Raw genomic sequence first — 56183 nt, 5'->3', positions numbered from 1 at the left:
CGGCGGTGGCGATGAAGGTGATGTCGCCGACCAGCCTCATGCCGGGCGCGGTGGCCGTGAAGTCGCGGCCGAGCAGGTCCACAGCGGGCACGGCCCTCTTCGCCGGACGGGTCAGGCCTCGTCGCCGACGACGGGTGACCCCCATGATGCGTCGCTCACGCATGACCCGTTCGATGCGCTTGTGGTTGACCCGATGTCCCAGCCGACGCAGCCCGGCGTGGATCCGCGGGACGCCATAAGTGCGCCGGGAGGCGATGTGCAGCACGGTGATTTCGTGGGCCAGGGCGTCGTCGGCGGCCTGCTTGGCCCGCCGGGCCTGTTCGCCGGCCCGCCAGGCGTAAAACGAGGACCGGACCACCTGCAAGAGCCGGCACAGCAGAGCAACGTTGTGGGTGGTCTTCTCCGCCTCGATGAACGCGTACACCGCGGTCATCGATCGCTCTCCTTCGCGAAGAAGACCGCCGCTTGTCGCAGTACCTCGATCGTTTCGGCCTGCTCGCGGGCCAGCTTGCGCAGTCGGCGCAACTCCTCTCGCTCGGCCGTCGTCAGCTCGCCCGGCGCCCCCTGGCCCGGGTCGACCTGATCCTGCTTAGCCCAGTTGCGCAGCCCTTCGGCACTGACGCCGAGTTCCCGGGCCACCTCGGTGACGGACCTGCCGGAGGACCGGACGAGCGCGATCGCATCGCGCTTGAACTCCTCCGTGTACCGCCTACTGCGGTTGCTCTTGCTTCCCACCTGGCACTACTTCCTCTGGAACCTCACGTCCCAGTCTCCAGATGTCCAGCATCAAGGGGAAGCTTCAGATTCGCAGTGAACGGGTCCGTAAGGTTGCTGCACGGTCACGGATAGTGGCTGCGCCCTGTGGGTGCCTGGAAGGGGAAGCTCCCTCCAGGCACCCAACTTGAGGCTCTAGAAGAACCCAAGTTTCTTCGGGCTGTACGAAACCAAAACGTTCTTCGTCTCCTTGCGGTACAGGGCCTCTTTGGCGCCTGACCTGCGGTAACGGGCGATATCGCTTGATGGGAAGTCCAGTTGGTCCACGCCCGGTCCGGATCTTGGCTGGATTGCCTGTCCGCCGAGGACCAGATGGGCTGACGGCTCCATGGGGAGCAGGCCGGCCCGGCAGGCCCGGCCGAGGACATCGCCCGGGATGACGAGAATGTCGCGGGACAGGCGGTCATCTCCTCTAAGGTCCAGCTCATAGGGGACAGTGGCAGCGACTGGACCGCTCACCAGGGTTCGTCGGCCGATACGCTCCTGCGATGCGTCTGATACCCGACGACCCGTTCCCCGAGATCGGCCACCCATTCACGACCGACGTGAGTGCGGACGGCCGCTGGATCGCCGTCAGTTGTTACGCGAGCGGACGCGGCGACGGTGGCCGGATCGCGGTCTACCGGACGAGCGATCTCGCTTTGTGGGACCAGATTGTGCTGGAGCAGGGCATCGAAGGGCTCGCCTTCCATCCGGCCTTGCCCGTGCTCGCCGTGGGGACGGAGGAGGGCGACGAGTTCGAACTGCGGGGCGGGTTGCTCCTGTACGAGCCGGAGACGCGGCGCCGCACTGACGTGGCCGTCGCCGGGGCAGGTGTCAGCGCCCTGCGCTGGCGGGATGCGTGCCGCCTGGAGGTGACGTTCGCTCGGCCGGTTGTCGACTACGAAGACCTGGGCCGGGTGACGTACACGCGATCTGTCGTCGAGCGCCCCGATTGGCAGGACGTTACCGCCGACGTGCTCGCCGCGCTGGTCTCCTCGCCGCAGGTGCCGGTGGAGGTCGACTGGAGCGGCATCAAAGGACCGGACATCGACCAACCTCAGCGGTACCTTGCCGGCATCGCCGCCGAGCGTGGCCGCGCCTGGGCCCGGCGGCCGGGGGTGGCCGTCGTGGAGGTGCTGCGGGACGGCCGGATTCTTGCTGCGGCGCAGAGCGGGGTCCTACTGGAGTGCTGGTCGCCGGACGGTACTCCGCAGTGGTCGGTGCCGGTGCCTGACAGCCAGCGGCAACGCAACGGCTGTCGGGTGTACGTCACCCCGGACGAGGAGAGCGCGTGGATCACCGTCCTGGTGGGCGACAGCAGCGACCGGCGCACACTGCTGTGCCGGTTCGCCCTCACCGACGGTGCCCAACTCGCCGAGAGCCGCCTCGACTTTCCGGTTGCCATCGCTGCGCGCACGGATGGTGCCTGGGTGGCCAGGGACTCACGGGAGCTGTTCCCCGGGCCGCGCTGGCCGCCGTACGACAGCGTCGTGCTCACGCCGTCCGGGCGACAGCTGGCCACCCTGGCATTGGGGGAGAGCGACAGTTCCTACGACTTCACCGTGCGACGTTCGCCCCATCTGCTTTTCCTCTACGGCGTCGGCGGCGGGGAGGTAAGGACGGAACTGTTGGAGAAGTGGGTCGTGCGGGCCGACCCCAACGGGGTCGAGAAGTTGTTCCCGCTCGCCTGGCACGAGGCACTCGGCCCTCACCTGCGCGGCGGTCCCGCCGCATACGTCGACGACGACGCCGGACAGGGGCTTGTCCACACGTGCACGGCGCGCGACGGCACCTACCTCGTACGTCGCGCTTACCCGGACGGTGCTGTGGCCTGGGTCCACCGTTTCGACGCGCGGGTGACCGGGGTCGACGTGCACGGCGGTCTCGTCCACGCCGTGACCGGAGCCGGGGCCTGCGAGCTGCTCACGCTGCGAGCAGAGGAAGGCACGGTGGTACGGCGGAGGGCGCTCACCCTCAGCGGGCACCTCTACACACCGACTTGCCTGAGCGCAGGTCCGGACGGGGACCTGGTGATCGGCACGGTGGAGGGGCGGCTGATCAGGACGCGTGCAGACGGGGGAGCTCTCCCTGCACCCGAAGTTCCGGTCGCGTGGGACGCCAGAACCTGTCCGTGAACTCTTGATCAGGAAGCCTTGGGGGTGGGCGGGCTGTTTCCCGGCTGCCCACGGTCCGGGAACCCGTCCTGTCCAGGGCAGAAGGCTCCGTGTGCGGTCACGCGGATGGCGGAGTTCTCCGCCGAGCGAGCTGCTCAAGCAGCGCAGAGCGGCAGGTGTCGTGGAGGCACGGCATCCGAGCCGGGAGGACCGCGAGGAGCGGTGGGACGTCGAGCGTCGGCAGGACGACCTCGGCGACGACGGGAAAGAGCCGTTCGTCGACGGCTGCGTGAGCGCGCCGGAGGGCATCACGCCGTAGTGACTGGGCCGAGCCCTAGGCGGTGACGCCGGCGATCACGAAGCTGAACAGCAGGGCTAGGGGCAAGAAGATCAAGCCCGCCGAAAACAGCCAGCCCATTCTGGCGGACACCTTCACCCCGATCAGAATGCAGAACGGCGTCATGAGTGGCAGGTGCAACATGTACGCCGCCAAGACGACGTAGCCAGCGCCCGAGGCCACAGCTTCCCCCAACTGTCCCTGCCTCGACGCATGCAAGAGCTTCGAGGTCATCCGTGGGCAGATATTTGAACACGTTCAAATCACCTTGGCAAGAGATGTCGGTTCAAGCCCATGCTCTTGATCTGCGGCGCGGGGGCCCGTCCGCCCCCGGAGGCTGCTGGTGCGCATCCGCGACGTGCTGATCGACGCCTGGTCGTGGCTCAACTACTGGACGGAGAGGCGAATCCGCATCACCCAGGTGGCCCGCTCTCCGGGCTCGCCCAGTCGTGGGCGCCGGACGAGGATCTGCGCCGGCCGGCCGCGTACAAGACGGCCACGGCCTACTACAGGAATCATGCCGGGCACCTCGGTGCGGCAGCCACGGGCAACGAAGATGCCTGGGGGTGCCGCGAGTTGGGCGATCCCGTGAAGCTGATCGACGCGATGGTCGGCTGCCTTCTCGGCGCCGAGCAGACCGTCATCGTGCCCGGTACCGAGCACGCCCAGGACGACGACGCCGCGTCGGAGGCGAAGGCCGCGGCCGAGGCGCGGCAGCGGCTGGAGGAGTGGGCGGACAAGGAACTGCTGGCGCTGCGCATGCAGCGGTGACGGGGTGTACGCGCTGGCGTGGGAGCCGTCGAACCGCTGGGCCCTGCTGCGCACCCACGACCCGGGGTTCCACTTCCCGTTGTGGCCCGAGGACTGCGAGCTCGACGACGTCGGGTTGCCGACGTGCGTCCACTTCGCGTGGGAGCTGCCCGAGGACTGGAGAAGGACCTGAAGGCCCGCGTCCGGCGCATCACGTACGAGCTAGGCCCCGGATCGGCGCCGCCACGAAATCGGGCGTCGCCAAGGACGGGCCTCGGATTTGGTTGTTGATCGTCCGGGTCCGTCGTCACGAGTGGTGTGAGGCGCACTACCTTGTTCTCCCACATGGGTCGGTAGGCGACATCGACCGTGAAGTCGTGGGCGCCTCGCCCGCTGGTCCGAACCCAAACGCACGGCCTTTTCAGGCTGGTGTGCGCGCTCACCGACAGGTTCGGTCCGCGGCTGGTCCGGGAGCGAGTCATTTCGAGGCCGGATGGTGACGTGAGGCACCTTGTTGATCGCGGAAGGTGGTTCCCCGTGTCGGGTTGCCTGGAGCGCAACGGGGCTCCAGGCAACCGACTTGAGGTTCTGGAAAAACCCGAGTTTCTGTGCCGAGTAGCTCACCAGAACTCCGAACATAACCGTCCGGAGCCGCGACGAGGAAGAGGCTCATGAAGGCGATCATGGGTCGTGTGCGACACGCGCAACCGGCGCTTCCCGTCGCCGTACGGCGCGCACTGACGCGAACGGCTCTCGCCAGGCAGGCCGGCGAGAGCGCGAGGCGTGGCACGTGCCGGGGTCAGACCTGCGGCAAGGAGAAGGGGACGTGCCCGACGGCGCGGCCGGTGGTGTCGAGGAGGCGGCCCATGCGTTTGCGGGAGTGGAGGAAAACGGTGCGGTCGCTGACCTTCAGGTGCGGGAAGCGATCCGCGAGGTGCGCCTCGAAGGGGTCGATGGCGTGCAGGCCGCGCAGCCAGACCATGACGAGGAGGTTGTCGGAGCCGCTGACGGACACGGCCAGGCGGACCTCTTCCCGTCGGCCCAGCGCGTTGCCCGTGGCTTCGAGGTGGGTGTGCGGGACCGCGGTGCGGTAGAGCACGACGGTCGACAGCCCGGCGAGGGGGTGGGCGAGGTCGCAGCGGAAGGTGATGTCCCGGTCCCGGATCATCCGCTGGAGCCGGCGGCGGGCGGTGTGTTCGCTCATGCCGGTCGCGGTGCCCAGGTCGGTGTAGCCGAGGCGTCCGTCACGGCCGAGGGCTTCCAGGAGGGCCTGGTCCTCGGGCGGCGGCCGGTGGTGCATGTGGGCGCTGTACGCGACCGGGTGCGAGGTGCGCGGAGCGGAGAGTTCCGCGTCACCGGACGGTTCCATGGCCCGCATGCGCCAGTCGCCGCCTTCGCTGTACAGGGTGATGCCGAGGCGTGTGCGGGTGGACCGTACGCCTCTCAGGCCGCCGATCAGGCTGTGCACCGAGCGGCCGAGGGAGGGCAGGTCGGCGGCGACGACCGACGCGAGGAGATCGAATTCGCCGGCCGTCTCGTCGACGCTGAAGACCCAGGGCATGTCGGCCAGGGCGGCGCCGGCGGATTCCACGGCCCGGGGCCGGCACCTGACCTCGACGTAGGCGACGGTCGTCGCCTTCGCGGAGTCGTACGCGCTGACCCAGGCCAGACCGCCCGCGCGCAGCCGTTCCCAGCGGCGGGCCGCCGTGGTCGCGTCCACGCCGAGGGCCCGGCCGATCCGGGACCACGGTGCCCGGGGAGCGGCCTGGAGCGCGTCGACGAGGGCCAGGTCCAACTCGGAGAACGGAGCAGCCCCGCCGGTCCCGCGGGAATCAGGGACTGTGGCTCCTCCCGAGATGTTTTCCTGCAATTCTCCAGGGATTCCTGTCACGGACCGGATCGTAGGGGCACTTCCGGCCAATGCCCAACCCCGGCTTCGGCCGCCCGGAGTCGAAGGAGTACCGCGTGTCTGCTCCGCCCCCTCAGCCCGTCCGCAGAACCGTCCGGATCACGATCGTGCTGCTGTTCACCGCCTGGCTGGTCGACTACGCCGACCGGCTCGTCATCAACCTGGCCCTGCCCTCCATCGGCGACGAGTTCGACGTGGGCCGCGGGGAACAGGGCCTGATCGTCTCGGCGTTCTTCCTCGCCTACGCCCTGTGCCAAATCCCCGGCGGCCTGCTCGCCGACCGGTACGGTGCCCAGCGGATCATGCTCTGGGCCCTGCTGTCCTGGTCGGTGTTCACCGCGCTGACCGGCTTCGCCTGGTCGTTCGCCGTCCTGCTGCTCATGCGGTTCGCGTTCGGCGCGGCCGAGGGCGTCTTCCCGCCCGCCTCGATGAAGGTCCTCGTCGAGCGGACCACACCGGCCCAGCGCATGGGCGCCAACGGCGTGATCATGAGCTCGAACGCCCTCGCCGGGGTCCTCACCCCGCTCCTCGTCGCGCCTCTGATCGCCGCTTTCGGGTGGCGCTCGGCGTTCTACTCGACGGCGGCCCTCGGCGTGTTCGTCCTGGTGGCGATACGGGTATGGCTCCCCGCGCCGCTGCCGCCGACGGAGCCGGAGACCCGCGTCGCCCGGCGGCGCGCGGGCGGCGTCCTGCGTCAAGGCGTGATCTGGCGGTTCAGCGCCATGATGTTCGGCTACAGCGTGATCGTCTGGGGTCTCAGCACCTGGATCCCGTCCTACGTCAGCGAGGAGTACGGCGTCTCGCTCGCCTCGACCGGCGCCCTCGTGGCGATTCCCGGTCTCGCCGCGACCGGCGCGATCGTCGTCGGCGGGCGGCTCGCGGACCGTCTCGGCGGCCACCACCGCAGGGTGATCGTGCCCAGCATGACGGTGGCCGCCGTCACGCTGCTGTTCATGGTCTTCTCGCCGTCGCTCATCGGTTTCATCGTCTTCGGCACGCTCGCCACGACCGCCGTCTCCCTCTGCTACATGCCGATCCTTGCCGTGCCGCTGGGCGGCCTCGCGCCCGAGGACGTCGGCGTGGGCAGTGGCGCGATCGTCTTCGGCGGCCAGGTGGCCGGGATGGTCGCCCCGCCCGTCATCGGCGTGCTCGCCGACGCCTTCTCCTTCAAGGTGGCCTTCGCCTCCCTGGTGCTCGGCGCGGCCATCGCCGCCGTGATGACACTCCTCACCCCGCAGGACGCCGCCACCTTCCGGACCGTCACCGGCGCGCCGGAACTCCCCACGCCCGCAAAGGAGCACTCATGACCGCCGCCCCCATCGCGCGCCTGCTGTCCGGCTTCCCGGAGCGGCTGCCCGGCCTGATGGCCCTCTACGAAGACCTGCACGCCCACCCGGAGTTGTCCTTCCAGGAGTTCCGTACGGCCGGAGTTGTCGCGGAACGGCTGCGCGAGCAGGGCTGGGAGGTCACCGAGGGCGTCGGCGGCACCGGTGTCGTCGGGGTCCTGGCAAACGGAGAGGGTCCGGTGGTCCTGCTCCGCGCCGACATGGACGGGCTCCCGGTGCGGGAGCGGACGCAACTGCCGTACGCCTCCCAGGAGATGGGCGTCGACAGTGAGGGCAACAAGGTTCCCGTCATGCACGCTTGCGGCCATGACATGCACGTCACCTGCCTGCTCGGCGTGACCGCCCAACTCGCCGCCGCCCGTGGGGAATGGCATGGCACGGTCGTCGCGGTGTTCCAGCCGGCGGAGGAGGTCGGCGGGGCACCGGCCATGATCGAGGACGGCTTCCTGGATCGCTTTCCACGCGCGGATGTCTGCCTCGGCCAGCATGTGTCCCCGGCCCCCGTCGGTCTCGTCGGCACCCGCCCGGGCACGGTGATGGCCGCCTCCGACAGCCTGCGGGTCCGCCTTCACGGCCGCGGCGGACACGGCTCCACGCCTGAGACGACCGTCGATCCGATCGTCATGGCCGCCGCGGTCGTCATGCGGCTGCAGACGGTCGTCTCCCGGGAGGTGGGGGCGGCGCAGACCGCCGTGGTGACCGTCGGTTCGCTGCACGCGGGCACCAAGGAGAACATCATTCCCGACACGGCGGACCTGCGGATCAACATTCGCTCCACGACGCCCGTCGTACGGGAGCGGGTCCTGGCGGCTGTCGAACGGATCGTCCGTGCCGAGGCGGCCGCGTCCGGCGCGCCCAAGGAGCCCGAAATCACCGCTCTCAACGCCTTCTCCGTCACGGTCAACGACACCGCGGCCACCGGCACCGTACTGACCGCGATCGCCGAAGTCCTGGGCAGTGAGCGGGTGTTCACCCTTCCCGAACCCCTCACCGGCAGCGAGGACTTCGGCACCTTCGGCACGGCGCTCGGTGTTCCCTCGGTCTTCTGGCACTTCGGGGGCGGCGACCCGGCCCACTTCGAGCACATCGACCCCGACACCTTGCTGACGGACGGCCTGCCAGACACGGTCCCGGCCAACCACTCTCCGTACTTCGCCCCCGTACCCGAACCCACGATCCACACCGGCGTGACGGCGCTGCTCGCGGCGGCCGCCCACTGGCTGTGTGCCGGCGACCGACAGGAGAAGTGACGTGCCTCTGGACCCGGACATTGCCGCGTTCTTGCGAAGGCTCCAGCAACTCGGCGCCCCAGAACCAGGGGAGAACGCTGTTGCACGGGCCAGAGCCCGGCTGCGGGCGCTGACCGCCGACCACCTCGACCAGGCCGCAAAGCCCGAGGTCGCGACGGTGACCTCGACGGTGCTGGCGGATTCCGTCCCGGCCCGTGTCTACCGGCCGCATGCCACGACGCCCGTGCCAACGGTGGTGTACCTGCACGGCGGCGGCTGGGTGGCCGGCGACCTCGACACACACGACGTGCACGCCCGGAACCTGTGCCGCGACCTCGACGCCGTCGTGGTGAGCGTCGACTACCGGCTCGCGCCCGAGCATCGTTTCCCCGCCGCGGTTGAGGACGCTTACGCCGCCCTGACCTGGGTCGCGCGGCACGCGGACGCGTTCGGCGGCGACCCTGCCCGGCTGGTCGTCGGCGGCGACAGCGCCGGAGCGACGCTTTCCGCCGTGTGCGCACAGCAGGCCCACGCCGACGGACTGTCGCTCGCCGCCCAACTCCTGGTCTACCCCAGCACGGACATGTCCGGCGCTTACCCGTCGCGGGCCGAGAACGGCGAAGGCTACTTCCTCACCACCACAGAACTGCACTGGTTCTTCGAGCAGTACCTCGGCGTCAGCCCCTCCGATCCTGCCTCCGCCGCGTTCGGCGCCGACCCGCGGGTCGCACCCCTGCGGGCGAAGGACCTGTCCGGGCTCGCTCCGGCCGTCGTGGCCACCGCGGAGTACGACCCGCTGCGTGATGAGGGAGACGCGTACGCCGAAGCGCTGCGGGGCGCCGGCGTAGGCGTCGCGCACCGGCGGTTCGACGGCCTCGTCCACGGCTTCTACGGCATGGACCACCTCAGCCATGCCGCAGGGGAGGCGACGGCCTGGATCAACGCCGCGCTCAAACGACTGCTCGGCTGACAGCCCCTACCCACCCTCGTCCGTGAAGTCCCTTTAGCCGTAAGGAAGTCCGTATGAACCCGAACGACGCCGGTGCCGATCTCGCCTACCTCAGCGCCACCGAGGCGCGACGGCTCTTCGATGCCGGCGAGCTCTCCCCGGTGGAGCTGATGCACGCGGTCATCGCCCGCGCGGAACAGACCGAACCGGTCGTCAACGCCTTCACCGAGCAGCTCTTCGACGAGGCACTCCAACAGGCCCGGCACGCCGAGGACCGCTTCCTCGGCAAGGGCGGCCTGACGCCGCGCCCGCTGGAAGGCATCCCGGTCGCCACCAAGGAGAAGCACGCCATCGCCGGGCGTTCCCTGACCGAGGGCTCCCTCGTCAACGTCGGCAACACCGCGACCGAGAACGCCCCGGTCATCGACCGGATCCTCGACGCGGGCGGCATCGTCCACGCCCGCACCGCCACCCCCGAGTTCTCCATCGCCACCTTCACCCACGGCCGCCTGTGGGGCGTCACCCGCAATCCGTGGAACCCCGACTTCACCCCCGGCGGCTCGTCCGGCGGCGCGGGCGCCTGCCTCGCCGCCGGTACCGCGCTGCTCGCCTCCGCCTCCGACATCGGCGGCTCGACCCGCATCCCCGCCGCCTTCACCGGCACCGTCGGGTACAAGGCCCCGTACGGCCGGATACCCGGCGTCGCACCGCTGTCCGCCGACCACTACCGCGGCGACGGCCCCATGGCACGCACCGTCGACGACTGCATCACCTTCGCCAACGTCCTGGCAGGCCCCGACCCGCGCGACCACGTGTCGCTGCGCCCGAAACTCGTCCTGCCGACCGAGTACGACGCGGTCGCCGGGATGCGCATCGCCCTGTGCCTGCGCCTGGGTGCCTACGACGTCCACCCGGAGATCGAGGCCAAGACCCGCGCCGTCGCCAGCGCCCTCACCGACGCGGGCGCGATCGTCGAGGAGATCGAACTCCCGTGGACCAAGGACGACCTCCTCATCAGTGCCGCCGCACACTTCTCCACGATCTTCGGCGCCCTCGTCCGCGAGATCGAAGCCGAGCACCGCGACCGGATGTCGCCGTACGCGGCAGCCTTCGCCGATACCATGGCCGTCGCCCGTGAGCAGGTCACCTACCTCGACGGCCTGCGCGTCGAGACCCGGCTGCAGCGCGAACTGGCTGAGGCGATTGCCCCCTTCGACGCCCTGATCTGCCCGACCACGGCCGTTCCGGGACTGCCCGCCGGAGACGATCTCCTGGGGCGTCTGGTGGTGAACGGCGAGGACCACGGCGAGCCGCTGTGGGCGGCCATGACGCTGCCCTTCAACATCAGCAACCGCTGCCCCGTCCTCAACGTGCCAAGCGGCCACTCCAGTTGGGGCCTTCCGACCGGCGTCCAGATCGTCGGCCACACCTATGACGACCCGACCGTCTTCCGCATCGGCAAGGCCGTAGAGCAACTCCGCACCTGGGCATACACCCCGAACCACCGACCGAGCGTCCAGCCGACGCCTCTCGTACTGTCGGCCACTGATTGATCGTGGGTCCGTCCTGACCAGGCACTGAGCCTTTCCAGCCTGCTTTCCGAGCTTGCTCGTTGGGCTGACAATGTGGAGAAGCCAGTCCTCGCGGTGCTCAACGACCTCGAGACCACCCGAGAGCCCACTGCCGTGTGATCACGCCCGTCACCCGACGTCGTCTCGCACTTCTTCGCATGCCTCGCCCCACCGAGGGCGACGCAACCTAGCGGCCCAGCTGGTCCGTGGCTGGTCCGGGACGCGCGCAGATTTGCGGCGAATGAGTCCGGAAGGTTGCTGAATGGTCACGGATAGTGGCTGCGGGGCTGTGGGTGCCTGGAAGGGTAAAGCTCCCTCCAGGCACCCAGCTTGAGGCTCTAGAAGAATCCAAGTTTCTTAGGGCTGTATGAAACCAAAACGTTCTTCGTCTGCTGGTAGTGCTCCAGCATCATCTTGTGGTTCTCGCGGCCGATTCCCGACTGCTTGTAGCCGCCGAAGGCTGCGTGGGCCGGGTAGGCGTGGTAGCAGTTCGTCCAGACGCGGCCCGCCTGGATCGAACGGCCCGCCCGGTAGGCCGTGTTGATGTCCCGGGTCCACACGCCCGCGCCGAGGCCGTACAGCGTGTCGTTGGCGATCTTGATGGCGTCGTCGTAGTCGGCGAACGAGGCGACCGAGACGACCGGGCCGAAGATCTCCTCCTGGAAGATCCGCATGCGGTTGTTGCCCTCGAAGATCGTGGGCTGGACGTAGTATCCGCCCGCCAACTCGCCGTCGTACTCAATGCGCTGACCGCCCGTCAGGACCTTTGCGCCCTCCTGCTGGCCGATGTCCAGGTAGGAGAGGATCTTCTGGAGCTGGTCGTTGGACGCCTGGGCGCCGATCATCGTGTCGGTGTCGAGCGGGTTGCCCGGCTTGATGGCCTCCGTGCGCGCGATCGCCGCGTCGAGAAACTCGCTGTAGTGACCCTGCTGGATCAGCGCACGCGAGGGGCACGTGCAGACCTCGCCCTGGTTGAGGGCGAACATCGTGAAGCCCTCGAGGGCCTTGTCGCGGAAGTCGTCGTCCTCCGCCCACACGTCGTCGAAGAAGATGTTCGGCGACTTGCCGCCGAGCTCGAGGGTGACCGGCTTGATGTTCTCGGACGCGTACTGCATGATCAGCCGGCCCGTGGTCGTCTCGCCGGTGAACGCGACCTTCGCCACGCGCGCGCTGGACGCGAGCGGCTTGCCCGCCTCCACGCCGAAGCCGTTGACGACGTTCACGACACCCGGCGGCAGCAGGTCGGCCACCAGGCTCAGCCAGTAGTGGATGGACGCCGGGGTCTGCTCGGCGGGCTTGAGGACGACCGCGTTGCCCGCGGCGAGCGCCGGAGCCAGCTTCCAAGTGGCCATCAGGATCGGGAAGTTCCACGGAATGATCTGCGCCACGACGCCGAGCGGCTCGTGGAAGTGGTACGCGATCGTGTCGTCGTCGATCTCGCTGAGCGAGCCCTCCTGGGCGCGCAGGGCACCCGCGAAGTAGCGGAAGTGGTCGATGGCGAGCGGGATGTCGGCGGCGAGCGTCTCACGGACCGGCTTGCCGTTCTCCCAGCTCTCGGCGACCGCCAGCTTCTCCAGGTTCGCCTCCATCCGGTCGGCGATCTTGAGGAGGATGTCGGCGCGTGCGGTGGGTGACGTACGGCCCCAGGCGGGGGCGGCGGCGTGCGCCGCGTCGAGGGCGCGCTCGACGTCCGCCTCGGTGCCCCGGGCGATCTCGGTGAACGGCTTACCGTTGACCGGACTCGGGTTCTCGAAGTACTGGCCGAGGGCCGGCGGCACGTACTCGCCGCCGATGAAGTGGTCGTAGCGGGACTGGTAGGAGACGACTGAGCCGTTGGTACCGGGCGCTGCGTAAAGGGTCATCTTGGCTGGCCTCCCGTGCGAGCCGCCCGCCGTTGGGCAGCTTTCGCACGGAGGCTAGGCGCGCGGACGTTGCAGATACGTTGCGTACGACGTCGGGGAGCCGTGCGCGGCCTGCTCCGCGTCGAGCTCCCTGAGACGGGCCAGCACGGGCGGCGCGGGACGCACCGAGGCCAGCGCCCGCCACACGTCGATGTCCTCCTCGCCCCAGGGTGCGTGCGCCCAGTCCGCCAGCAGGTCGGGGTCGCCCCGCGCGATGAGCGCGGCCCGTATCTCGTCGGTGAGCCTGCGCCGTACACGAACGACGGCCGGAGCCTGCGAGCCGGGCAGCAGCGGCCCGCCGAACGCGGCGGCGGCCGCCGTCACCGCACCCGTCCCCAGGCGCCGCTCGACCGTCCCGAAGTCGGACTCGACGGGGGAGGCCAGGCGGTAGGGGCGCGAGCCGAGGATGTCGGGGCCGAGAACCCGGCGCAGGCGCGCCAGTTCGGCCCGCAGAGTGACGGGAGTGACCGACTCGTCCTCGTACAGCGCGCACAGCAGTTCGTCGCCGGTCAGGCCCTCCGGGTGGCGGGCCAGCAGGACGAGGATCTCGCTGTGCCGGCGGCTGAGCCGGATCTTGCGTCCGGCGCTGGTGACGAGGAGCGCCTCGTCCCGGCCGAGCGCGGTGAGCCGGAGGCTGTCCGCGTCCGAGGGCGGCGGTGCGAGCAGCGCGAGCTGCGACTCCGCCGCACGGGCCACCGCCTGCACGAACGCCAGGCTGTGCGGATGGGCCAGCCCGTCCCCGCCCGTGATGTCGACGGCGCCGAGCAGCCGCCCCGAACGTGGATCGTGCACGGGAGCCGCCGCGCAGGTCCACGGCTGGACGCGCCGGATGAAGTGCTCGGCGGCGAACACCTGGACGGGCCGGTCGACCGCCACGGCCGTACCCGGCGCGTTCGTCCCCATCGCCGTCTCCGACCAGCGTGCGCCCGGCACGAAGTTCATCGTCCCCGCCCGCTGCCGGGTCGTCCGGTCGCCCTCGACCCACAGCAGCCTGCCGTGCGCGTCGCACACGGCGAGCAGATGCTCGCCGTCCCGGGCGAACGTCCCCATGAGCTCACGGAACAGCGGCATGACCCGGGCCAGCGGATGCTCGGCGCGATAGGTCCCGAGGTCGCCGTCGCTCAGCTCCACCGACGCGGACGCGTCCGGGTTGACGTGCGCCCCGGCGGAGCGCCGCCAGGAATCGGCCACCACGGAGCGCACCGGCCGGGACACGGTCCCCGCGGCGGTGAACGTCTCGTGCGCCCGGCGCAGGACCCGTACCCGCTCGGACGGATCGGTGCCCGGCTCCAGGGCCACCCATGGATCGGTCAAGTCGGCCTCCCCGGCGGGCGATGCCGCGGTGCATCGCTGTGGGGACATCGTCGCGCCGGGGACGCATACGGACAAGCGTCCCGGCACTGATCCGCACGGATGCGTCACAGTGCGTGCGCGCCGGGCAGGCCGGCCCGGACGCGGTCCTGTCCGCGCCTCAGGCGAAGTTGACCATGCGGATGTAGCGGGTCCAGTCCCAGTAAGGGCCCGGGTCGGTGTGGTCCGTGCCGGGGACCTCGGAGTGCCCGAGGATGTGCGCGCGGTCCATCGGAATGCCGTACTTGGCGCAGATCGCGGCCGTCAGGTCGGCGGACGACTGGTACAGGGCGTCGGTGAAGTACTCCGGCTGGTCGACCCAGCCCTCGTGCTCGATGCCGATGCTGCGGGTGTTGTAGTCCCAGTTCCCCGCGTGCCAGGCGATGTTGCGCTCGCGGACGCACTGGGCGATGTGGCCGTCGGACGAGCGGACCACGTAGTGCGCGGAGACCTGCTTGGCCGGGTTCTGGAAGATCCCCAGGGCGTCGGCGTACGTCTCCTGGGTGACGTGGATGATCACGTAGTTCAGGGGATAGCTGGTGGGGCGGCTGGACGCCGTGTAGTTGGAGGTGCTGGCCGGGACGGACTCGGCACCCGGATAGTCGACGGCCTGCGCGCCGGCGGAGGCGCGGGCCGCGGGAAGCACGGCTGCGGGCACGGCGGCCAGGGCGCCGGCCTGGAGTAACCGGCGCCGGCTCGGGAGTGGCCTTCGGTCCATGACTGGTCTGCCTCTCTGTGGGGGAGGTGGGGCAGGGCTCTGCCGACGAACGGTGTGGCGTCAGAAGGTGTGGTGGTCCGGGCGGGGGAGCGTCGCGGCGACGTCCTTCAAGTGCGCGTGCAGCCCACGGTGGGTGTCCCGTGCCGGCAGCCATTCCTTGCGGAGCTTCGCCACACACGTGTAGTTCGTGTCGCAGACGTTGGCGAGCGGGGACTCGACGGTCTGCGAGGCGAACTGGTACGCGTCGAGCTCGCTGAAGCCGTAGTCACGCTCCAGCCAGCGCACCAGGTCGAGTTGGGATATCCGGAACGCGTCCTCGAGGGGCCGCGCCGACCCCGTCGAGATGATGTGTGTGTCGGACTCGATGCGCGGCCACGGTGTGGCGACGCCCTTGAGGAGCTCGACGATCACGACGGTCCGCATGGCGCACTCGACGGCGACGCCGCACGTCTCCCCCTCGCCCTGCCGCGCGTGTCCGTCGCCGAGGCTCAGCAGCGCACCCTCGACATTCACCCCGAGATAACAGGTGACGCCCGCGCGCATCTCCGGCGAGTCCATGTTGCCGCCGTGCGCGTCCGGGACGAGGGCCGAGCGGACCTCCAGGTTCGCGGGGGCCACGCCGACCGTTCCGTGCATCGGATCCATCGGCAGCTCGACCTGGAGGTCGCTGTCGTGCGCGGTGAACCGGGCGGTGCGGCGCTCCCGGTCGAGGTGCCACATCCATACGACCTCGGGCAGCGGCGGCTGGAGGGTGGCCGTGGTGTGGGTGGACGTGAGCGCGCCGAAGAGCGGGACCGTCGTGGAGGCGGCCCAGTCGCGGGCCGGTTCGACGGACACGAAGTGCACCGCGACCGTGTCACCGGGTTCGGCACCCTCGATGTGAAAGGGCCCGGTCTGCGGATTGAGGAACGGGAACTCGCACACCCGCGACACCAGATCCTTCTCGGACCGCACCCGCCCGCCGAAACAGTCCTCCGTGTACAGGTCCAGGACCGTGCCCGGTGCGATCCTGGCGACGGGCGGCGCCCCGCCGAACGTGTAGGCGTACTCGCCCGGTTCGGGCCGCACGGTCAGGATCCGAGGGTCGCTCATCGCTGTACTGCTCCGCTCTGTGAGGTGGGCGCGTCGGGGTCCGCGCCCCGGTTCGGCTCTCCGTCGGATGCGTCGTCGTCGAGATGGACGCGTCCGGTCTCCGCTATGCGTTCCGGATGGCGCCGCAGGAGCACCGCGAGCACCACGACCCCCGCGAGCATCCACACGGCGACGACCGGGCCCGCGTAGGACACCGGCGCCGTCAGCTCCGACACGAAGTCGAAGACCGGCAGGCCCGCGGCGGTCAGCAGCGCGGGCACGAAGGCGACGATGCCGAGGAGCGGGAAGACGAGATGGCGCACGGGGCGCAGCGCGGAGCGGCCACGCCGCAGGAAGTACCCGGCACAGGAGAGGTTCGCCACGATGTACACACCGATGATGACCGTGACGATCACCGTCGCCAGGAGCAGGAACGCCGTCATCGGGTCGTAGGCGAAACCGAGCCCGAGCATGGCCGCGACCGCGACGACGAACTGGACGGCGACGCCGGTGACGGGGGAGCGGCGCCGTGGGTGCAGGCGCGCGAAGCCGCTCGGGAAGACGCCGATGCGGCCGAGGGCGAACGCCGTGCGCGTCGAGACGTTGGCGCACGCGTTGGCGTTCGCGATCGTCGAGTTCACCACGGCGAGGAACACCAGGACCCAGAAGAGGCCGAACGAGGCGCGGGCCACGCCCTCCCACGACGCGGCGCCCTCCGCCCCGAACGTCGCGAACCTGCCGGGTCCGAAGTACACCGACATCGCGTACGTCGTCAGGACGTAGAAGAGCCCGATGGCCAGGGCCGCCCCGAGGACCGCCCGGTGCATGGTGCGCCGTGGGTCGCGGGTCTCCTCGGCGAGGGGCGCAGCGGCCTCGAACCCGGCGAAGGCCAGCACCGTGTACACCGAACCGGCGAAGACGCCGCTCAGGCCCTCGTATCCCGGTGCCGTGTGCGAAGTGCCGAACACCGAAAGGGTGTTGTGGCTGCCGGCCTTCGAGATCAGCAGGATGGCGAACGCCAGGAAGACGATCACCTCGAAGGCGCCGAGCACCGTCCCGAAGCGGGCCGACGCCCGCACTCCGAAGTAGCCTGCCACAGCGATGATCACCGCCCCGGCGAGCGACCACGGCCACCACAGATCCGCGGGGTACGACGACCACTCGTTGTGCAGCGTCCCGGCCGTGGTGAAGCCCAGTTGCAGCAGAAGCAGAGGCGGCACGAGGGCCTCCACGAACACATAGCCCCAGCCGACGAGGAACCCGACGCTCGGATGGAGGCCGCGCGCGGCGTACGTGGATACGGAGCCCGCCGCGGGCAGTTCGCGTGCCAGCTCCGCCACGCACGACGCCGTGAACAGGCAGGCCACCAGTGCGATCAGCACGGACAGCGGCAGACTGCCGCCCGCGAACGCCGTACCGGCCGGGATCGACGCGGCGACCGCGGCCGCCGGCGCCATCGCCGTGATGCTCTGGAACAGGACCTCGCGCAGCCCGATCGCCCCGCGCCGCAGCCCCGTACCGCTCTGAACGCTTGCCCCGGACACCTGAATCCCCCGATCCACGTGGACGCGCCACCGCGCCGAGGCGGTGGCGTCCCGCGTGAATTACGTTAAGGGCCTTGGCGGTTGGGGCGGAAGAGGGCGCGGCGCGCCTGTGGATAACTCGCCGGTTGTGAACAACCGCACGTCAGAGGTCCGAACCTCTGGCACTTCCCGCGCCACGGCAGGGGTTCCCCACGACCACCGGCGTTCTACGCGGCCACCGCCACCGGATCGTCGAGGACCGCCCGCACCACCGAGTGCGCCGCCCCCAGCAGAGGGCCGTCGGACCCCAGGCGTGACACCGTCACCCCGGCGGCCGGCGTCGCCGTCCGGCGCGTCAGCTCCCGCTCCAGCGCGGGCAGTAGCCACGGCGCGAGCCGCGAGAGCGCCCCGCCGAGCACGACCGCCCGAGGATCGAGGAGGTTCACCGCACCGGTCAGCGCGATACCCAGGGCGGTCCCGGCCCCGCGCAGCGCCCGCCGCGTGTCCGTGTCGCCTTCCGCGGCGCGCTCGGCGAGCAGACCCACCCGGTCCTCGCCGGGCCCCAGGCCGGCCGCCCGCAGCACGGCCTCCTCGCCCGCGTACTGCTCCAGACAACCGCGCCCTCCGCAGGGGCACGCCGGGCCCTCCGGGCGAACCGGAACGTGCCCCAGCTCGCCTGCGAATCCACGGGTTCCGCGCAGCAGCTTGCCGTCGACGACGAGCGCGGCGCCGATGCCGATCTCGGCCGAGACGTGCAGGAAGTCGGCGGGGGTGCCCTCGCCGAGCCAGAGCTCGGCGAGGGCACCGAAATTCGCCTCGTTGTCGACGCTCAGCGGCAGAACGGGCAGCGCCTCGGCCGGCGTCGGCAGCAGCGCGGACACGTCCGTGTCGTGCCAGTCCAGGTTGGGCGCCCGGACCACCGTGCGGGTGCCGCGCGCGACCAGACCGGGCACCGCGACCGCGAGGCCCGCCGGGCGCAGCCCCTCCCGTTCGGCACGGGCCGTCACCTCCCGGACCAGCACGGACAGTTCCTTCAGGACGGGTCCGGGCGCGCGCCCGCGGTTGGCGACGCGGCGCACGGCACGCGCGCGTACCGCGCCGCTCAGATCGACCGCGCACGCCGCGAGATGGTCGACGCCCACCTCGGCACCGATCCCGGCGGGGCCGCGGCGGCTGACCGCGAGCGCCGAGCCGGGGCGCCCGACCCGGCCGGGCCGCTGCGGGCCGAGCTCCTCGATCAGACCCGACCGGATCAGTTCGTCGACGAGAGTCGAGACCGCGGCCCGGGTCAGCCCGATGCGCTGCGCGACCGTGGCCCGTGACAACGGGCCGTCGGTGGCGACGGCGTGCATGACCCGCGAGAGGTTGCGCCGGCGCATGGCCTGCTGGGTGTCGGGCGTGCCGGGCCGGGGCTCGTGCAGTGGTGCGGTCATGCCTCCGGACGCTCCCATGGGCTCGGGCCGGCGAACGGGGCCGTCGGCCTTCCTGGATCCTCGGTCGGCCGGGTGGTCAGCGCGGGCCCCTGTCCAGGAGCGGGGCCGCGTCGGAGAGTACCCCGGAGATCCGCGCCAGCGCCGCCGCGTCCTGCTCCACGGGGTCGAGAACGGGCCCCTGCGCCGTGCCCCAGCGCCGCGCCACCGCCGCCGGATCCTCCCCGGTCAGCAGCCCGGCGGCCTGTGCCGCGGCACCGAGCGCGACCAGCTCACGGGCCTCGGGCACCTGCACGGCACGGCCCGAGAGGCGTCGTACGGTCTGCTGCCAGGCCGTTCCCCGGGCGCCGCCCCCGATGAGCAGCAGCGGCACCGACAGGTCGGCGTCCGCGTCGAGGACGAGGCCGAGCGCGCCCAGGAGCGCGTGGACGGCGCCGTCGTAGGCGGCCTGCAGAAGCTGCCCTCCCGTGGTGTCGTGCCGCAGCCCGTGCAACAGCCCTGAGGCGTGCGGCAGATCGGGGGTGCGCTCGCCGTCCAGGTACGGCAGCAGCGTGATGTCGCCGCCGGGTTCGACGGCCTCGCGGTCCAGGCCGAGCAGCGCGGCGACCCGGTCGACGGCGAGCGTGCAGTTCAGGGTGCATGCGAGCGGCAGCCAGTCGCCGCGCGCGTCGGCGAAGCCGGCGACGGTGCCGGTCGGGTCCGCGGGACGGTGCCGTGACACCGCGTACACCGTGCCGGACGTGCCGAGGCTCAGGACGGGGGTGCCGGGCCGGAGGCCGAGACCGAGAGCGGCCGCCGCGTTGTCGCCCGTACCGGCGGCCACCAACGTCCCCTTGGAGAAGGGCAGTTCACCCGAGGCGTGGACCGTGCCGGCCACCTCCCCGGGGCGTACGACCCGGGGCAGCAGCGCCGGATCGAGGCCCACGCGCGCCAGGATGTCGTCGTCGTACGACTCTGTGGCCGATGCCCACCAGCCCGTGCCCGAGGCGTCGCCCCGGTCCGTCGTGCCGTCGCCGGTCAGCCGCTGCGTGAGGTAGTCGTGCGGCAGCCGTACAGCGGCCGTGGCGCGTACCGCGTCCGGCTCGTGCTCGGCCAGCCACGCCCACTTCGTGACGGTGAACGAGGCCCCTGGCACGCTGCCCACCCGCTCGGCCCACGCCTTGGGACCGCCCATCTCGTCGATGAGGCGGCGGGCCTGGGGTGCCGAGCGCACGTCGTTCCAGAGCAGCGCGGGACGTACCGGCCGGCCCGCGGCGTCCAGAGTGACGAGGCCGTGCTGCTGACCGCCGACCGACACCGCGGAGGCCCGGTGCGCCGCCTCACCGCACTGGCGAAGCGCTTCGCACAGGGCGGTCCACCACTGCTCGGGGTCGCTCTCGCGTCCCTGCCCCGCGCTCACCGTGTGCGGTGCCTGGCCGCTCGCCACGACCGCGCCTGTGGCGGCGTCGACGACCAGGGCCTTCGTGGACTGCGTGGAGCTGTCCACCCCGACGACGAGTGGTCCATCGGCTGATGACATCCGGCTCTCCCGTTCCCGACAAGACGATTCCGTGGCTGTCCGAGGTACATGTGCGACAGAGCGTCCATCCCATGCTCTCCCGAGATGCCTCTTCCCAGCGGCGTGTCCGCATACTAATTTGTAAAGTGCCATGACGAAATAGGCGTGACTGGCGAGGAGCCGAGACATGACGTACCGACCCACCCCCGACGACAAGTTCAGCTTCGGCCTGTGGACGGTCGGCTGGCAGGGACGCGACCCGTTCGGCGACGCCACCCGTGCCGCGCTCGACCCGGCCGAGTCCGTGCGGCGCCTGGCCGACCTCGGCGCCTACGGGGTGACGTTCCACGACGACGACCTGATCCCCTTCGGGGCCTCGGACACCGAGCGCGAGTCCCACGTCAAGCGCTTCCGCCAGGCCCTCGACGCCACCGGCCTGATCGTCCCGATGGCCACCACGAACCTCTTCACGCACCCGGTCTTCAAGGACGGCGCGTTCACCGCGAACGACCGTGATGTGCGCCGGTACGCCCTGCGCAAGACCGTCCGCAACATCGATCTCGCCGTCGAGCTCGGCGCGAAGACGTATGTCGCCTGGGGCGGCCGCGAGGGCGCCGAGTCGGGCGCGGCCAAGGACGTGCGTGCCGCGCTCGACCGGATGAAGGAGGCCTTCGACCTGCTCGGCGAGTACGTCGTTCAGCAGGGCTACGACCTGAAGTTCGCCATCGAGCCGAAGCCGAACGAGCCGCGCGGCGACATCCTCCTGCCCACCGTCGGCCACGCCCTCGCGTTCATCGAGCGCCTGGAGCGGCCCGAGATGTACGGCGTGAATCCGGAGGTGGGCCACGAGCAGATGGCGGGGCTCAACTTCACGCACGGCATCGCCCAGGCACTGTGGGCGGGCAAGCTCTTCCACATCGACCTCAACGGCCAGACGGGCATCAAGTACGACCAGGACCTCCGCTTCGGCGCGGGCGACCTGCGCTCGGCGTTCTGGCTGGTCGATCTGCTGGAGAGCGCCGGGTACGAGGGGCCGCGGCACTTCGACTTCAAGCCGCCGCGCACCGAGGACTACGACGGGGTGTGGGCGTCGGCCGAGGGCTGCATGCGCAACTACCTCATCCTGCGCGAGCGTGCGGCCGCGTTCCGGGCCGACCCGGAGGTTCAGGAGGCGCTGCGCGCCTCGCGGCTCGACGAGCTGGCGCAGCCGACGGCCGCCGACGGCCTGTCGGGGCTGCTCGCCGACGAGTCCGCCTTCGAGGGCTTCGACGTGGAGGCGGCCGCCGCCCGCGGCATGGCCTTCGAGCGCCTCGACCAGCTGGCGATGGACCACCTGCTGGCGGCCCGCGGCTGACCGTCACGCGCGCGTGGTGCCCGACCGGCCCCCACGCGCGCGTTGCGCCAGGTTCGGCCCCCGCCCACTTCCGTGCGGGGGCCGAACCACGGCAGAACGTGCAGCCTCTGCCCCCGGGTGCGAGAAGGTGCGGCAAGACGCGCTGCGAAGCCGCCGCGTGCCGCCCGACCTGCTGGAGCGGGGACCGGCGCTTGGGGTACGTCCTGGGCCGGTCGGCGTGCCTATCTGGCGAGCGGGGCGGGGGCGTCGCTCGTTCCGGGCGCCGGATGTCGGCGCGAGCAGGTCGCAGCCCAGCCGTTCACGCCCCCACCCACACCGTCGTGATGTTGCAGAACTCGCGGATTCCGTGGTCGGACAGTTCTCGGCCGTAGCCGGAGCGCTTGATGCCGCCGAAGGGGAACGCCGGGTGGGAGGCGGTCATACCGTTCACGTAGACGCCGCCCGCCTCGATGTCGCGGGCGAAGCGGTCGATCTCCGCGGCGTCGTGCGTCCATACGTTGGAGCTCAGGCCGAACGGTGAGTCGTTGGCGAGGGCCACGGCCTCGTCCAGGTCGCCGACGCGGTACAGCGTGGCGACCGGGCCGAAGGTCTCCTCGCGGTGGATGCGCATGTCCTGCGTGATGTCGGCGATGACCGTCGGCTCGTAGTACCAGCCGCTCTTGGCGTACGCCTCGGGGCGTTGTCCGCCGCACAGCACCGTGGCGCCGCACTCCACGGCGTCGTCCACGAGTTCCTCCAGGTCGGCGCGGCCCTGCTCGCTGGCGAGCGGCCCGACGTCGGTGTTCTCGTCCATCGGGTCGCCGACCCGCAGGGCCCGCATCCCGGAGACGAAAAGCTCGGCGAACTCGTCGTAGACGTCCGCGTGCACGATGAACCGCTTCGCCGCGATGCAGGACTGCCCGTTGTTCTGCGCCCGCGCCGTCACCGCGACCCTCGCCGCCTTCGCCACGTCGGCCGACGGCATCACGACGAACGGGTCACTGCCGCCCAGCTCCAGAACCGTCTTCTTGACCTCGTCGCCCGCGATCGAGGCGACGGAACGCCCCGCCGGCTCGCTGCCGGTCAGCGTCGCCGCCACGACCCGCTCGTCCCGCAGCACGCCCTCGACCGCGCGGGAACCGATGAGCAGCGTCTGGAAGCACCCGTCCGGGAACCCGGCCCTGCGGAACAGATCCTGGAGGTAGAGCGCGGTCTGCGGCACGTTCGACGCGTGCTTGAGCAGCCCTACGTTGCCTGCCATCAGAGCGGGCGCGGCGAACCGCACGACCTGCCACAGGGGGAAGTTCCACGGCATCACGGCGAGGACGATGCCCAGCGGCCGGTAGCGCACGTGGGCGCTGACCGCGCCGGAGTCCTCCACGTCCCGGGCAGAGGGGTGCTCGTCGGCGAGGAGCTCCTGGGCGTGCTCCGCGTACCAGCGCATCGCCTTCGCGCACTTCGCGGCCTCCGCGCGGGCCGCCACGACGGGCTTGCCCATCTCGGTGGTCATGACGCGCGCGATGTCGTCACGGTCCGCGTCGAGCAGGTCGGCGGCGGTCTGGAGCAGCCGGGCCCGTTCGAAGAACGTGGTGGTGCGGTACGTGCGGAACGTGCCGGCGGCGAGGAGGAGCCGGTGCTCGATCTCCTCGTCGGTCAGGGCGTCGTACGTCTTGAGCGTCTCGCCGTTCGCGGGGTTGACCGTCGCGATGGGCATGGGGGTGACCTCCTCTGCGCGGTGCTTCGACCTTCCCGCGTCACGTCGCGCCGCGCAACGCGGACGGGCCGTGTACCCGGTGGCGCGGGCGTCAGACGTGCCCGGCGAGCCGGTCGAGGAAGACGGCCTGTGCCTGCACGACGAGGGCGCGCCCGGCGTCGAGCCCGAGCCAGGCCGCGCGGTCCAGCTCGGGGAACTCGGCCATGCGCCCCGAGCCCTTCGGCCACTCCATCGTGAACGTGCCCGGCACGAAGCCGTCCAGGTCGAGGTCACCCTCCACGGCCCACACGGTGACGTGCTTGCCGCCCGACTGCACGGTGTCGCCGAGCGGCACCGGTGTGCCGTCCGGCGGGGCAAGGCCCAGTTCCTCCTGGAACTCCCTGCGCGCCGCAGCCCACGGCTCCTCGCCGTCCTCGTACTCGCCCTTCGGCACGGTCCACGCCCTGGCGTCGCGACGCTCCCAGAACGGGCCGCCCATGTGTCCGAGCAACACCTCGGTCCCGGCGGCCGTGCGCCGGAACAGGAGCAGGCCCGCGCTCTGCTTCTTGTACGCCATGGGACCAGTGTCGGCGCGCTGCATGTGAACGGCGCCCTCCGTGCGGCCCTCCGAGTGCTGCGAGGGCCGCCGCGCCGGCCGGGCGGCGACCTGGATGGTCGACGCCCGGCCAGGTGGCCGGATCAGGACGAGGAGTTCGAGGACCGCCCGGACGTGCCGTGCGCCTCCGCCTCTGGGCCGAGGGGATCCTGCGCGTCCCGCGGCGCGGGCACGATCCCCGAACCGGCGCCGACCGCCGCGGCCGGTGCGTCGCCGCGGTGCCGCCACCGCGAGACGCGCATCGCGACGGGCTCGGTGAAGCGCGCCGTCAGCGGTCCGACGATGACGAGGATCAGGACGTACGCGGTCGCCAGCGGGCCGAGCCTGGGCTCGATGCCGGCCGTGACCGCGAGGCCCGCGATGACGATGGAGAACTCGCCGCGCGCCACGAGCGCACCGCCCGCGCGCCAGCGCCCCTTGACGGAGATCTTCGCCCGCCGCGCCGCCCAGTAGCCCGTCGCGATCTTCGTGCAGGCCGTGACGACCGCGAGAGCGAGCGCCGGAAGCAGGACCGGCGGGATGCTCGCCGGGTCGGTGTGCAGCCCGAAGAAGACGAAGAACACGGCGGCGAACAGATCGCGCAGCGGCAGCAGCAGGGAGTGGGCGCCCTCGGCGACCTCACCGGACAGGGCGATGCCGACGAGGAACGCGCCGACGGCCGCCGACACCTGGAGCTGCTGCGCGATCCCGGCGACCAGGATCGTCAGACCGAGCACCACCAGGAGCAGCTTCTCCGGGTCGTCGCTGGAGACGAACCGGGAGATGTGCCGTCCGTAGCGCACGGCGAGGAACAGGACGAGGCCCGCGGCCCCGAGCGCGACGGCCAGCGTGACGCCGCCCGCCGCCCAGCCGACCCCTGCGAGCAGGGCCGTGATGATCGGCAGATAGACGGCCATCGCCAGGTCCTCGAGGACCAGGATGCTGAGGATCACCGGGGTCTCCCGGTTGCCGACCCGGCCGAGGTCGCCCAGCACCTTGGCGATCACACCCGACGACGAGATCCAGGTGACGCCGGCGAGGACGACGGCGGCCACCGGGCCCCAGCCCATGAGCAGCGCGGCCGCGGCGCCCGGCAGGGCGTTGAACGCGCAGTCGACGAGGCCCGCCGGGTACTGCGTCTTGAGGTTGCTGACGAGGTCGCTGGCCGTGTACTCCAGGCCCAGCATCAGCAGCAGCAGGATGACGCCGATCTCGGCGCCGATGGCCACGAACTCCTCGCTCGCGCCGAGCGGGAGCAGCCCGCCTTCGCCGAACGCGAGCCCCGCGAGCAGATAGAGGGGGATGGGTGAGAACCGGAACCGCCCGGCGAATCTGCCCAGCAGGCCGAGCGCGAGGATGATCGCCCCGAACTCGATGAGGAACACCGCGGAGTGCATCCGATCACTCCCTTCCGAGAATCGTCGCCGCCGCTTCCACGCCCTCGCGGGTGCCGATGACGATCACGGTGTCCCCGCCGGCGAGCCGGAAGTCGGGGGTGGGTGACGGGATCGCCTCGGCGCGCCGCAGCACGGCCACGATCGAGGCGCCGGTCTCGGTCCGCAGCTGCGTCTCGCCGAGCACGCGCCCGTTCCAGTGCGAGGTCGCGCCGATCTCGATGCGCTCGGCGACCAGGCCCAGATCGGTGGTGTGCAGCAGGTTCGGGCTGTGGTGGGACGGCATCAGCGCGTCGATCAGCGCGGCCGCCTCGCCGGACGTCAGCTTCAGCGACAGGTCGCAGGCGTCCGGGTCGTCGGTCCGGTAGGCGCTCAGGGTGCGCCCGCCGTCCCGGTGCGCGACCACCGACACCTGGCGTTGGTCGCGGGTGGTCAGGTCGTACCGGAAGCCGATCCCCGGCAGTGGCGTGCGGCTCAGACGTGAAGCGGGCACAGCTCTCCCCTTCCGTGCTTGTCCTGGATGATGCACGGCGCCTGCAAGTACTGGCGCCGGGTGTCACCCTATCGGCCCCAATATTTGGCAAAGAAACGGTCTTGTTTCGGCGTTGCGCACTTACTGCGCCGGGTGGGCGGCGAGCACGGTCTCGACCGTGTCCGCGGCCTCGGCGGCCTTGTCCTCGCGGTAACGCACGACGCGCGCGAAGCGGAGCGTGACGCCGGCCGGGTAGCGGGTGGACTTCTGCAGACCGTCGTAGGCGATCTCCACGACCAACTCGGGCCGCACCGTGACGACGTGACCGTCGTCACTCAGGGCCAGCTCCCGCAGCCGCTCCGTCTGCCAGGCGAGCAGCGCGTCCGTGAGCCCCTTGAACGTCTTGCCCAGCATCGCGAAGGAGCCGTCCGGCCTGCGGGCGCCGAGGTGCAGGTTCGACAGCTTGCCCGTGCGCCGGCCGTGCCCCCACTCCGCGGCGAGCACCACCAGGTCCAGCGTGTGCACGGGCTTCACCTTCAGCCAGGACGCGCCGCGCCGCCCCGCGCTGTACGGGGCGTCGAGCGCCTTCACGACGACGCCCTCGTGGCCGCGCCGCAAAGTGTCGGCGAAGAACGCGTCGGCGGCCGCGCGAGCCGCCTCGTCCTTTCCGTCCGGTACGACGGCGTGGCGCACCCGCATCGCCTCCGGCACCAGCCGGGCGAGGCGTGCGTGACGCTCGGCGAACGGCAGATCGAGCAGCTCGTCCCCGTCCGCGTACAAGGCGTCGAAGAACACCGGCACCACGGGAACGGACCCCGCGGCCGTCGCCACGTCCACCCGCGAACCCACACGGCTCGCGATCTCCTGGAACGGGCGCGGCCGCCCGTCCCCGTCCAGCGCGATGACCTCCCCGTCGAGGATGAAGCGGTCCCCGTCGAGCCCGGCCGCCGCGGCGGTGACCTCGGGCAGCCGGTCGGTGATGTCGTCGAGCGTGCGCGTGTAGACGCGTACGACGGCGCCGTCGCGGTGCACCTGCACGCGGATGCCGTCAAGCTTCTCCTCCACCGCGCATGCCCCGAGCTTGTCGACGGCCTCCCCGACCGAGGCCGCGCTGTGCGCCAGCATGGGGAACACCGGGCGCCCGACGGTCAGTTGGAATCGGCTCAACGCGTCCGGACCCTCGGCCAGCACGGCCTGTGCCACCACCTGGAGCGACCCGGTCAGCATCACCGCGCGCCGCACCTCCTCCGGCGGCGCGCCGGTCGCCTGCGCCAGCCCCTCCAGGGCCACCGCGTCGAGAGCCCCCTGCCGCAGCTCACCGGTGAGCAGACCGAACAAGAACCGCTGCTCGTCCTCGGTCGCGGCGCCCATCAACTCCCCGACGAGCCGGGACCGTTCGGCCTGCGACCCCGCGCCGGCGACATCGCCGAGCGCGGTCAGCGCGGCGTCGACGTCCTGGACCGTCAGCCGGGGCTGCGCGGCGGGCTCCACCGGATCGCGCAGCACCCGCCACCCGACGCCGAGGCGCCCCTGCGGGAGGCGTCCCGCCAGGTAAGGGATCACGATCGGTACGTCGTCCGGCTCCGCCGCCCGGAAGAGCTCGGCGAGCAGCGCGATCTTCCGCGACCGCGCCTTGGTGGCCGCGACCTCCTGGGACACCTGTGCGAGCCGGGAGAACAGCATGCAGTCATCCTGCACCGGGCCGCGGCGCGGCGCACGAGGGTGCGGGCATCCGCCGATAAGCCGCACTCCCCGAGGGATTCCCGAAGGGAACTCGTCCTTCGCGGTTTATCCCGGCCCGTGGGGAAGGCTGTTCCGCGATGCGAGACCGGCACGGAGATTTCTTGACCGGCCCGACTCGCCCTGGTTGGATCGGTGGCATGAACACGGGACTGGACCTCACGCGGCGACGCCATGTCGACCTCGCGCGCGTCTCCAGCTCCTCCTGTTGTCGCGCCCTCTGACGGGTCCCCAGCGCCCCGGCCACCAGGCCGCCTCCGCGGCGGCAGGCGCCGTCGGACCTCCACCGTGCCGATCGATTTCCGCACGGCTCCCCACCGCACTGAACCGCACCGTGTATTCGGTACGTCTTCGGCATGCGTGAATTCCTGATTTCCGTACCCTGCCTTTTTCGCGTTCCCGCGTTCCCGCCTTTCACCGTTCCTGTATTCCGTGTGCCGAATTCCAGCCCGAAGGGTCCCGTCATGGCCACAGTCCTCTCCATTTCCGGAAGTCCCTCCGCCACCTCCCGCACGGCGCGGCTCCTGCGCCATCTCGACGCGCGGCTCGAGGCGCAGGGCCACGACGTCATAGCCCTCGATGTCCGCACCTTGCCTGCCGAGGCGCTCCTCGGGGCGGACTTCGCCCATCCGGCCATCGTCGAGGCGACCGAGCTCCTCGCCCGCGCCGACGGTGTCGTCGTCGCGACTCCTGTCTACAAGGCCGCGTACTCGGGTCTCCTCAAGGCGCTCCTCGACCTGCTGCCGCAGTACGGACTCGACGGCAAGACCGTGCTGCCGCTCGCCACCGGCGGCACCACCGCCCATGTCCTCGCCCTCGACTACGCGCTGCGGCCCGTCCTCAACTCCATGGGGGCCGACCACATCGTCCAGGGGTGGTTCACCCTCGACAAGGACATCACCGTCGCACCGGACGGCACGGTCGGCGTCGCGCCGGGTTCCGCCGAGGCGCTCAGCCGCGTCGTCGACCAGTTCTCGGGAGCACTCGCGCGCACCGCGCGGCCGCTGCTCGCCGCGGCGAGCTGAACCGCCAACTCCAGTCCCGTCAGCGCCTATTGGCATCACCATCCTCCGCGATCGGAGTCCGCTCGTGTCCCTCACCTTCCACTGGTTCCTGCCGACCAACGGCGACAGCCGCCACGTCGTCGGCGGTGGCCACGGCACACCCGTGACCGCGGCGGGCGGTGACCGGCCCCCGTCCATCGGCTATCTCACGCAGATCGCCCGCGCCGCCGAGGACCTCGGCTTCGTCGGCGCGCTGACCCCCACCGGCGCCTGGTGCGAGGACGCGTGGCTGACCACCGCCATGCTCAGCCAGCAGACCGAGCGCCTGAAGTTCCTCGTCGCGTTCCGGCCCGGCTTCGTCTCGCCCACGCTCGCCGCGCAGATGGCATCCACGTACCAGCGCCAGACCGGCGGCAGGCTGCTCCTGAACGTCGTGACGGGCGGCGAGAGCCGTGAGCAGCGTGCCTACGGCGACTTCCTCGACAAGGACGCCCGGTACGCGCGCACCGGTGAATTCCTCGAGATCGTCAGGGGGTTGTGGGCGGGCGGGACCGTCGACCTGGCGGGCGAACACCTCCAGGTGCAGGACGCCCGGCTCGCCCGGCTGCCGGACCCGGTCCCCGAGGTGTACTTCGGCGGCTCCTCGCCCGTCGCGGGCGAGATCGCGGCGCGGCACAGCGATGTCTACCTCACCTGGGGCGAGCCGCCCGCCCAGGTCGCCGAGAAGATCGCCCGGATTCGCGGACTCGCCGAGAAGGAGGGCCGCACCGTCCGGTTCGGGATCCGGCTGCACGTCATCACGCGCGACACCTCGGAGCAGGCCTGGGCCGAGGCCGACCGGCTCCTCCAGGGCTTCGACCCGGCCACTGTCAGGTCCGTCCAGGAAGGGCTGGCGCGCAGCGAGTCCGAGGGCCAGCAGCGCATGCTCGCCCTGCACGGCGGAAGCTCCGGCAGCCTGGAGATCCACCCCAACCTGTGGGCCGGCATCGGCCTCGTGCGCGGCGGCGCCGGCACCGCGCTCGTCGGCAGCCACGACGAGGTCGCCGACCGTGTCGAGGAGTACCACCGCATCGGCATCGACGAGTTCGTGCTCTCCGGATATCCGCATCTGGAGGAGGCGTACTGGTTCGGGGAGGGCGTCCTGCCGCGGCTGCACGCGCGCGGCCTGTGGGCACACCCGCACCGGGGTGCGGCAGCGCCGGCGGCGCCCCAGGTCCCGTTCGGGAGCTGAGCCGGTCCGCACGCCCCGCCGTTACAGCACCTTCCGACGGTTCCGCTTGTGCGTCCCGGGCTCCAACGCCGGTGCCGCCACGCCGAGATGCGAGCGGCACTGCGGCTTCGGCGCCTCCTCCAGCCGCGGGCGGACCGCGGCCGGACGGATGAACACGAGGGCCGTCGCCGAACCCAGTGCGAACAGCAGGGCGCAGCCCAGGGCGGCCCGGTGGAACGACGTGTTCACGGAATCCGGCTGCGTGTACGCGTCCCCGGACAGCCCGACCGCCAGGGGCAGCGCCGCCACCACGAGGAGCTGCGCGATGCGGGCCGCCGTGTTGTTGACGCCGCTGGCGAGCCCGGCGCGGCCCGGTTCGACCGACGCCAGGACCGTGGCCGTCAGGGGCGCGACGAACACGCTCATGCCGAGGCCGAGGACCGCCACCGCGGGCAGCACATCGGCCACGTACGACGAACCGGGCTGGATCCGCAGCATCAGGAGCAGGCCCACCGCCGCGATCAGGGGCCCGGCGACCAGGGGCGGCGTCGGGCCGACACGGCGCGCGAGATCGCCCGCACGGGGGGAGAGCAGCAGCATCAGGACGGTGATCGGCAGCGTCGCCATACCCGCCTCCAGCGCGCTGTAGCCGAGCGCGATCTGGAGCTGTACGGGCAGCAGGAACAGGATGCCGCCGATGCCCGCGTACAGGCACAGCGTCATCGCGTTGGCCGCGCTGAACAGCCGGGAGCGGAACAGCGAGGGCGGCAGCATCGGGTTCGCGCGCCGGTGCTCCACGGCGACGAAGGCGACGCCGGCGGCGACACCGAGCACGGCGGGCAGCGCCGTCGACACGGCGGACGCGCCGCCGGACGACCCGATGAGCGTGTAACTGATGCCCACCAGGCACAGGGCGGCGAGCGTGGCCCCGGCCATGTCGAAGCGGGTCCCGGCGGCCTCGGCCTCACGGCTCTCCGGCACGTGCCGCACCGCGATCAGCAGCACGACCACGGCCAGCGGCACATTGATCAGGAAGATCCACCGCCATCCGGGGCCGTCGATCAGATACCCGCCGAGAAACGGTCCGAGCGCGCCCGCCACACCGGTGAGCCCCGACCAGGCGCCCACGGCGCGTGACTGGTCGTCGGGGTGGAACGAGGACCGTACGAGGGCCAGCGACCCCGGTGTCAGGAGCGCACCGCCGACGCCCTGCAGCGCGCGGGCCGCGATGAGGACCCCCTGGTCGGGGGCGAGCCCGCACAGCGCCGACGCGACCGCGAACCAGGCCACGCCGAGCACGAGTGTGCGCCGCCGCCCGATCCGGTCGCCGAGCGCGCCGCCCCACAGGAGCAGGGCGGACAGCGTCAGCATGTACGCGTTGACGACCCACTGGAGGCTCGACAGGGAGGCGTCGAGGTCGCGCCCGATCGTCGGCAGGGCGACGTTCACCACCGTGCCGTCGAGCATCGCCATCCCGGAAGCCAGGACGACACAGGCGAGGATCCAGCGGCCCCTGGCGGAGGAGAGCCGGATTCCGGGAGCGGATTCGACGGATTCGGACGTCATCGCAGCCATTCTCGTGGACGCGGGGGAGCGCCGCGAGACCGCGCCTCGAAGAGGGGGTTCCGCCGGCCGCCGGAGGGCTCGACCTGGTCGGGCACGGCGCTCGCGGCAGGCCCCGCGCCGACTGCTCGGAGCGGGGCTCGCAGGAGGCGAGCGGTGCGCCGAGCAGCCCCGCCGGCGCCGGACACCTACTTCGGCAGGTTGGCCTCGATCGCGGCGACCACCTCGGGGGAGTCCGGCACCACCTGCGGCGAGAAGCGGGCGACGACCTCACCCTTGGGGGAGAGCACGAACTTCTCGAAGTTCCAGCGGATGTCCCCGTCGTGCCCCTCCGCGTCCGCCGTGGTGACCAGACGCTCGTACAGCGGGTGACGCCCCTCGCCGTTCACCTCGACCTTCTCGGTCATGGGGAACGTCACGCCGTACGTCGCCGAGCAGAACTCGGCGATCTCGTCGGCGCTGCCGGGCTCCTGGCCCATGAACTGGTTGCAGGGGACCCCGAGGACGCTGAAGCCGCGGCCCGCGTACTCGGCGTGGAGCTGCTCCAGGGCCGCGTACTGCGGGGTGAGGCCGCACTTCGAGGCCACATTGACGATGAGGACGGCCTTGCCCTCGTACTGGGGGAGGTCGGCGGGGCCACCCTGAAGGGCGGCGATCTCGACGTTCTCGTAGACAGACATACTTCGGATGCTAGCGACCCGTGCGGCCGCGCTCCTCGTCACCCCGGCCCGGAACCGGGGGGCCATCTGTGAAGATGGCGAAGAACGATGCGACGAGCGAGTGGAGGGCTGATCGTCATGGCACAGCAGGTGCGAGGCGTGATCGCGCGGGCCAAGGGTGAGCCGGTGCGGATCGAGACGATCGTCGTGCCGGATCCCGGGCCCGGGGAGGCCGTGGTCAAGGTCCAGGCGTGCGGGGTCTGTCATACCGACCTGCACTACCGGGAGGGCGGCATCAACGACGAGTTCCCGTTCCTGCTCGGTCATGAGGCGGCCGGTGTCGTCGAGGCGGTCGGCGACGGTGTCACCGAGGTCGCGCCGGGCGACTTCGTGATCCTCAACTGGCGCGCCGTGTGCGGCCAGTGCCGTGCCTGCCTGCGCGGGCGCCCCCAGTACTGCTTCGACACGCACAACGCGACGCAGAAGATGACGCTCCTCGACGGCACGGAGCTCTCGCCCGCGCTCGGTATCGGCGCGTTCGCCGAGAAGACGCTCGTCGCCGCCGGCCAGTGCACCAAGGTCGACCCGGAGGCGTCGCCCGCCGCCGCGGGTCTGCTGGGCTGTGGCGTCATGGCCGGCCTCGGCGCCGCCATCAACACCGGCAACGTGGGCCGCGGTGACTCCGTCGCCGTCATCGGCTGCGGAGGTGTCGGCGCGGCGGCCGTGACCGGCGCCCATCTGGCCGGCGCCGGGAAGATCATCGCCATCGACATCGACGACAAGAAGCTGGCGACGGCGAAGAAGCTCGGCGCCACGCACACCGTCAACTCCCGCTCCACCGACCCGGTCGAGGCCGTCCGTGAGCTGACCGGAGGCTTCGGCGCCGATGTCGTCATCGAGGCGGTCGGCCGCCCGGAGACCTACAAGCAGGCCTTCTACGCCCGCGACCTCGCCGGGACCGTCGTCCTCGTCGGCGTCCCCACGCCCGAGATGCAGCTCGAACTGCCGCTGCTGGACGTGTTCGGTCGTGGCGGCGCGCTCAAGTCGTCCTGGTACGGCGACTGTCTGCCCGCGCGCGACTTCCCGATGCTGATCGACCTCTACCGGCAGGGGCGGCTCGACCTCGACACGTTCGTGACCGAGACGATCGCCCTGGAGGACGTGGAGAAGGCGTTCGAGCGGATGCACCACGGTGACGTGCTGCGCTCGGTGGTGATGTTCTGATGGCGGGCGCGCGCATCGAACACCTCGTCACGTCCGGCACGTTCTCCCTCGACGGGGGCACCTGGGACGTCGACAACAACGTGTGGATCGTCGGCGACGACAGCGAGGTCGTCGTGATCGACGCGGCGCACGACGCCGACGCGATCGCCGAGGCCGTGGGTGACCGGCGGCTCGTCGCCATCGTGTGCACCCACGCCCACGACGACCACATCGACGCGGCGCCCGCGCTCGCCGAGCGCACCGGCGCGCCGATCCTTCTGCACCCCGCGGACACGGAGCTGTGGAAGCAGAAGCACCCGGACCACACGCCTGACGGAGACCTCGCCGACGGGCAGCAACTGAGCGTGGCGGGCGTGGAGTTGACGGTGCTGCACACGCCGGGGCACTGCCACGGCGCGGTCAGCCTGTATGCGCCGGACCTCGGTGCCGTCTTCACCGGCGACACCCTGTTCGCGGGCGGCCCCGGGGCGACGGGCCGGTCGTTCAGCGACTTCCCCACCATCGTCGAGTCCATCAGGGAGCGGCTTCTCACGCTGCCGCCGGAAACCGTCGTACGGACCGGGCACGGCGACAGCACGACCATCGGGGCCGAGGCGCCTCACCTGGAGGAGTGGATCGCCAGGGGGCACTGAGCCGGGCGGTCGAGCCGGGCGGCAGGCGGAGTGCCGCCGCCCGGGGCTCCCCGGCCGTCAGGGGTGGGCGAGCACCGCGCGTACCGTCTTGCCGCCGTAGGGGTCGCTCACCACACTCATGCGGCGCGACAGCGCGTCGACGAGCGAGATACCGCGGCCCGACTCCGCGGACAGCGAAGCCGGCTTGAGTCGCGGGTGGTGCGGGCTGTCGTCGTGGACCGACACGGTCAGCTCGTCCGCGTCCAGGCACAGACTCATACGGCAGTGACTGCCCTTGATCCGGGCCGCGTTGGCGACCAGCTCCGACACGACGAGCACCGCGTCGTGCGCGCCGCCCGCGCTCCGTCCCGCAAGAAAGTCATGGGTGAGGCGCCGGGCCCAGCGGGCCGAGCCCGAGCCCTGCGGCAAGAGGTACTCCACGCGTGCGGGCCGCCGTACGGCGCGCTTGAGCGCACGCATGACGATCACTTCCTTCCGTCGCCTGTGGCGCCGGGCGTTCCCCGGTACCGAGCCCCATTCCCCGGCAGCCTGATCGCCAAGCGGTTACGGCCCGACGGCCGTGCGAGGGCGTGGTAGCTGTGTCCGATGCGGCGCCCGAGCAAGAAGTAGGCGATCAGGGCGCCCGTCGTGTTGAGGATCACGTCGTCCACGTCGAAGGCGCGCCCTTCGACGATCGCGCCCTGCGCCAGCTCCACGAGCACCATGACGAGGACCGTCACGGCCAGCACCCGCATCATGCGGCCCTTGCGTGCCACGAGCACGGGCAGCAGCAGGCCGAACGGCGCGCCGAGCAGCAGGTTGCCGCCTATCTGCTTGCACGCGCCGAGAAAGGTGTACGACTCGGCGTACTGGCGCAGGGAATGACCCGGCCGCATGTTGGACCCCGCGACGTCCGCCGACGCCGGGGACGGCGTCAGGGTCAGCCGGGCGAGGACCGCGGAGAACGCCACGAGGGCCACGAAGGCGAGGCCGGCGATGAGCGCCCGGGCGGCGATCCGCCCCCACGGCACGGGCTTACGCGTCGCCGGCTTCCGTGCCACCGACTTCCGCGGCGCGCGCTTCCCTGCCACCCGCTTCCGTGCCTGGCCCTTCTGCGCCTGGCCCTTGCGTGCCTGGCCCTTGCGTGCCTGGCCCTTTCGCCGACGTGCCGGAGTCTGTGGGGTCATGGGGGCCGGTTGCCCCGGTGCGCCGAGGCCAATCAGGCTCGGGCCTCTTCGCGTCAGGTCTTCGTCTCCGGCGGATGCGCGAGGGAGTCGAGGAACCGTTGCAGCGCGGGCGGTCCTTCGCCGCAGCGGCCGCGCTCGACGTGCGGTATCGACAGCTTCCCCAGGCGCAGGTCCTGAGCCTCCAAGGCCTGGGCCAAGTGCATTCGTTCCAGGGCGCGTTCGGTGGCTGTCTGACGTACGTACTCGTCCACTGTCACGCCCAGGTGGTCCGCGTGCGAGCGGACCGCGTCGTACTCGTCGGGCGTGAAGAGGTCCCGCAGAAGGGCAGTACCGTCCATGGCGGCATGATGCCGCCCCCGGCCGACGCGCGTGGGCGTACGGCATATTCACCGCCCGATCGCGTGGCGTTCGCCGCCCTCACACGTACTGGCCCCCTCTGACAATCTCCGATAGGTTAGGCAAGGCTTACCTAAGGAGGTTCGGATGGGTGTCCGACAGATCAGTACCGCCGCTCCCACCGCGGCGGCACGCGCGCGATCAATTCTCGCCACCGCCTGGTCGTGCGAAGTGACGACGGACATCGGACGGGAGGACCTCGTCGGATCCCATCGCGTCACTGACGAAGGCGAGGTACGGATCCAGCCCCCGGCCGACAGCCTTCTGTCCGCCGCCGCGCTCTGCGCGCCCCGTGGCGAACCGACCGCGCTCATCGAGTTCGCGGACGCCGCGCCGGTACCCGTCAGGGACCGGATCCGCGCGCGCCTGTGGCTGTCCGGCGCACTCGTGCCCGACGGCGAACAGTTCGTGCTGAGGCCGATCCGCGCCGCACTCCAGACACGTTCCGGCCGCATGGGCATCGAACTCGACGAACTCGCCGGGACCGCACCCGATCCCCTCACCGCGGCCGAACCCCGTCTGCTCACCCATCTCGCCGACTGCCACCCCGAAGCCGTCGAACAGCTCACCCGGCTCGTCGACGTGGACAGCTTGCACGGCGTCGTGCGGGTCCAGCCGCTGGCCGTCGACCGGCACGGGCTCACCCTCCGGCTCGAACGCGTCCGCGGCCAGGCCGACGTACGTCTCCCGTTCCACACGCCCGCCGATGACCTGGGACAGCTCAACGAGCGCATGCACGCCCTGCTTTCCTCGGCGCAGGCGATCAGCCGCCGCCGCAGGTGAGGTCCGCGGCGCGCATGAAACCGAGCGGCGCGCCGTTGCCGTACGCGAGACCTGCCACAGCTCGTCCGCGCCCTGCCGCGTGCCGTTGACCGGGACGCCCGGGTCCAGATGGCCGACGATGTCCGTCCACGGGTTGTTGCCCGCGTAGATCGGGGCGTCCTCGTGCGTGGCGGAACACGTGCCGCCCGCGTGCGCCGTCCCGCCCAGCATGGGCACGGAGGCGAGGAGCGGCGCGGCGGGCAGCAGAAGCCGCGAGCGGAGCAAACGGGTGCGGATCAGTCAACGACCCGGGACTGAAAGTCCCGGGCTTGCACAACGGGCGCCACTGGCTGTGGTGCTGCGTTTGCGTCCTGTCCCACGCTCGGTGTTCGGGGGTGGGTCTGGGGCGGTTGGCTGCGCCCCGCGTCGCCACAACTGTTCCGCACGGTGACGGATGTTGCGGGAGCCGTTCCAGTCCGCGTGTGCAACGACACCGCAGGACCGGCATGCGAAGCGGGCCTGACTGGCCCGGTTCGCCTTGTCGATGTGCCCGCATTCGGCGCAGGTACGGGAGGTGTACGCCGGATCGACATACACCACCGGTACTCCCGTCTTGCGGGCCTTGTACGCGATGAACGCTCCGAGCTGGGCAAAAGCCCAGGAGTGAAGGGTGGCCCGTTGGGGCTTGCGAAGCCGTACCCGGGCGCGGATGCCTGTGAGGTCTTCCAGGGCGATTCCGCGTCCGGTGCGTTCTGCCTCGGCCACCACATGTTTCGCGATCTTGTGGTTGATGTCCTTCACCCGCCGCGACTCCTTCCGCCTGCGCTTCTTCAGGCGCCGTCTGGCGGACGGGGTGTTCTTACGCTGGAGTTTCTGACGCAGGGTACGTCCGCGATTGAGCCGGCGTCCGGCCATGATCTGACCGTCCGAGGTGGTCGCGATATTCACGATCCCCAGATCGATCCCCAGGAACTGGGTGACGCTGGTGTTGAGTTCGGCCTCGGGGACCTCGCAGGTGGCGATCAGGAACCACATGCCGTCGCGGAACAGCAAATCTGACTCGCCCTTGCGGCACAGGGCCAGACGCGCCACATGTTCGGGCGAGGCGGTGAACGCCACCTCTTTCATCCGGCCCGACAGGGTCCAGATCGACACCGTGCGCTCCGTGTACTGCCAGGACAGCATCCGATCGTCATACGGCTGCGCGCCCTCCGCCCGGAAGGCGATCGGTTTCTCGACCGCCCGCCGGTAACGCTGCGAGCCAGGTTTGCCGAGGTTTCCTGCCTTCAGGTTCGCCTTGAGCGTGATGTAGGCGTCGCTGGTCTTCTTGATGACGTGCTGGGAGGCCTGAGCTCCGAGCCCCCATCGGTCCTTGACCGCCGTGTAGGTGTGCTCGCGCAGGGCGAAATTGCGTTTACGTCTCTTTCGAATGCCACGGACGACACCCAGGTCGAGGCCTCGTTGCAGGCGTGCAGAGTTGCCTCAAGTGCCGCCGCCTGCACCGGCGTCGGCAGAAGTTTCACCTGCACCGTCAACTTCACGACCGTGACGCTACCTGCCTCCCGATATACCGGCATTCGAACAACGCACATTCCTCACCGGGCACTCCGGCCCGGTTTCTTGCGGGCGCTCCGCGCCCGTTGCCGCGGCGATGCGGAGCATCGCCGTCACCGGATGCGATTCCTCCCGGGGGTGCCCCCCGGGAGGAATCGCAAGAGCACGCTGAAGGTTCGGGGGAGGTCCGGGGTGCGGGTCCGCCTTTGGGGCCGACGGACGGGCACGGGTTAGGGGCACAGATTAGGGGTGCAGGACCCTCTCGCCGGGGACGCCGGACACCGGCGGTTCGGCCTCCTGAGCCGGTTCCGCACGCCGGAACGCCCACGGGACGCGCGGCTCCACGGCGAACTGGAAGACCCGCCGCACAGGAGACGTACACAGAAGGGTGATGACGCCGACCGCCGCGGCCGTCACCGCCAGTTCACCCACCGGGGTGTGCAGCCACGGGTGGTCGTACCAGCCCCAGAAGCGCGACGACTTGATGAGGAAGCCGTGCAGCAGGTACGCGTACAGCGTCCCCGTGCCCAGCGTCGTGAACAGTGTCGTCCGCCCCGGCACCCAGGCCAGGAAGCAGGCACTGAGGACGACGGCGAGGGCGAACAGGGCCGGCGTCGTGACCAGTCCCGCCCAGGCGGGGGCGCCGAGGCCGGTGACGCTGCCCCGGCGGTAGAACCAGCCCGCGTCGAACCAGGGAGCCACCACGTACGCGGCGGCCAGCGCCCCGGCCGCCACGGGCAGCGCCCACAGCCGGGCCCGCCGCGTGCGCAGCCGCTCGAAGTGCTCGGGCCGCAGCGTCAGTCCGAGGACGAAGAACGGCAGAAATCCCACCACTCGTTGGAGCGCCAGGTCACCGCCCGCGTCCGGTGTCATCGACACGAGCGCGGCAATCGCCAGGGCGACCGGCACCGGGTGTCGTAGTTGCAGCCAGAGGGGAGTGGTGAGCCGCCAGATGAACAACGCGACCAGGAACCACATGAGATACCAGGGGTCGAGCAGGCTGATCGGATACCCCGGATCGTCCTGCGCCCACCGGTAGAACAGCGTGTACGCGATCTCGAACAGCACGTACGGCACCACGACCCCGCCGACGAGACGGCGCAGCCGCCCCGGCGCCATGTCGAAACTCCGCGAGAAATAGCCGGAGATGAGGGCGAACGCCGGCATGTGGAAGGCGTACACACCGAGATACACGGCCGTCACCGTGCGGCTCCCGTACGTCAGCGGCTCCCACGCGTGCCCGCACGCCACGAGCACGATCGTCAGGTATTTCGCGTTGTCGAAGTACGGGTCCCGTGCTCCCCGTGTGCCCGGTCCGTGCCGCCTGTCCATCGTTCCCCTCGAGCCCCTCGCGGTGCATGACCCTTGGTGCCCTGCCCGATAGGGCCCGTTTCATGACACACTCCCGGGTGCCCTTTTTCCGACCCTTCGGAAGGTCAGGATGAGCAGCAGGAAACTGATCACGGCGGCGCGTGTGGTGACCGGTCCCGGCGGCCTCTGTGCCGAGGACGGTGCCGTCCTCACGGACGGGGACACCGTCATCGCGGCGGGGAGGCGCACCGAGGTCGAGGCTCTCGCGGACGAGCGGGACGAGCGCATCGACCTGCCGGGCACCACCGTGCTGCCGGGCCTCGTCGACGCGCACGTCCACCTTGTCTTCGACGCGGGAGCGGACCCGGTCGGGACGCTCGAGGGGCAGGACGACGAGGCGCTGCTCGCCGTCATGAGGGAGCGTGCGGCGCGGCTCGTGGCGAGCGGCGTCACCACGGTGCGGGACCTGGGGGACCGTGGGCGGCTCACGCTGCGGCTGCGCGAGGAGATCGAGTCGGGCGCGGTGCCGGGACCCCGGATCGTCGCCGCGACGACGCCCGTCACCCCCAAGGGCGGTCACTGCTGGTTCCTGGGCGGGGAGGTCGGCAGCGAGCGCGAACTGCGGAACCTCGTGCGGCGCAACGCCGAACTCGGTGCCGACGTGATCAAGGTCATGGCGACCGGCGGCGCACTGACGCGCGGCGGGCCGGCCACCTGGCAGGCCCAGTTCGGCGCCGGTGAGCTGGCCGTCGTCGTCGAGGAGGCGCGCGGGGCGGGGCTGCCGGTCGCCGCCCACGCGCACGGCACGGCCGGGATCGAGGCCGCGGTGACGGCGGGCGTCGACACGCTCGAACACTGCACCTGGATGACCGAGGACGGCAACGACCTGCGGGACGACGTGCTCGACGCCGTCGTGGAGCGCGGGATCCGGGTGTGCCCGACCGTCAGTCCGCACTGGCGGATGCTGCCCACGGTCTTCGGGACCGAGCGCGCCGAGAGGCTGTTCGCCCAGGTGCGGACCATGGCGGAACGCGGCGTGCGGTTCATCGCCGGTACCGACGCGGGAGTTCAGCGCGCCGGGTTCGACGGCCTGCGCCAGAGCCTGACGTTCTTCGAGCACATCGGGATGCCGGCGCCGCGCGTCCTCGACATGGCCACCACGGAGGCCGCCGACGCGCTGGGCGCCGGCGGCCGCGCGGGACTCCTCGCCCCGGGGCGTCCGGCCGACCTGATCGCCGTGTCCGGCGACCCGCGCTCCGGCCTCGAGGCGCTCACGGACCTGCGGTTCGTCATGAGCCGGGGAGAGTTGATCCCGCCTCAGCGCGCCGTGTAGGCGCCGTCCACGAGGTGGTAGCTGCCGTGCACGAAGGAGGCACGGTCGGAGAGCAGGAACGCGATCAGTTCGGCCACCTCGTCGGCGTGACCGAGACGGCCCGCCGGGTGCAGCGCCGTCAGCGCGTCGTACGCGTCCTGGTCCATCTGCCGCAGCAGTGGGGTGTCGATGAAGCCGGGGCCGACCGCGTTCACGCGGATGCCCTTGGCCGCGTACTCGGTGGCCGCGGTCTTCGTCAGGCCGACGACACCGTGCTTCGCGGCGACGTAGGCGGGGGAGCCGGCGAAGCCGACCGAGCCGAGGATCGACGCGACGTTCACGATGGCGCCGCCCTTGCCGGACGCCTCGATGGCGGGCAGCTCGTGGCGCATCGAGTAGAAGACGCCGTCGAGGTTCGTGCGGACGACGCGGTTCCAGACATCGATGTCGTAGTCGCCGGTGGGGGCGCTCGCGCCGCCGATCCCGGCGTTGTTGACGGCCAGTTCGAGGCCGCCGAAGGTGTCGACGGAGAACCTCACCGCGGCCTCGACCGACTCCGGGTTCGTGACGTCCACGGCGACGGCGGCGGCGGTGATGCCCTCGGCCGTCAGCTCGGCGGCGGCCTTCTCGGCGCCGTCGGCGTTGTAGTCGGCGATCACGACGTTCGCGCCGCCCCGGCCCAGGCGGCGGGCGGTGGCGAGGCCGATTCCGGAGGCGGAGCCGGTGACAAGGGCGGTCCGGCCAGCGAACTCGGTCGCGTAGTCGCTGACGGGCGCCGGGGTGTTCGTGCTGCTCATGCTGCTGTTCACTTTCCGGTTGAGATGTGGGGGGCCGACGCGAGGACGGCCTCCCCGGTCAGGGCGTCGTAGGCCTGCCCCACCAGGTCTGCGAGATCTGTGTCGTGCCCGCCGCCGCGGGCCCACTGGCGCAGGGCGGCGGTGAGCACGCCGGCCGCGGCGCCGACGACGACGGCCGGGCGCAGATCCCGGTCCCGGTCGGTGCCGAGCCGGTCGGCGATGATGCGTACGGACTCGTCCTGGGCGTCCACCCGGAGGCGTTCGTACGCGGCGAAGAGGGCCGGTTCCGTGTCGAGGGCCGCGAGCAGGGCGCGCATGTGCGGCCTGCGGTGCGGGGCGGACGGCTCCGCCAGCCACTGTTCGACGGCCCTGCGGTAGGCGAGCATCGGGGGCTCGCTCGCGGGGCGGGCGCGCAGGGCCGCGTTGATCCGGTCGGCGTCGGTGCGGGTGAAGTCGAGGGCGGCGTCCTCCTTGCCGCCGAAGTGGCGGCTGAAGGTGCGGCGCGTGACGTCGGCGCGATCGGCGATGGCCTCCACGGTGACGGCGCCCAGACCCCGCTCCAGCACGAGCCCGACGGCCGCGGCGGCGAGCGCTTCCCGGGTCTGCCGGGCCTTGCGCTGCCGACGGTCCTCGACGGGTTCTGTGAGGGGAACGGGGTCCTTCGCCTTCATGTCTTCGAGCGTACACCCATAATGTCCCAATGGGACATGTGTCTCGATGAGACACCAAGGGAGTGGTGCGAAGCGGTGCGTCAGGCGTGCCAGTGGCCGTGAAGGGCGGCGGTGGTGAAGCCGGGCCCGTAGGCGACGGCGACGCCTTTGGTTCCGGCGGCGGGAGGCGTGGCGTGGGTGCGCTCCAGGACCCGGAGAACGCTGACGCCACCGAGGTTGCCCTCGTCGGAGAGGGTGTCGGTGGAGTGCCGGGCGTCCTCGGGGGTGAGGCCGAGGGCGGTGGCGGTGTCGGTGATCATGCTCGGGCTGCCGGGATGAATGGCGGCGAACCCGACTTCCCGTCCCCCGAGCCAGTCGACGAGAGCGGGGTGCGTCTCCGATGCGGCGCGCGGCGCCTTCTTCGTGGAGTCGAAGTGCATGCCGTGGACGTCCAGCCGGCCGCGGTAGCGGTCGAAGGTGTCCGGAAGCGTGTACTCGAACGTGTCCCCTATCGCCAGCCCGGCTTTGAGGGGCTCGCTGGTCACGACGGCGGCGCCGGCCGCGTCCGCGAACAGGGCCTTGTAGATCATCGCCTCGATGGTGGAAGCGGAGTGGTTGTAGGAGGTGGAGAGCACCTCCGCGGCGACGACGAGCACCTTCGCCGCCGGACGCACGGCGACCAGGTCCGCGGCCCTGATGAGGGCGTGGACCCCTCCGGCGCACGCCACGGTCGTGAGGGCGACCCGGCGCGTGGTGGGGCGCAGGCCGAGGCGGCCGATCAGGTGGACGTCCAGGTTGGGGACCGCGTAGCCGGTGGCGTGCGTCGTCACGATGGCGTCGATGGCACGCGCGTCGATCCCCGCCGCGTCGAGCGCGGCCGAGGCGGCGCGCTCGGACATGTCCACGGCGTCGTCGAAGGCCGCCTGGGTGCGCGCGTGTACGTCCGCCGTGCCGCCGACTGTGGGGGAGTTCAGCGGCCTGGTGAAGTAACGGGTGCGCACGCCGCAGTTGTTGACGACACGCAGGAAGGCGCCCAGGCGCGGGTGATCGGGGTGGTTCGTGCGGATGTCGTCGGATATCTCGTCGGTGGTGACCTTGTGAGCGCCGAGGACGGTCCGAGGGGGTGAGACGAAGGCGGGCATGGGGTGTCTCCCACTGTGCTGAGTCGGGCGTGGGGGGTGTCGCACAACGTACGCGACGCCCGTCGACTCCGACTATCCGCTCAGTGGGCCCTGAGCATCGGCGGCCGTGGGTGGGGGCGTTCGGTGCCACGGCGGAAGACGAGGATGAACAGCCGCGAGCCGGGCGCGGTCATGGGCTGTGCGGCACAGATCGACAGCCAGCCCTGGCCCTTCCTGCTGTGGAGTATGGGACGTTCGTGGCCGTCGGCGTGGATGAGCGACGCCCCGGTCTCGTAGATGTCCGACGTGTCGGGATCCTCCATGACCTCCTTCTCGATCTGCCGCAGCGTCTCGTCCTCCGGCCGCGCGACCAGCGCCGCGCGCAACTGCGGGAGCACCCAGGGGGCCCAGGCGTTCTCCCAGTCCGTCAGGGTCCGGCGGCCCTGGGGTTCGAGGAGCATCCAGCGCATCGTGTTCGTCGGGACCTGGCCATCTGGGAAGAGCGAGGCGAACGCCGAGTTGTGGGCGATCAGGTCCCAGGAGGCGTCCGTGACGTACGCCATGTGACCGATGCCGTCGACAGCGTCCTGCCAGAATCCCGGGATCTCCTTCCCCGACGACTGGTGCAGTGGTCCGGGCGGGTCCTGGAGCAGGGCGTAGCGGCACAGCGACACCCACTCCTGTTCGTCGAGGTCGAAGAGCAGGGCGACGTCCCGCAGCAGGACCGTCGGCGGATTCGGGTAGTTGCCCGATTCCAGCCGGTGATACGTCCCCAGGGTCCGGTGGAGCAGCTGGTCCACCTGGTGCTGGGAGAGTCCGGGGGCGCGTCGGCCCTGGCCTGTGGGGCGGGTGAAGCCGTGGGATTCGGGGCCTATCAGGGCGCGCCGTTCACGGAGCAGGGCGCGGAGCGCCGTCTTGTTCATGGTGGGTAATCCCTTGAGGTCCACGCCGAGTTGAGCGAGTGCAGTCTAATTACTCCCATCGTCTTTGGTAATAAACATTGCCCGAAGAAAACGATCAGCCGGTGCGTCATGATGGAGCCCGTGGGGTCGGCGACCTGCTGGTTTGAACGCCAGGAGACGCACGGCCACGCCGATGGGGCACCTGGACCGGGACGCTCGAAAATGGCTGAATTCCCCGGTGTTGGGTATCCGTCGAACCCTCGGATCCGTTTCGGGAACAGTGCACGGCCAGTTGTCATATTCCGATCCATGTGACCGGAAAGTGCATCGCTTGGCCCAGTTCGGGCACTTCTCCCGGGCAGATCAAGGGCTCACTGGCTGCGGCCGGTGCCGTCACTCGCCATTACGTAGCGGCCACGGTACCGGCCGCCCGCGCATGCGCCGCCACGCACGCGGGCAGGCCGCAGGCGGGGCCGGCGAACCGACCCCGCCGCACCGCGCATTCACCAGTCGCCGTCCGCCACGGGCTTGCCCGCGTCCCCCAGGTGCTTGACCTGGTGCGCTCCGGGCGCCTGCCACGGCTCGTGGTCGTCGCCGAGCCAGTCACCCGCCGGCTTCACCGCCCCGAGCGTGTCCGTCGGCGCGAGATCCTCGGCGCTCTCGTCGTAGTAGTCGAACCAGGGCAGCCCCGCCCTTGTGTACGCGGCCCGGTCCACCGGCGACGGCGGCGGCTCCTCGCCCGTGATGCGACGCCAGTCCGGCGGCGTCACCAGGTGTACGAACACGCGTCCCGTGGCCGTTTCGGCCCAGTCGGACCCGGGCCGGTCGTCCTGGAACACCTGCTGGCGCATCGTGCCGCCCGCGCCGATCCCCATCGAACGCGCCGCCTGAGCCTGCGGTGCGGCACCCGGTGCGGCCGGCATCGGCGCCGCCCCGTAACCGCCGGACGGCCCCATCCACTGCATGCCGCCGGGGGCAGGCGGCACCGCCCGCGCGGCGGCCTCCCGCTTACGGGCCTCCTCCGCGCGCCAGGCCCCCAGCACCGGCTCGGTGAGGGAGAAGGCCTGGAGCTGGATCCCGCCCCAGGTCTCCTCGCCGGTGACCTGGCCCTCGACCGTGGCGCCGAGCCCCCGGGGCAGCGCCACGAACTGACGTACCGTGCCCTTCCCGGATTTGATGCCGTCGAGCCACGGCTGGCGCGGCAATACCACGTAGTTCTGCGGGTCCCGGGACAGCCGGCTGCTCCACGGCAGCCCCGAGATGGCGCACACCTTGCCCACGCCCACCTGGAGCGCGGCCGGTTCGGCCGTTCCCGCGAAGCTCAGCCACATCGCCTCGCGCAGGTACATCGGCAGCATCACGCCGCCGCGCGCCCGCCACTGAGGCGGCACCGAGTCCGCGTAGTCCTCGACCCGGCGCACCGGGAACTCGCCGAGCCCCGGCGGCAGCGGATGCGTTCCGGTCTCCGGCAGGCGCAGCGTGCGCACGAACCGCACCCGCGCACCGCCCGGCAGCACCAGGCTGTTCCCGTCGACCCGCACACTCCCGGTCATGATCGTCTCCCCTCGTCGCGCGTCTTCCTCGGTGCTACCACGACGGGTTCGCGCCGCCGGTTCCGTCCCCGGCGATCTTCGGAGCGGGCGCGGTCAGGGCCGCGACCGGCCGGCGATGTTCTTGACGTAGTCCTCGACCGCCGCGTCGAGCCCGATGTCGTGCTGCGCCCGCTCGGACAGGTACCAGCGGTGTTCGAGCAGTTCGTGGTAGAGCTCGGCCGCGTCCGTCCGGTCCGGCACGTGGTCGCGTACCGCGCGCACGGTCGGCCGGAACACGTCGCGCACCCAGCGGTGGGCGAGGACCTCGGCGCGCGCCCCCAGAGGATCGCCCGGCGCGTAGTCGTCCTGGGTGGCCATCCAGCTCTCCAGGTCGTTCAGGAGCCGTCGCGCCTGGTTCTCCTCGGCGTCCATGCCCGTGAGGCGCAGGAGTTGGCGCTGGTGGTGGCCCGCGTCCACGACCTTCGGCACGAACGTGACGGTGTCCCCCTGGTCCGCGTGCGAGATCTGCATCTCCGCGACGTCGAAGCCCAGATCGTTGAGGCGGCGGATGCGGCGCTCCATGTAGTGGTGCTTGCCCGCCGGGTAGACGGAGGTACGCGTCAGCTCCGTCCAGAGCGCGTCGTAGCGCTCCCCGATCTCCGTGCCGAAAGCGATCGGGTCGATGGACGGATGCAGGGCGCCGGACGCCTCGAGGTCGAGCATCTCGCCGCTGATGTTGACCCGGGCGAGCTCGATGTCGTACGCGCGCTGCCCGTCGCTGAGCCGGGGGTGCAGCTCCCCGGTCTCGGCGTCCACGAGGTAGGCGGCGTACGCGCCCGCGTCGCGCCGGAACAGGGTGTTGGACAGCGAGCAGTCCCCCCACGCGAACCCCGCCAGATGCAGCCGCACGAGGAGGACGGCGAGGGCGTCCATCAGGCGGTGCACGGTGCCGGGTCGCATCGTCGTCTCGAACATGGAGCGGTAGGGGAGCGAGCCGCCCAAGTGGCGGGTGATGAGGACGGGTTCGAGAGGCGCGCCCTCGGCGTCCGTGCGGCCGGTGACCACGGCCAGCGGGTCGACCGCGGGTATCGCGAGACGGTCGAGGGTGCGCAGGAGTTCGTACTCGCGCACCGCGGGCCGCTCGGCGAGTTCCTTCACGGCGACGACCTCGCTGCCCGCACGGGCGTAGCGGACGACGTGGCGCGAGATGCCGCGGGGGAGCGGGACCAGGTATTTCTCCGGCCACTCCTCCAGGGGGACATGCCAGGGGAGTTCGAGGAGGAGGGCCGGGTGTTCGGGGTTGGTGGCGCTGATCTGCAGAGTCATGCGGTCACAGTCCCTGGGTCGTGCGGCGGGTCCAGGGGATCGGACCCCGAAGGGGCGGCGCGAGTCAAGACCGGGGGCGGTCCGGCCCCAGGACTTCGCGGGGGCCTGCCCCGCGCCGCCCCGGACGCGGGCTCAGTCCTTGAGGTGTTCCAGGATCCGGTGCATGCCGCTGTTCCAGTCCTCTTCGGCACGGTCGGGAACGGCACGGCCGTCGCGAACTCTTCCGGGTCCGTGCGTTTGTCGCGCACGGCGCGGGCCTGTGCCTTCGAGGCGGTGCCGGTCCACAGCGGGACCGCGCCGGTGAACCGGTTGCAGGAGATCGACGGCCTGATCCCGTCGTGCTCGGTCTGCCCCGCCGCGCCAGGAGTTCAGGTCGACAGGCTCCTGCGTGAGGGATGCCACAACGGCCTCGCCGAGTACGGCGCCACCGTCGACGCCGACCTGCGCGGCACCCCGACCGCCTCCCTGCCCGGCGACGACGAGGACAACAACCCCAGCACGGTCCCGGCGACGGTGAAGGCGTAGGACTCGGTCCGGCCGACAACTACGCCCCGACGACAGGAGCCCCGCTCAACTCACCCAACTTCAGCTGGTCGGCCGCCCTGCTGCTGCCGATGCTGACGCGGGGCGACCAGGGCGCCGAAATCCCGTTGAGGCCCGCCGGGCGCCGTCCTAGGGTGCGGGCCATGCTGCCCCTCGTGGAAACCGACGAGCAAGGGGACGCCGCGGTCCCCGACGAAGCGGTCATGCGGCGGGGAGCGGACGACCTCTGCGCCCGGCTCGGCCTCACCGGCCTCCCGCTCACGCGCTACGCAGCGGGCTCCCTGCCCGTCTACGCCGTCGGTGACGAGCACGTCCTGAAGCTGTTCCCGGCGGCCTCGGCGGAGGGCGGCGTCACCGAGGCCCGGGTCCTCGCCCACCTCGAGGGCCGGCTTCCCGTACCCACCCCCGAGGTCCGCTCCGCGGGCACGTACGAGAACGGGTGGCGCTACATCCTCATGTCCCGGCTGCCCGGCGAGGACCTGGCCGTGGCCTGGCCCGGCATCCCGCGCGCCGACCAGGATCGCCTCGTCACGGAGGCCGGGGCGTGCCTCGCCGCGCTGCACGCCCTCGACCCCACGCCCCTCGCCGGAGCGGTGGGCCCGGGGGACTGGGGCACGTTCGTCGGCGAGCAGCGCGCCGCCGCCGTACAGCGGCAGCGCGAACACGGCCTCGCGGAGGGCTGGTCGGAGCAGATCCCCGCCTTCCTCGACTCCGTCAAGCTGCCGGCCGGGCCCGAACGCGTACTGCTGCACACGGAGTTCATGCGCCAGCACCTGGTCGTCGACGCCCGGAACCGCACTCTGACCGGACTCCTCGACTTCGAGCCCGCCATGATCGGAGACCCGGCCTACGACTTCGTGGCCGTCGGCCTGTTCGTCACCCGGGCCGACCCGCGCTTGATGACCCGCTTCACCGAGGCCTACGGGCGGGCTTTCGAGCCCCGCACCGTGACGGCGTACACACTCCTGCACGTGTACAGCAATCTGCCCTGGTACCTGCGGGAACTGCCCGCGCCGCCGGAGTCGACGTTCGACTCACTCGCCGGGGCCTGGTTCTCCGCCGGATGACGCGAGGCGGGCCTCCGCCGTCGCGAGGATCTCTGTGACGCGCAGCGCGAAGGCGGCGTCGCAGGCGTGCGGCCGGCCCGTGCGCACGGACTCCAGGAGCGCGTCGACCGCCACACCGAAAGCGTCCACCGACGCGCCGCCCGTCGGCATGGACGCGATGCCGGACTCCCCGCGCAGCGCCACGTCGACGCCCGCCGCCTTCGCCGGAGTGGTCAGACTCAACGCGGCCGTGGCGGACGCGCCCGACGCATGCGCGAGGACCAGATGCACGGTGTCCGCCGGGCCCCGCGCAGCCGTCACGGACGTCACGTCCCCGAGCACCGGGAGCAGCACCGACAGGGCGTGCGGGCCGACGTCCCACAGGGCGCCGCGCCCGACCCGCCACGGCGACGCGGTCAGCTCCGAAGTGTCGCCGGGGGTGTACAGGGACCCGTACCAGTCGGCCCGGCCCGTGAACCAGCCTCCCTCGCCTGCCTGTTGGGCCAGCCAGTTCGACGTGACGGTCGCGAAGCGCAGGGTGAAGAACACGACGGACGCGACCCCCGCGGCCCGTACGGCGTCCACGACCTCCCTGGCCGCGGTCACCGACGTGGCCAGCGGCTTGTCGAGGAGGAGATGACAGCCCGCGGCGGCGGCCCGCGCGGCGAGCGGTGCCTGCACGTCCGGCGGCACTGCGAACGCCACCGCGTCGCACGCCGCGAACAGCGCGTCGGCTTCCTCGAAGACCCGCGTCCCATGAGCGGCGGCGACCTCGGCCGCGGCCTCTGGCCTGCGCCCCCACACGCCCACGAGATCCGTTCCCGGGTGGGCGCTCAGAGCGGCGGCGTGTGTGTTCGAGGCCCAGGTGCCCGTGCCGACGAGTCCGACGCGAAGGGTGGTGGCAGCAGAAGTCATGGTCGGCAGTATGGCTGGCGTGCGGCGGAGGGAACAGGAGCGGCCGCCGCCCCTCAGGCCTCGCGCGTCCCCTTACGGGCGGAGGCCTTTCGCGTCATCCCCACGCCGGCCGGCACGACCGCCGTCCCTGCCACCACCCGCACCGAAAGGCCCTCATCGAGCACGGCGGCGCCCAGCGCCACCGAGACGACCGGCAGAAGACGGCCGACCGGCAGAAGACCGCCGGCCGGCAGGAGAGAGCCGGCCGGCGCCGCGGCATGTCGGGGGTTGTGTCAGGTGTGCAGGGATTTGTCCGTACGTTCTGGTCAGATACGAGGGCTCTGGTGAATACTGATTCACCATGTAGGTGAATAGAAATTCACCCCACCTCCCGCCCCCGCCCTCGAGGCGTCCACCGGAGCGCTCATGGAGCCCGCGATAAATCCCGACATACGCCCCGAAGCAACCCCGCTGCCCGGTCTGCGCGGCCGGCTGACGATCCCGGTCCTCGCCTTCGGCGGCATCCTCATGGCCGTCATGCAGACCGTCGTGGTCCCGCTGCTCCCCGACCTGCCCCGGCTCACCGGAGCCTCACCCGGCGCGGTCTCCTGGACGGTCACCGCGACCCTCCTCGCCGGCGCCGTCCTCACCCCCGTGCTCGGCAGAGCGGGCGACATGTACGGCAAGCGGCGCGTCCTGCTGCTCGCGCTGGGCCTGATGACCGGCGGGTCGGTGCTGTGCGCGCTCACCTCCGACATCCGCGTCCTGATCGCGGCCCGCGCGCTCCAGGGCGCGGCCGCCGCGGTCGTCCCGCTCTCCATCAGCATCCTGCGCGACGAACTCCCGCCCCACCGCACGGGATCCGCGGTCGCCCTCATGAGCTCGACCGTGGGGATCGGCGCCGCGCTCGGCCTGCCGCTCGCCGCCCTGATCGTGCAGTACGCCAACTGGCACGTCATGTTCTGGGCGACCAGCGCCCTCGGCGTGCTCGGCCTCGCCCTCGCCTGCTGGGCCGTGCGCGAGTCGCCCGTGCGCGAACCGGGCCGGTTCGACACACTCGGCGCGGCCGGGATCGCCGGCGGCCTGGTCTGCCTGCTGCTCGCCGTGTCGCAGGGCGGCCAGTGGGGCTGGGGCAGCGCACGCGTGGTCGGCCTGTTCGCCGGAGCCGTCGTGATCCTGGCGCTGTGGTCGTGGCAGCAGCTGCGGGCCGAGCGTCCACTGGTGGACCTCCGGCTCGCCGTCGGCCGCCGCGTCGGCCTGCCGCACCTCGCCGCCCTGATCGCCGGATTCGCCTTCTACGCCAACTCGCTCGTCACGGCACAGCTCGTCCAGGCGCCCAGGTCCAGCGGCTACGGGCTCGGCCTCTCCATCGTGCAGACCGGCCTGTGCCTGCTGCCCAACGGCGTGATCATGCTCCTCCTCTCGCCGGTGTCGGCCCGCGTCTCCGCCGCGCGCGGCCCCCGCGTGAGCCTCGCCATCGGCGGCGCCGCGATGGCGCTCGGCTATGCAGTCCGCATCGCCGACAGCCGCGACTTGTGGGTGATCGTCCTGGGCGCCGCCATCGTGTCGACCGGCACCACGTTCGCCTACTCGGCGCTGCCCACCCTCATCCTGCGGGCCGTGCCCGCGGGCCAGACCGCGTCGGCGAACGGCGTGAACGTCCTGATGCGCACCATCGGCCAGGCAGTCTCCAGCGCCGCGGTCGCCGCGATCCTCGTCCACCACGCGACCGGCGCCGCATTCCCTTCACTGCGCGGCTATCAGATGGCCTTCGTCATGGCGGGCACGGTCGCCCTCGTGGTCATAGCGGTGGCGTTCACCGTGCCCGCCGACGCCGCGGACAATGGAGGGCGCAGGTCCGTCGGCGGCACGACCGGCCGGCCGGACAAGGCCCTCGAAGGAGCGTGACCCCGTGACGAGCCCGGCCCCGACCGTTTCCGCCGAGGAGCGGTCCGCCTCAGGCGTGACCGACGACCACCGTCCGGGGCCGGCGCGCCGTGACGCCGAGGCGACCAAGGCCGCCATCATCCGCGCCTGCCGCCACCTCCTCGCCCGGCACGCGCACACCGACATCACCCTCAAGGCCGTCGCCGAGCGCGCCGGGGTCAGCGCCCCGCTGATCCTCAAGTACTTCGGCAACAAGGACGCCCTGTTCTCCCAGGTCATGAACTTCGAGGCGGACGTGGAGACCTTCCTCGACGCGCCTGTGGAGGACCTCGGCCGGCACATGGTGCGACACCTCCTCACCGGCCAGTCCACGCACGGCGCCGACCCCATCCTGCGCATCGTGTTCGCCCCGCTGCACGGCGAACAGGGCGACATCCTCCGCGCCAACTTCCGTACCCAGGTCAGCGACCGCCTCGCCGAGCGCCTGCACGGACCGGACGCGGGCCTGCGCGCCGAACTGGCGGTCTCCCTCCTTCTCGGGCTCGGCGTCATGTACGGCATCGCGCGTGGCCCCCATGTGCGCTCCGCGCCCATCGAAGAGATCACCGAACGCTACGGACCAGCCGTACAGGCCCAGTTGACTCCTGGCACACTGGCCGAATGACCACAGCGGAGGAACATCCGGCGGCCACGTCCGACCTGCTCGCCCGCTTTCTGACCGGGCTCCGGGAGGCGCTGGCCGCCCCGTTCTCGCTGTGGGCGCACGGGTCGCTCGCCGGCGGGGACTACCAGGAAGGGCGCAGCGACCTCGACCTCGTCGCCGTCGTCCCGCACCCGCTCAAGCCGGACGAGGAGACACGGCTCACCATCCTGCACGAGGGAATCGACGCCGAACTGCCCCTCGCGGCGCACCTCCACTGCTCCTACCTGCCGCACGGCGACCTCGACGACCCTGACCGTACGCACTTCACCTGGGCCCACCGCGAGGCCTACGCCCGCACGGTCACGCCCATCACCCGGCGTGAACTCCACACATTCGGTCTCGTTCTCCATGGGGATCCGATCGCGGGCATCCTGCCGCCGGTGGACGACCACACGCTCAGGGAGTACATCCTCGCCGACCTGGCCGGCTACTGGAGGCCCAGGACCGGACGCCCCGAGCTGTGGCTGGAGAACGTCTGGGTCGACCTGGGCCTGATGGTCCTGGCCCGGGCCACGGTCACCCTGCGCGACGGCACCCTCATCAGCAAGGCCGAAGCCCTCGACGTCCTCACCGACCTCGGCGCGCCCGCCGACGTCGTGGCGGACATCAGGCGGCGCCGGTACGAGGACGGCCCGGCCGACGCCGACCCCGAGTGGCTCGCGCGGCGGGCAGAGCTCACCCTCGACTGGCTCGCCCCCGCACTCGACCGCACCGTCGCGGCGCACACCACCGACGGCTGAGAGCCGGCGTACCGGAGAGACGCCGAGCCGGAGGACCGGGGCGGTGTGCTGGAGAGGACCGGAGCGACGCCGAGGGGAGTGCCGGAGCGGCGCCGAGTCGGAGAGCCGGAGAGCCGGGGGCGGAGTGCCGGATTCAGGTGGTCGGATCCGTCGGCAGCCGGTCGAGCTCGATGCCGAACGATTCGCGGTAGGTGTCGAGCACCTCCCGGTCCGACGTGAGCTCCGTGCTGTGGCGCTCGCCGCCGGCCGTCGTCTTCAGCGTGCGGCCGCTCAGGGTAAGCCGGCCTTCGTCCGTGACCAGCGAGCAGACCAGCGACCGCGTGAACGGGGACCGCGGCGACGTGGAGTTGTACCAGCGGCCGACCTCGAAGTCCCTCAGCTCCCGCGGGCGTTGCTCGAGCAGGTACTCCGGTGCCCCGTCCTTGGACACGCGCAGGTCGCCCTCCTTCGTCTCGGCGATCCGGAAGACGCCACCCGGATCCCGCTGCTCACCGCGCTCACCGAAGTCGAGCGGGAAGTGGCTGTGCGCCCCGAAGCCGACGTCCGCGAGCAGATCGGCCCCGTCGACGGTGCGGACGCGGAGGGCGAGATGGTCGTACGGGATGCCGAGGTGTCCCTCCTCGCCGTACACCCGGGCCTGGAGCAGGGACACCTCGAAGCCCAGCGCGGTGAGCAGCGCCGCGAAGCCGCCGTTGAGCTCGTAACAGAACCCGCCGCGACGGCGGTCCACGAGCTTGGCGACGATCGCTTCCTCGTCGATGGAGATCTCCTCACCCAGATGGATCGAGAGGTTCTCGAACGGCACCGCCCGCTGGTGCGCGAGGTGCAGGGTGCGCAGCGCCAGAGCGGTCGGCGCCGCGGGGTGCGGTGTCGCGATGCGGCGGAGATAGGCGTCGGTACGTGAGGCGTCCATACGGCCAGTCTGGCGGGCCGGGCGGATCTGGGCCACGGTCGGAGGGACCGTAACGGCCCAGGTCGCGCGGCCTAGGACCAGCGGACCAGAAACCCTGGGGAGGCGTCCGTCAGGCCGCCCCGGCCACCGGCCGCAGCCGAACCGGGAGTTGGTCGACGCTGTTGCCCACGAAACCCGCCTTACGCGCGAGCTCCGCGTCGGGCGCGGCCAGATCGAGATCGGGGAAACGGGTGAACAGGCGCTCCAGGGCGACGGTGGCCTCCAGACGGGCGAGCGGCGCCCCCAGGCAGTAGTGCGGGCCGTGGCCCAGTGAGAGATGGCGGGCCGCCGAGGCGCGCGTGACGTCGAAGCGGTCCGCGTCCGGGCCGTGCGCGCTCCCGTCACGCCCCGCCGCCGAGTAGCCCGCGAGCACCGGAGTGCCCCGGGGTATCACCGTCCCGTCCACCGTCAGATCCCGCTTCGGGTAGCGGAACGGGAAGTAGCTGACGGGGCTGTCCCAGCGCAGCGTCTCCTCCACCACATCGGTCCAGGACGCCGCGCCCGACAGGACGAGGCCGAGCTGGTCGCGGTGGGCGCACAGGGCACGCACGGCGTTCGTGATCAGGTTCAGCGTCGTCTCGTGCCCGGCGATGATCATGAGGAGCAGGGTGCCGATCAGCTCCTGCTCGCTCAGCCGGTCGCCGTCCTCCTCGCGTGCCGCGATCAGCGCGCTCGTCAGGTCGTCGCCCGGCCGGGTCGCCCGGGACGCGGCGACCGCCGCGAGCACGGAGACCAGCTCACGGTTGGCGGCCACCGCCTCGCGCGGGCCGATGTCGGTGGCCACGACCTGGCCCGACAGATGGTGCAGCCGGCCCCTGAACTCCTCGTCCACGCCGAGCAGTTCACAGATCACGCTCATCGGGAGCGGCAGCGCGAACCGCCGCCGCAGCTCCACGATGTCCTCGCCCTCCGTCACGGCAGCCTCCAGCCCGTCGAGCAGCTCGCCGGTCAGCTCCTCGACGCGTGGCCGCAGGGCCTCGACGCGGCGCGCGGTGAACGCCCGGCTCACCAGCGACCGCAGCCGCCGGTGGTCCTCGTCGTCCGCGGTCGTCATGCCCTGCACGGTCGCGAACGTCATGAGCGGCCAGCCGTCGGGTATGCGGCCCTCGCTCAGCGCGGTGAAGTGCCGGGCGCTCTTGGCGACATCGGGGTGCGCGAGGAAGTCCTTGAGGGCGTCGTGGCCGAGGACCACCATGCCCTCGACGTCGCCGGGCAGCAGGACCGGGGCGACGGCGCCCCGGTCCAGCAGTCGCGCGTTCGCCGCGTGCGGGCAGCCACCGGCCGGGTCGATACGGTGCGGTACCACGGGTGGGATCGTCAACGGAGCTCTCCTGAACGGTCTCGGGAACGCGGGGACGCGGGAACGCGGGGACGCAGGAATCGGACGCGCGCACGCCACCTGCGGACGAACGCACGCACCTCACCTACGGACGAGTACACCTACCTCACGTATGAACACGCGTCTCCGTTCCCAAGTCGTACAGCTTCTCGAGCAGCCAGGCCTCGTTTCCCGCGAGTCCCGCCCTGTCCAGGGCCGCGTCGGCCTCCGCGATCGGCAGGGCGAGCAGCGAGGCGGCGGTCGCCGGCTCGCATCCGGTCAGCGCGGCACGCGCGGTGTGCAGCAGGCGCAGGCAGGCCTGGGCCGCGGCGAGTTCGGCATTCCTGGTCGCGTTCATGTCGATGGGCCCCTCAGCTCGGCGAAGACGTGGATGTGGAGACATGTGCCTCCACTCTTGCGCACGGGTCTGACAATTCGCCTTCGACGCGAGGGTTGAGAGGGGGTGCTCGGGGTGCTCGGTCGTCGATCCCGGCCGACCGGACTCAGTCCGTCGTCGGGACCTTCGCGCGGCGTCCCAGGTTGAGCCGCAGGCCTTCCGGCATCAGCGTCAGGCGCTCCGCGACGCGCAGCCGGTAGCCCGGTTCGGGGTGCAGGTCGTAGCGGCGCAGCAGCAGACCGAGCACCAACGTCGCCTCGTGCAGGGCGAACTGGCGGCCGATGCACGCGCGCGCCCCGGTGCCGAACGGCTTGAATACGTGCGGGGCGCGCGAGCGCACGGCCGCCGGAGCGAAGCGGTCCGGGTCGAAGGCCTCCGGGTCGTCACCCCACGCCTCCGGGTCGCGGTGCAGGAGCGATGTCAGGACCAGCGCCCAAGCGCCCCTGCGCATCGGGTGGATCCCGCCGAGCGTGGTGTCGACGGTGGCCTCGCGGGCGAACGCCGGAGCCGTCGGCCACAGCCGCAGGGACTCGTCGAGCACGCGGCGCAGGTAGCGGAGCTTGGGCACCTGCTCGTAGGCGGGCTCGTCCGCGTCACCCCACACCCGCTCCACCTCGTCGCGCGCCTTCGCGAGGACGTCGGGGTGGTGCGCGAGATAGTGCAGCGCGAACGACAGTGCCCCCGACGTCGTCTCGTGGCCCGCGACGAGGAACGTGATGACCTGGCGCCGGATGTTCTCGGGGGAGAGGCGCTCCCCGGTGTCGGGGTGGGCGACCTCCAGCATGCGGTCGAGCAGGTCGCTCTGCCCGGCGGAGGACGATCCGGGCGCGGCCCGCCGCGCGGCGACGACGTCGTCCACGGTCCGGTTCAGGTACGCCATGTCCGCGGCGTTGCGCCGCTCGG

General features: G+C 71.4%; 53 protein-coding genes and 1 pseudogene (2 of these 54 cut by a window edge). 20 read left to right on the top strand and 34 right to left on the bottom strand.

The window, feature by feature from the left end:
* Both OHO83_RS05570 and OHO83_RS05565 read right to left on the bottom strand, forming a co-directional pair.
* Positions 1-433 carry the beginning of an IS3 family transposase gene (locus OHO83_RS05570; protein ID WP_330278833.1) on the bottom strand. The gene continues 461 nt to the left of window position 1, outside the view, so the window shows 433 of its 894 coding nt (coding positions 1-433); the start codon lies at positions 431-433; its stop codon lies beyond the left edge, outside the window.
* Entirely contained in the window at positions 430-735 is a 306-nt protein-coding gene (locus OHO83_RS05565) for a transposase (RefSeq protein ID WP_330278832.1), read from the bottom strand. The genes OHO83_RS05570 and OHO83_RS05565 overlap by 4 nt, the downstream gene beginning before the upstream one ends.
* A gap of 527 nt (positions 736-1262) precedes the next feature.
* On the opposite strand from OHO83_RS05565, the gene OHO83_RS05560 reads away from it, so the two are divergent.
* The gene (locus OHO83_RS05560) at positions 1263-2891 is read left to right on the top strand and encodes a hypothetical protein (RefSeq protein ID WP_330278831.1); all 1629 of its coding nucleotides are present in this window, start codon (positions 1263-1265) and stop codon (positions 2889-2891) included.
* Between the two features lie 91 nt (positions 2892-2982).
* Positions 2983-3189 (top strand): hypothetical protein, encoded by a 207-nt coding sequence (locus OHO83_RS05555; protein WP_330278830.1) that lies wholly within the window; start codon positions 2983-2985, stop codon positions 3187-3189.
* Between the two features lie 15 nt (positions 3190-3204).
* Here OHO83_RS05555 and OHO83_RS05550 read toward each other — a convergent pair whose 3' ends face one another.
* On the bottom strand, positions 3205-3441 hold the full coding sequence (locus OHO83_RS05550; protein WP_330278829.1) for a hypothetical protein: 237 nt from the start codon (positions 3439-3441) through the stop codon (positions 3205-3207).
* A gap of 144 nt (positions 3442-3585) precedes the next feature.
* On the opposite strand from OHO83_RS05550, the gene OHO83_RS05545 reads away from it, so the two are divergent.
* A complete protein-coding gene (locus OHO83_RS05545) occupies positions 3586-3978 on the top strand; it encodes a hypothetical protein (protein WP_330278828.1) in 393 nt (130 codons plus the stop codon).
* A gap of 4 nt (positions 3979-3982) precedes the next feature.
* Complete coding sequence (locus tag OHO83_RS05540) at positions 3983-4150, top strand: hypothetical protein (protein WP_330278827.1); 168 nt, start codon at positions 3983-3985, stop codon at positions 4148-4150.
* A 606-nt stretch (positions 4151-4756) separates the two neighbouring features.
* On the opposite strand, the gene OHO83_RS05535 is transcribed toward OHO83_RS05540, so the two are convergent.
* Positions 4757-5848: an Lrp/AsnC family transcriptional regulator gene (locus OHO83_RS05535; protein WP_330278826.1), complete on the bottom strand. Its 1092-nt coding sequence runs from the start codon at positions 5846-5848 to the stop codon at positions 4757-4759.
* Between the two features lie 74 nt (positions 5849-5922).
* Here OHO83_RS05535 and OHO83_RS05530 point away from each other — a divergent pair, with 74 nt between their 5' ends.
* The 4 genes from OHO83_RS05530 to OHO83_RS05515 are packed head-to-tail and all read left to right on the top strand — an operon-like array spanning position 5923 to position 10943.
* Entirely contained in the window at positions 5923-7173 is a 1251-nt protein-coding gene (locus OHO83_RS05530) for an MFS transporter (protein ID WP_330278825.1), read from the top strand.
* On the top strand, positions 7170-8462 hold the full coding sequence (locus OHO83_RS05525) for an amidohydrolase (protein ID WP_330278824.1): 1293 nt from the start codon (positions 7170-7172) through the stop codon (positions 8460-8462). Before OHO83_RS05530 ends, OHO83_RS05525 begins: the two co-directional genes overlap by 4 nt.
* Before the next feature lies 1 nt (position 8463).
* Positions 8464-9411: an alpha/beta hydrolase gene (locus OHO83_RS05520; protein WP_330278823.1), complete on the top strand. Its 948-nt coding sequence runs from the start codon at positions 8464-8466 to the stop codon at positions 9409-9411.
* 53 nt (positions 9412-9464) lie between these two features.
* A complete protein-coding gene (locus tag OHO83_RS05515; protein ID WP_330278822.1) occupies positions 9465-10943 on the top strand; it encodes an amidase in 1479 nt (492 codons plus the stop codon).
* Between the two features lie 356 nt (positions 10944-11299).
* Here OHO83_RS05515 and exaC read toward each other — a convergent pair whose 3' ends face one another.
* The 7 genes from exaC to xylB form a co-directional block, all read right to left on the bottom strand.
* Positions 11300-12823 (bottom strand): acetaldehyde dehydrogenase ExaC, encoded by a 1524-nt coding sequence (gene exaC / locus OHO83_RS05510; protein ID WP_330278821.1) that lies wholly within the window; start codon positions 12821-12823, stop codon positions 11300-11302.
* A 54-nt stretch (positions 12824-12877) separates the two neighbouring features.
* Positions 12878-14176 carry a GAF domain-containing protein gene (locus OHO83_RS05505; RefSeq protein ID WP_266678316.1) on the bottom strand — a complete coding sequence of 433 codons (1299 nt, stop codon included), beginning with the start codon at positions 14174-14176 and terminating at the stop codon, positions 12878-12880.
* A gap of 157 nt (positions 14177-14333) precedes the next feature.
* Positions 14334-14930: an N-acetylmuramoyl-L-alanine amidase gene (locus tag OHO83_RS05500; RefSeq protein ID WP_266678318.1), complete on the bottom strand. Its 597-nt coding sequence runs from the start codon at positions 14928-14930 to the stop codon at positions 14334-14336.
* Positions 14931-14990: 60 nt separating this feature from the next.
* Positions 14991-16022, bottom strand: a complete 1032-nt coding sequence (locus tag OHO83_RS05495; protein ID WP_330278820.1) for an acetamidase/formamidase family protein — start codon at positions 16020-16022, stop codon at positions 14991-14993.
* Positions 16019-17545: an APC family permease gene (locus tag OHO83_RS05490; protein WP_330278819.1), complete on the bottom strand. Its 1527-nt coding sequence runs from the start codon at positions 17543-17545 to the stop codon at positions 16019-16021. The genes OHO83_RS05495 and OHO83_RS05490 overlap by 4 nt, the downstream gene beginning before the upstream one ends.
* A gap of 206 nt (positions 17546-17751) precedes the next feature.
* The gene (locus tag OHO83_RS05485; protein WP_329432331.1) at positions 17752-18957 is read right to left on the bottom strand and encodes an ROK family transcriptional regulator; all 1206 of its coding nucleotides are present in this window, start codon (positions 18955-18957) and stop codon (positions 17752-17754) included.
* 76 nt (positions 18958-19033) lie between these two features.
* Positions 19034-20473, bottom strand: a complete 1440-nt coding sequence (xylB, locus tag OHO83_RS05480) for a xylulokinase (protein ID WP_266678328.1) — start codon at positions 20471-20473, stop codon at positions 19034-19036.
* Positions 20474-20639: 166 nt separating this feature from the next.
* Here xylB and xylA point away from each other — a divergent pair, with 166 nt between their 5' ends.
* On the top strand, positions 20640-21806 hold the full coding sequence (gene xylA / locus OHO83_RS05475; RefSeq protein WP_266678330.1) for a xylose isomerase: 1167 nt from the start codon (positions 20640-20642) through the stop codon (positions 21804-21806).
* Positions 21807-22104: 298 nt separating this feature from the next.
* On the opposite strand, the gene OHO83_RS05470 is transcribed toward xylA, so the two are convergent.
* The 5 genes from OHO83_RS05470 to OHO83_RS05450 all read right to left on the bottom strand — a co-directional run bounded on the left by OHO83_RS05470 (position 22105) and on the right by OHO83_RS05450 (position 27622).
* Positions 22105-23499 carry an NADP-dependent succinic semialdehyde dehydrogenase gene (locus OHO83_RS05470; RefSeq protein WP_266678332.1) on the bottom strand — a complete coding sequence of 465 codons (1395 nt, stop codon included), beginning with the start codon at positions 23497-23499 and terminating at the stop codon, positions 22105-22107.
* A gap of 91 nt (positions 23500-23590) precedes the next feature.
* On the bottom strand, positions 23591-24055 hold the full coding sequence (locus OHO83_RS05465; protein ID WP_266678334.1) for an NUDIX domain-containing protein: 465 nt from the start codon (positions 24053-24055) through the stop codon (positions 23591-23593).
* Between the two features lie 122 nt (positions 24056-24177).
* Positions 24178-25470, bottom strand: a complete 1293-nt coding sequence (locus OHO83_RS05460; RefSeq protein ID WP_266678336.1) for a cation:proton antiporter — start codon at positions 25468-25470, stop codon at positions 24178-24180.
* A gap of 4 nt (positions 25471-25474) precedes the next feature.
* Complete coding sequence (locus tag OHO83_RS05455; protein WP_206301994.1) at positions 25475-25960, bottom strand: cation:proton antiporter regulatory subunit; 486 nt, start codon at positions 25958-25960, stop codon at positions 25475-25477.
* Positions 25961-26080: 120 nt separating this feature from the next.
* Positions 26081-27622, bottom strand: a complete 1542-nt coding sequence (locus OHO83_RS05450) for an ATP-dependent DNA ligase (protein ID WP_330278818.1) — start codon at positions 27620-27622, stop codon at positions 26081-26083.
* Positions 27623-28143: 521 nt separating this feature from the next.
* Between OHO83_RS05450 and ssuE the strand changes: the two genes are divergently transcribed.
* Together ssuE and OHO83_RS05440 are read left to right on the top strand one after the other, a co-directional pair.
* Positions 28144-28704 carry an NADPH-dependent FMN reductase gene (ssuE, locus tag OHO83_RS05445; RefSeq protein ID WP_266678341.1) on the top strand — a complete coding sequence of 187 codons (561 nt, stop codon included), beginning with the start codon at positions 28144-28146 and terminating at the stop codon, positions 28702-28704.
* A 64-nt stretch (positions 28705-28768) separates the two neighbouring features.
* Positions 28769-29914: an LLM class flavin-dependent oxidoreductase gene (locus tag OHO83_RS05440; protein WP_329432327.1), complete on the top strand. Its 1146-nt coding sequence runs from the start codon at positions 28769-28771 to the stop codon at positions 29912-29914.
* A gap of 21 nt (positions 29915-29935) precedes the next feature.
* On the opposite strand, the gene OHO83_RS05435 is transcribed toward OHO83_RS05440, so the two are convergent.
* Both OHO83_RS05435 and OHO83_RS05430 read right to left on the bottom strand, forming a co-directional pair.
* On the bottom strand, positions 29936-31459 hold the full coding sequence (locus OHO83_RS05435) for an MFS transporter (RefSeq protein WP_330278817.1): 1524 nt from the start codon (positions 31457-31459) through the stop codon (positions 29936-29938).
* A 185-nt stretch (positions 31460-31644) separates the two neighbouring features.
* Entirely contained in the window at positions 31645-32136 is a 492-nt protein-coding gene (locus OHO83_RS05430; RefSeq protein WP_266678347.1) for a glutathione peroxidase, read from the bottom strand.
* A 117-nt stretch (positions 32137-32253) separates the two neighbouring features.
* On the opposite strand from OHO83_RS05430, the gene OHO83_RS05425 reads away from it, so the two are divergent.
* Together OHO83_RS05425 and OHO83_RS05420 are read left to right on the top strand one after the other, a co-directional pair.
* Positions 32254-33339 (top strand): S-(hydroxymethyl)mycothiol dehydrogenase, encoded by a 1086-nt coding sequence (locus OHO83_RS05425; protein WP_330278816.1) that lies wholly within the window; start codon positions 32254-32256, stop codon positions 33337-33339.
* Positions 33339-33971 (top strand): MBL fold metallo-hydrolase, encoded by a 633-nt coding sequence (locus tag OHO83_RS05420; protein WP_330278815.1) that lies wholly within the window; start codon positions 33339-33341, stop codon positions 33969-33971. The genes OHO83_RS05425 and OHO83_RS05420 overlap by 1 nt, the downstream gene beginning before the upstream one ends.
* 57 nt (positions 33972-34028) lie before the next feature.
* Here the strand turns inward: OHO83_RS05420 and OHO83_RS05415 are convergent, their stop codons facing one another.
* The 3 genes from OHO83_RS05415 to OHO83_RS05405 all read right to left on the bottom strand — a co-directional run bounded on the left by OHO83_RS05415 (position 34029) and on the right by OHO83_RS05405 (position 35475).
* Complete coding sequence (locus tag OHO83_RS05415; RefSeq protein WP_266678353.1) at positions 34029-34430, bottom strand: ATP-binding protein; 402 nt, start codon at positions 34428-34430, stop codon at positions 34029-34031.
* A gap of 5 nt (positions 34431-34435) precedes the next feature.
* A complete protein-coding gene (locus OHO83_RS05410) occupies positions 34436-34981 on the bottom strand; it encodes a VanZ family protein (protein ID WP_266680188.1) in 546 nt (181 codons plus the stop codon).
* Positions 34982-35190: 209 nt separating this feature from the next.
* Positions 35191-35475 carry a plasmid mobilization protein gene (locus OHO83_RS05405; RefSeq protein ID WP_330278813.1) on the bottom strand — a complete coding sequence of 95 codons (285 nt, stop codon included), beginning with the start codon at positions 35473-35475 and terminating at the stop codon, positions 35191-35193.
* A gap of 145 nt (positions 35476-35620) precedes the next feature.
* On the opposite strand from OHO83_RS05405, the gene OHO83_RS05400 reads away from it, so the two are divergent.
* Complete coding sequence (locus OHO83_RS05400; protein ID WP_266678357.1) at positions 35621-36316, top strand: DUF2470 domain-containing protein; 696 nt, start codon at positions 35621-35623, stop codon at positions 36314-36316.
* A 279-nt stretch (positions 36317-36595) separates the two neighbouring features.
* Here OHO83_RS05400 and OHO83_RS05395 read toward each other — a convergent pair.
* Together OHO83_RS05395 and OHO83_RS05390 are read right to left on the bottom strand one after the other, a co-directional pair.
* Positions 36596-37836, bottom strand: a pseudogene (locus OHO83_RS05395) (RNA-guided endonuclease InsQ/TnpB family protein).
* 256 nt (positions 37837-38092) lie between these two features.
* A complete protein-coding gene (locus OHO83_RS05390) occupies positions 38093-39181 on the bottom strand; it encodes an acyltransferase family protein (RefSeq protein ID WP_330278812.1) in 1089 nt (362 codons plus the stop codon).
* 109 nt (positions 39182-39290) lie between these two features.
* On the opposite strand from OHO83_RS05390, the gene OHO83_RS05385 reads away from it, so the two are divergent.
* Positions 39291-40493, top strand: a complete 1203-nt coding sequence (locus OHO83_RS05385; protein WP_330278811.1) for an amidohydrolase family protein — start codon at positions 39291-39293, stop codon at positions 40491-40493.
* Here OHO83_RS05385 and OHO83_RS05380 read toward each other — a convergent pair.
* From OHO83_RS05380 to OHO83_RS05355, 6 genes are all read right to left on the bottom strand, one after another.
* Positions 40478-41269 (bottom strand): SDR family NAD(P)-dependent oxidoreductase, encoded by a 792-nt coding sequence (locus OHO83_RS05380; RefSeq protein WP_330278810.1) that lies wholly within the window; start codon positions 41267-41269, stop codon positions 40478-40480. The two genes, OHO83_RS05385 and OHO83_RS05380, sit on opposite strands and share 16 nt — an antisense overlap.
* Before the next feature lie 8 nt (positions 41270-41277).
* Positions 41278-41940 carry a TetR/AcrR family transcriptional regulator gene (locus OHO83_RS05375; RefSeq protein WP_266678365.1) on the bottom strand — a complete coding sequence of 221 codons (663 nt, stop codon included), beginning with the start codon at positions 41938-41940 and terminating at the stop codon, positions 41278-41280.
* Between the two features lie 80 nt (positions 41941-42020).
* Positions 42021-43061 carry a PhlD gene (locus tag OHO83_RS05370; protein ID WP_330278809.1) on the bottom strand — a complete coding sequence of 347 codons (1041 nt, stop codon included), beginning with the start codon at positions 43059-43061 and terminating at the stop codon, positions 42021-42023.
* Between the two features lie 80 nt (positions 43062-43141).
* Positions 43142-43963 (bottom strand): MmyB family transcriptional regulator, encoded by an 822-nt coding sequence (locus OHO83_RS05365; protein WP_330278808.1) that lies wholly within the window; start codon positions 43961-43963, stop codon positions 43142-43144.
* Between the two features lie 482 nt (positions 43964-44445).
* Positions 44446-45495, bottom strand: a complete 1050-nt coding sequence (locus OHO83_RS05360; RefSeq protein WP_330278807.1) for a hypothetical protein — start codon at positions 45493-45495, stop codon at positions 44446-44448.
* Positions 45496-45588: 93 nt separating this feature from the next.
* Complete coding sequence (locus OHO83_RS05355; RefSeq protein WP_330278806.1) at positions 45589-46800, bottom strand: DUF4032 domain-containing protein; 1212 nt, start codon at positions 46798-46800, stop codon at positions 45589-45591.
* A 231-nt stretch (positions 46801-47031) separates the two neighbouring features.
* Here OHO83_RS05355 and OHO83_RS05350 point away from each other — a divergent pair, with 231 nt between their 5' ends.
* Both OHO83_RS05350 and OHO83_RS05345 read left to right on the top strand, forming a co-directional pair.
* Positions 47032-47325, top strand: a complete 294-nt coding sequence (locus OHO83_RS05350) for a hypothetical protein (protein ID WP_329432313.1) — start codon at positions 47032-47034, stop codon at positions 47323-47325.
* 161 nt (positions 47326-47486) lie between these two features.
* Positions 47487-48410, top strand: coding sequence for a phosphotransferase family protein (locus OHO83_RS05345; protein WP_329432312.1), 924 nt, complete (start codon positions 47487-47489; stop codon positions 48408-48410).
* Here the strand turns inward: OHO83_RS05345 and OHO83_RS05340 are convergent.
* Positions 48378-49304, bottom strand: coding sequence for a Gfo/Idh/MocA family protein (locus OHO83_RS05340; RefSeq protein ID WP_330278805.1), 927 nt, complete (start codon positions 49302-49304; stop codon positions 48378-48380). The genes OHO83_RS05345 and OHO83_RS05340 overlap by 33 nt on opposite strands.
* A 405-nt stretch (positions 49305-49709) precedes the next feature.
* Here OHO83_RS05340 and OHO83_RS05335 point away from each other — a divergent pair, with 405 nt between their 5' ends.
* Genes OHO83_RS05335 through OHO83_RS05325 form a run of 3 tightly spaced genes read left to right on the top strand, consistent with a single transcriptional unit; the run spans position 49710 to position 52613 of the window.
* Positions 49710-51191, top strand: coding sequence for an MFS transporter (locus OHO83_RS05335; protein WP_330278804.1), 1482 nt, complete (start codon positions 49710-49712; stop codon positions 51189-51191).
* 55 nt (positions 51192-51246) lie between these two features.
* Positions 51247-51834 carry a TetR/AcrR family transcriptional regulator gene (locus OHO83_RS05330; protein ID WP_443066094.1) on the top strand — a complete coding sequence of 196 codons (588 nt, stop codon included), beginning with the start codon at positions 51247-51249 and terminating at the stop codon, positions 51832-51834.
* Entirely contained in the window at positions 51831-52613 is a 783-nt protein-coding gene (locus tag OHO83_RS05325) for a nucleotidyltransferase domain-containing protein (RefSeq protein ID WP_266678385.1), read from the top strand. The genes OHO83_RS05330 and OHO83_RS05325 overlap by 4 nt, the downstream gene beginning before the upstream one ends.
* A 133-nt stretch (positions 52614-52746) precedes the next feature.
* Here OHO83_RS05325 and OHO83_RS05320 read toward each other — a convergent pair whose 3' ends face one another.
* The 4 genes from OHO83_RS05320 to OHO83_RS05305 form a co-directional block, all read right to left on the bottom strand.
* Complete coding sequence (locus OHO83_RS05320; protein WP_330278802.1) at positions 52747-53526, bottom strand: arylamine N-acetyltransferase family protein; 780 nt, start codon at positions 53524-53526, stop codon at positions 52747-52749.
* A gap of 109 nt (positions 53527-53635) precedes the next feature.
* Positions 53636-54886 (bottom strand): cytochrome P450 family protein, encoded by a 1251-nt coding sequence (locus tag OHO83_RS05315; protein WP_329432308.1) that lies wholly within the window; start codon positions 54884-54886, stop codon positions 53636-53638.
* 124 nt (positions 54887-55010) lie between these two features.
* Positions 55011-55241, bottom strand: coding sequence for a hypothetical protein (locus tag OHO83_RS05310; protein WP_266678391.1), 231 nt, complete (start codon positions 55239-55241; stop codon positions 55011-55013).
* Between the two features lie 145 nt (positions 55242-55386).
* Positions 55387-56183: the 3' portion of a cytochrome P450 gene (locus OHO83_RS05305; protein WP_266678393.1), read on the bottom strand. It continues 685 nt past the right edge of the window; 797 of the gene's 1482 nt are visible here — the last part of the coding sequence; its start codon lies beyond the right edge, outside the window — the gene reads right to left on this strand; it ends in the stop codon at positions 55387-55389.

The sequence above is a fragment of the Streptomyces sp. NBC_00569 genome (genome assembly GCF_036345255.1).
In the GTDB taxonomy this organism is placed as follows: domain Bacteria; phylum Actinomycetota; class Actinomycetes; order Streptomycetales; family Streptomycetaceae; genus Streptomyces.
This window is presented reverse-complemented; position numbering and strand designations above follow the sequence as displayed.

Coding starts and splice junctions, on each gene's coding strand:
- OHO83_RS05560 (WP_330278831.1), top strand. CDS start 1,263: ATGCGTCTGATACCCGACGACCCGTTCCCCGAGATCGGCCACCCATTC.
- OHO83_RS05550 (WP_330278829.1), bottom strand. CDS start 3,441: ATGACCTCGAAGCTCTTGCATGCGTCGAGGCAGGGACAGTTGGGGGAA.
- OHO83_RS05525 (WP_330278824.1), top strand. CDS start 7,170: ATGACCGCCGCCCCCATCGCGCGCCTGCTGTCCGGCTTCCCGGAGCGG.
- OHO83_RS05515 (WP_330278822.1), top strand. CDS start 9,465: ATGAACCCGAACGACGCCGGTGCCGATCTCGCCTACCTCAGCGCCACC.
- exaC (WP_330278821.1), bottom strand. CDS start 12,823: ATGACCCTTTACGCAGCGCCCGGTACCAACGGCTCAGTCGTCTCCTAC.
- OHO83_RS05500 (WP_266678318.1), bottom strand. CDS start 14,930: ATGGACCGAAGGCCACTCCCGAGCCGGCGCCGGTTACTCCAGGCCGGC.
- OHO83_RS05495 (WP_330278820.1), bottom strand. CDS start 16,022: ATGAGCGACCCTCGGATCCTGACCGTGCGGCCCGAACCGGGCGAGTAC.
- OHO83_RS05485 (WP_329432331.1), bottom strand. CDS start 18,957: ATGACCGCACCACTGCACGAGCCCCGGCCCGGCACGCCCGACACCCAG.
- xylB (WP_266678328.1), bottom strand. CDS start 20,473: ATGTCATCAGCCGATGGACCACTCGTCGTCGGGGTGGACAGCTCCACG.
- xylA (WP_266678330.1), top strand. CDS start 20,640: ATGACGTACCGACCCACCCCCGACGACAAGTTCAGCTTCGGCCTGTGG.
- OHO83_RS05470 (WP_266678332.1), bottom strand. CDS start 23,499: ATGCCCATCGCGACGGTCAACCCCGCGAACGGCGAGACGCTCAAGACG.
- OHO83_RS05465 (WP_266678334.1), bottom strand. CDS start 24,055: ATGGCGTACAAGAAGCAGAGCGCGGGCCTGCTCCTGTTCCGGCGCACG.
- OHO83_RS05460 (WP_266678336.1), bottom strand. CDS start 25,470: ATGCACTCCGCGGTGTTCCTCATCGAGTTCGGGGCGATCATCCTCGCG.
- OHO83_RS05450 (WP_330278818.1), bottom strand. CDS start 27,622: ATGCTGTTCTCCCGGCTCGCACAGGTGTCCCAGGAGGTCGCGGCCACC.
- ssuE (WP_266678341.1), top strand. CDS start 28,144: ATGGCCACAGTCCTCTCCATTTCCGGAAGTCCCTCCGCCACCTCCCGC.
- OHO83_RS05435 (WP_330278817.1), bottom strand. CDS start 31,459: ATGACGTCCGAATCCGTCGAATCCGCTCCCGGAATCCGGCTCTCCTCC.
- OHO83_RS05430 (WP_266678347.1), bottom strand. CDS start 32,136: ATGTCTGTCTACGAGAACGTCGAGATCGCCGCCCTTCAGGGTGGCCCC.
- OHO83_RS05425 (WP_330278816.1), top strand. CDS start 32,254: ATGGCACAGCAGGTGCGAGGCGTGATCGCGCGGGCCAAGGGTGAGCCG.
- OHO83_RS05420 (WP_330278815.1), top strand. CDS start 33,339: ATGGCGGGCGCGCGCATCGAACACCTCGTCACGTCCGGCACGTTCTCC.
- OHO83_RS05415 (WP_266678353.1), bottom strand. CDS start 34,430: ATGCGTGCGCTCAAGCGCGCCGTACGGCGGCCCGCACGCGTGGAGTAC.
- OHO83_RS05405 (WP_330278813.1), bottom strand. CDS start 35,475: ATGGACGGTACTGCCCTTCTGCGGGACCTCTTCACGCCCGACGAGTAC.
- OHO83_RS05400 (WP_266678357.1), top strand. CDS start 35,621: ATGGGTGTCCGACAGATCAGTACCGCCGCTCCCACCGCGGCGGCACGC.
- OHO83_RS05390 (WP_330278812.1), bottom strand. CDS start 39,181: ATGGACAGGCGGCACGGACCGGGCACACGGGGAGCACGGGACCCGTAC.
- OHO83_RS05385 (WP_330278811.1), top strand. CDS start 39,291: ATGAGCAGCAGGAAACTGATCACGGCGGCGCGTGTGGTGACCGGTCCC.
- OHO83_RS05380 (WP_330278810.1), bottom strand. CDS start 41,269: ATGAGCAGCACGAACACCCCGGCGCCCGTCAGCGACTACGCGACCGAG.
- OHO83_RS05375 (WP_266678365.1), bottom strand. CDS start 41,940: ATGAAGGCGAAGGACCCCGTTCCCCTCACAGAACCCGTCGAGGACCGT.
- OHO83_RS05370 (WP_330278809.1), bottom strand. CDS start 43,061: ATGCCCGCCTTCGTCTCACCCCCTCGGACCGTCCTCGGCGCTCACAAG.
- OHO83_RS05365 (WP_330278808.1), bottom strand. CDS start 43,963: ATGAACAAGACGGCGCTCCGCGCCCTGCTCCGTGAACGGCGCGCCCTG.
- OHO83_RS05360 (WP_330278807.1), bottom strand. CDS start 45,495: ATGACCGGGAGTGTGCGGGTCGACGGGAACAGCCTGGTGCTGCCGGGC.
- OHO83_RS05355 (WP_330278806.1), bottom strand. CDS start 46,800: ATGACTCTGCAGATCAGCGCCACCAACCCCGAACACCCGGCCCTCCTC.
- OHO83_RS05345 (WP_329432312.1), top strand. CDS start 47,487: ATGCTGCCCCTCGTGGAAACCGACGAGCAAGGGGACGCCGCGGTCCCC.
- OHO83_RS05340 (WP_330278805.1), bottom strand. CDS start 49,304: ATGACTTCTGCTGCCACCACCCTTCGCGTCGGACTCGTCGGCACGGGC.
- OHO83_RS05335 (WP_330278804.1), top strand. CDS start 49,710: ATGGAGCCCGCGATAAATCCCGACATACGCCCCGAAGCAACCCCGCTG.
- OHO83_RS05325 (WP_266678385.1), top strand. CDS start 51,831: ATGACCACAGCGGAGGAACATCCGGCGGCCACGTCCGACCTGCTCGCC.
- OHO83_RS05320 (WP_330278802.1), bottom strand. CDS start 53,526: ATGGACGCCTCACGTACCGACGCCTATCTCCGCCGCATCGCGACACCG.
- OHO83_RS05310 (WP_266678391.1), bottom strand. CDS start 55,241: ATGAACGCGACCAGGAATGCCGAACTCGCCGCGGCCCAGGCCTGCCTG.